34 protein-coding genes, 1 tRNA gene and 28 pseudogenes (1 of these 63 running past the window's edge) are annotated in these 57,671 nt (G+C 56.1%); 7 read left to right on the top strand and 56 right to left on the bottom strand.

Going from position 1 to position 57,671, the window contains the following annotated elements:
* Positions 1-1,257 (top strand): annotated as a pseudogene (locus JCM13995_RS00690) (N-acetylmuramoyl-L-alanine amidase family protein) (it extends 70 nt beyond the left edge of the window).
* A gap of 77 nt (positions 1,258-1,334) precedes the next feature.
* Here the strand turns inward: JCM13995_RS00690 and JCM13995_RS00685 are convergent.
* The 10 genes and pseudogenes from JCM13995_RS00685 to JCM13995_RS00650 all read right to left on the bottom strand — a co-directional run bounded on the left by JCM13995_RS00685 (position 1,335) and on the right by JCM13995_RS00650 (position 8,973).
* Positions 1,335-1,973: an HAD family hydrolase gene (locus JCM13995_RS00685; protein WP_054661466.1), complete on the bottom strand. Its 639-nt coding sequence runs from the start codon at positions 1,971-1,973 to the stop codon at positions 1,335-1,337.
* Positions 1,963-2,417: pseudogene (dtd, locus tag JCM13995_RS00680) on the bottom strand (D-aminoacyl-tRNA deacylase). Before dtd ends, JCM13995_RS00685 begins: the two are co-directional and overlap by 11 nt.
* 47 nt (positions 2,418-2,464) lie before the next feature.
* Positions 2,465-4,688, bottom strand: a pseudogene (locus tag JCM13995_RS00675) (RelA/SpoT family protein).
* A gap of 127 nt (positions 4,689-4,815) precedes the next feature.
* Complete coding sequence (locus JCM13995_RS00670) at positions 4,816-5,139, bottom strand: hypothetical protein (RefSeq protein ID WP_225350608.1); 324 nt, start codon at positions 5,137-5,139, stop codon at positions 4,816-4,818.
* A 1-nt stretch (position 5,140) separates the two neighbouring features.
* Positions 5,141-5,875, bottom strand: a complete 735-nt coding sequence (locus JCM13995_RS00665) for an RsmE family RNA methyltransferase (protein ID WP_054661463.1) — start codon at positions 5,873-5,875, stop codon at positions 5,141-5,143.
* Positions 5,872-6,827, bottom strand: a pseudogene (gene prmA / locus JCM13995_RS00660) (50S ribosomal protein L11 methyltransferase). The gene JCM13995_RS00665 and the pseudogene prmA overlap by 4 nt, the downstream one beginning before the upstream one ends.
* Positions 6,828-6,836: 9 nt before the next feature.
* Entirely contained in the window at positions 6,837-7,340 is a 504-nt protein-coding gene (locus JCM13995_RS00655) for a DUF3013 family protein (RefSeq protein WP_156314263.1), read from the bottom strand.
* A gap of 27 nt (positions 7,341-7,367) precedes the next feature.
* Positions 7,368-7,891 (bottom strand): annotated as a pseudogene (locus JCM13995_RS17395) (DNA-3-methyladenine glycosylase).
* A gap of 145 nt (positions 7,892-8,036) precedes the next feature.
* Positions 8,037-8,228, bottom strand: a complete 192-nt coding sequence (locus JCM13995_RS14805; RefSeq protein WP_225350612.1) for a hypothetical protein — start codon at positions 8,226-8,228, stop codon at positions 8,037-8,039.
* Positions 8,229-8,601: 373 nt separating this feature from the next.
* Positions 8,602-8,973: a hypothetical protein gene (locus tag JCM13995_RS00650; protein ID WP_054661457.1), complete on the bottom strand. Its 372-nt coding sequence runs from the start codon at positions 8,971-8,973 to the stop codon at positions 8,602-8,604.
* 132 nt (positions 8,974-9,105) lie between these two features.
* Between JCM13995_RS00650 and JCM13995_RS00645 the strand changes: the two genes are divergently transcribed.
* Positions 9,106-9,193, top strand: a tRNA-Ser gene (locus JCM13995_RS00645).
* An 80-nt stretch (positions 9,194-9,273) separates the two neighbouring features.
* Here JCM13995_RS00645 and JCM13995_RS00640 read toward each other — a convergent pair.
* A complete protein-coding gene (locus tag JCM13995_RS00640; RefSeq protein WP_054661454.1) occupies positions 9,274-9,501 on the bottom strand; it encodes a hypothetical protein in 228 nt (75 codons plus the stop codon).
* 211 nt (positions 9,502-9,712) lie between these two features.
* Here JCM13995_RS00640 and JCM13995_RS00635 point away from each other — a divergent pair, with 211 nt between their 5' ends.
* Positions 9,713-10,123 (top strand): hypothetical protein, encoded by a 411-nt coding sequence (locus JCM13995_RS00635; RefSeq protein ID WP_054661451.1) that lies wholly within the window; start codon positions 9,713-9,715, stop codon positions 10,121-10,123.
* A gap of 80 nt (positions 10,124-10,203) precedes the next feature.
* Here JCM13995_RS00635 and JCM13995_RS00630 read toward each other — a convergent pair whose 3' ends face one another.
* The 4 genes and pseudogenes from JCM13995_RS00630 to recJ form a co-directional block, all read right to left on the bottom strand.
* A complete protein-coding gene (locus JCM13995_RS00630; RefSeq protein ID WP_054661448.1) occupies positions 10,204-10,518 on the bottom strand; it encodes a DUF960 domain-containing protein in 315 nt (104 codons plus the stop codon).
* A gap of 1 nt (position 10,519) precedes the next feature.
* The gene (gene ybaK, locus JCM13995_RS00625; protein WP_439645185.1) at positions 10,520-11,002 is read right to left on the bottom strand and encodes a Cys-tRNA(Pro) deacylase; all 483 of its coding nucleotides are present in this window, start codon (positions 11,000-11,002) and stop codon (positions 10,520-10,522) included.
* Between the two features lie 126 nt (positions 11,003-11,128).
* The gene (locus JCM13995_RS00620) at positions 11,129-11,656 is read right to left on the bottom strand and encodes an adenine phosphoribosyltransferase (RefSeq protein WP_054661442.1); all 528 of its coding nucleotides are present in this window, start codon (positions 11,654-11,656) and stop codon (positions 11,129-11,131) included.
* 12 nt (positions 11,657-11,668) lie between these two features.
* Positions 11,669-13,946 (bottom strand): annotated as a pseudogene (gene recJ / locus JCM13995_RS00615) (single-stranded-DNA-specific exonuclease RecJ).
* Positions 13,947-14,104: 158 nt separating this feature from the next.
* On the opposite strand from recJ, the gene JCM13995_RS00610 reads away from it, so the two are divergent.
* Both JCM13995_RS00610 and JCM13995_RS00605 read left to right on the top strand, forming a co-directional pair.
* Positions 14,105-14,470, top strand: a complete 366-nt coding sequence (locus tag JCM13995_RS00610; RefSeq protein ID WP_054661439.1) for a hypothetical protein — start codon at positions 14,105-14,107, stop codon at positions 14,468-14,470.
* A gap of 53 nt (positions 14,471-14,523) precedes the next feature.
* A pseudogene (locus JCM13995_RS00605) lies at positions 14,524-15,004 on the top strand (ASCH domain-containing protein).
* Positions 15,005-15,098: 94 nt separating this feature from the next.
* Here the strand turns inward: JCM13995_RS00605 and JCM13995_RS17390 are convergent.
* The 29 genes and pseudogenes from JCM13995_RS17390 to JCM13995_RS00470 all read right to left on the bottom strand — a co-directional run bounded on the left by JCM13995_RS17390 (position 15,099) and on the right by JCM13995_RS00470 (position 46,437).
* Positions 15,099-15,164, bottom strand: coding sequence for a hypothetical protein (locus tag JCM13995_RS17390; protein ID WP_156314267.1), 66 nt, complete (start codon positions 15,162-15,164; stop codon positions 15,099-15,101).
* A gap of 455 nt (positions 15,165-15,619) precedes the next feature.
* Positions 15,620-16,090 (bottom strand): hypothetical protein, encoded by a 471-nt coding sequence (locus JCM13995_RS00600; protein ID WP_054661436.1) that lies wholly within the window; start codon positions 16,088-16,090, stop codon positions 15,620-15,622.
* 132 nt (positions 16,091-16,222) lie between these two features.
* The gene (lepA, locus tag JCM13995_RS00595) at positions 16,223-18,070 is read right to left on the bottom strand and encodes a translation elongation factor 4 (protein ID WP_420843313.1); all 1,848 of its coding nucleotides are present in this window, start codon (positions 18,068-18,070) and stop codon (positions 16,223-16,225) included.
* 120 nt (positions 18,071-18,190) lie between these two features.
* A pseudogene (gene dnaJ, locus JCM13995_RS00590) lies at positions 18,191-19,362 on the bottom strand (molecular chaperone DnaJ).
* A 138-nt stretch (positions 19,363-19,500) separates the two neighbouring features.
* Positions 19,501-21,361 (bottom strand): annotated as a pseudogene (gene dnaK, locus JCM13995_RS00585) (molecular chaperone DnaK).
* 34 nt (positions 21,362-21,395) lie between these two features.
* Positions 21,396-22,003 (bottom strand): annotated as a pseudogene (gene grpE / locus JCM13995_RS00580) (nucleotide exchange factor GrpE).
* A gap of 8 nt (positions 22,004-22,011) precedes the next feature.
* Positions 22,012-23,066: pseudogene (hrcA, locus tag JCM13995_RS00575) on the bottom strand (heat-inducible transcriptional repressor HrcA).
* 177 nt (positions 23,067-23,243) lie between these two features.
* A pseudogene (hemW, locus tag JCM13995_RS00570) lies at positions 23,244-24,390 on the bottom strand (radical SAM family heme chaperone HemW).
* Positions 24,390-25,336, bottom strand: a pseudogene (gene ribF, locus JCM13995_RS00565) (riboflavin biosynthesis protein RibF). The pseudogenes hemW and ribF overlap by 1 nt, the downstream one beginning before the upstream one ends.
* 19 nt (positions 25,337-25,355) lie before the next feature.
* Positions 25,356-26,262, bottom strand: a pseudogene (gene truB / locus JCM13995_RS00560) (tRNA pseudouridine(55) synthase TruB).
* Position 26,263: 1 nt separating this feature from the next.
* Positions 26,264-26,959 (bottom strand): annotated as a pseudogene (locus JCM13995_RS00555) (TerC family protein).
* Between the two features lie 186 nt (positions 26,960-27,145).
* Complete coding sequence (gene rbfA / locus JCM13995_RS00550) at positions 27,146-27,499, bottom strand: 30S ribosome-binding factor RbfA (protein ID WP_054661434.1); 354 nt, start codon at positions 27,497-27,499, stop codon at positions 27,146-27,148.
* A 25-nt stretch (positions 27,500-27,524) separates the two neighbouring features.
* Positions 27,525-29,994, bottom strand: a pseudogene (gene infB / locus JCM13995_RS00545) (translation initiation factor IF-2).
* 342 nt (positions 29,995-30,336) lie between these two features.
* Positions 30,337-30,426 (bottom strand): annotated as a pseudogene (locus JCM13995_RS17940) (translation initiation factor IF-2 N-terminal domain-containing protein); the annotation flags it as partial.
* A gap of 23 nt (positions 30,427-30,449) precedes the next feature.
* Positions 30,450-30,750 (bottom strand): annotated as a pseudogene (locus tag JCM13995_RS00540) (ribosomal L7Ae/L30e/S12e/Gadd45 family protein).
* Entirely contained in the window at positions 30,747-31,046 is a 300-nt protein-coding gene (rnpM, locus tag JCM13995_RS00535; protein ID WP_054661431.1) for an RNase P modulator RnpM, read from the bottom strand. Before rnpM ends, JCM13995_RS00540 begins: the two are co-directional and overlap by 4 nt.
* A gap of 9 nt (positions 31,047-31,055) precedes the next feature.
* A pseudogene (nusA, locus tag JCM13995_RS00530) lies at positions 31,056-32,268 on the bottom strand (transcription termination factor NusA).
* Between the two features lie 32 nt (positions 32,269-32,300).
* Positions 32,301-32,776, bottom strand: a pseudogene (rimP, locus tag JCM13995_RS00525) (ribosome maturation factor RimP).
* A 176-nt stretch (positions 32,777-32,952) separates the two neighbouring features.
* Positions 32,953-37,280 (bottom strand): annotated as a pseudogene (locus tag JCM13995_RS00520) (PolC-type DNA polymerase III).
* Positions 37,281-37,400: 120 nt separating this feature from the next.
* Positions 37,401-39,109, bottom strand: a pseudogene (locus JCM13995_RS00515) (proline--tRNA ligase).
* Between the two features lie 18 nt (positions 39,110-39,127).
* A pseudogene (rseP, locus tag JCM13995_RS00510) lies at positions 39,128-40,367 on the bottom strand (RIP metalloprotease RseP).
* 25 nt (positions 40,368-40,392) lie between these two features.
* Positions 40,393-41,186 (bottom strand): annotated as a pseudogene (locus JCM13995_RS00505) (phosphatidate cytidylyltransferase).
* A 12-nt stretch (positions 41,187-41,198) separates the two neighbouring features.
* Positions 41,199-41,950 (bottom strand): annotated as a pseudogene (gene uppS / locus JCM13995_RS00500) (undecaprenyl pyrophosphate synthase).
* A gap of 144 nt (positions 41,951-42,094) precedes the next feature.
* Complete coding sequence (gene frr / locus JCM13995_RS00495) at positions 42,095-42,652, bottom strand: ribosome recycling factor (protein WP_054661428.1); 558 nt, start codon at positions 42,650-42,652, stop codon at positions 42,095-42,097.
* A gap of 1 nt (position 42,653) precedes the next feature.
* Positions 42,654-43,372 (bottom strand): annotated as a pseudogene (pyrH, locus tag JCM13995_RS00490) (UMP kinase).
* A 124-nt stretch (positions 43,373-43,496) separates the two neighbouring features.
* Positions 43,497-44,372, bottom strand: coding sequence for a translation elongation factor Ts (gene tsf, locus JCM13995_RS00485; RefSeq protein ID WP_054661425.1), 876 nt, complete (start codon positions 44,370-44,372; stop codon positions 43,497-43,499).
* A gap of 95 nt (positions 44,373-44,467) precedes the next feature.
* A complete protein-coding gene (gene rpsB, locus JCM13995_RS00480) occupies positions 44,468-45,271 on the bottom strand; it encodes a 30S ribosomal protein S2 (RefSeq protein WP_054661422.1) in 804 nt (267 codons plus the stop codon).
* Between the two features lie 172 nt (positions 45,272-45,443).
* Positions 45,444-45,704 (bottom strand): GIY-YIG nuclease family protein, encoded by a 261-nt coding sequence (locus tag JCM13995_RS00475; protein WP_054661419.1) that lies wholly within the window; start codon positions 45,702-45,704, stop codon positions 45,444-45,446.
* On the bottom strand, positions 45,697-46,437 hold the full coding sequence (locus JCM13995_RS00470) for a tRNA1(Val) (adenine(37)-N6)-methyltransferase (protein ID WP_054661416.1): 741 nt from the start codon (positions 46,435-46,437) through the stop codon (positions 45,697-45,699). Before JCM13995_RS00470 ends, JCM13995_RS00475 begins: the two co-directional genes overlap by 8 nt.
* 97 nt (positions 46,438-46,534) lie before the next feature.
* On the opposite strand from JCM13995_RS00470, the gene JCM13995_RS00465 reads away from it, so the two are divergent.
* On the top strand, positions 46,535-47,188 hold the full coding sequence (locus JCM13995_RS00465; RefSeq protein ID WP_054661523.1) for a lysophospholipid acyltransferase family protein: 654 nt from the start codon (positions 46,535-46,537) through the stop codon (positions 47,186-47,188).
* Positions 47,185-48,568 (top strand): annotated as a pseudogene (locus tag JCM13995_RS00460) (APC family permease). The gene JCM13995_RS00465 and the pseudogene JCM13995_RS00460 overlap by 4 nt, the downstream one beginning before the upstream one ends.
* Before the next feature lie 57 nt (positions 48,569-48,625).
* On the opposite strand, the gene JCM13995_RS00455 reads toward JCM13995_RS00460, so the two are convergent.
* The 12 genes and pseudogenes from JCM13995_RS00455 to JCM13995_RS00415 all read right to left on the bottom strand — a co-directional run.
* On the bottom strand, positions 48,626-49,072 hold the full coding sequence (locus JCM13995_RS00455) for a GNAT family N-acetyltransferase (protein ID WP_054661413.1): 447 nt from the start codon (positions 49,070-49,072) through the stop codon (positions 48,626-48,628).
* A 91-nt stretch (positions 49,073-49,163) separates the two neighbouring features.
* A complete protein-coding gene (locus tag JCM13995_RS16535; RefSeq protein WP_263849523.1) occupies positions 49,164-49,340 on the bottom strand; it encodes an acetolactate decarboxylase in 177 nt (58 codons plus the stop codon).
* The gene (locus JCM13995_RS16530; RefSeq protein WP_156314261.1) at positions 49,330-49,575 is read right to left on the bottom strand and encodes an acetolactate decarboxylase; all 246 of its coding nucleotides are present in this window, start codon (positions 49,573-49,575) and stop codon (positions 49,330-49,332) included. The genes JCM13995_RS16535 and JCM13995_RS16530 overlap by 11 nt, the downstream gene beginning before the upstream one ends.
* On the bottom strand, positions 49,491-49,856 hold the full coding sequence (locus tag JCM13995_RS16525; protein ID WP_156314260.1) for an acetolactate decarboxylase: 366 nt from the start codon (positions 49,854-49,856) through the stop codon (positions 49,491-49,493). Before JCM13995_RS16525 ends, JCM13995_RS16530 begins: the two co-directional genes overlap by 85 nt.
* Positions 49,857-49,879: 23 nt before the next feature.
* Complete coding sequence (alsS, locus tag JCM13995_RS00445; RefSeq protein ID WP_054661411.1) at positions 49,880-51,544, bottom strand: acetolactate synthase AlsS; 1,665 nt, start codon at positions 51,542-51,544, stop codon at positions 49,880-49,882.
* Positions 51,545-51,719: 175 nt separating this feature from the next.
* Positions 51,720-53,507, bottom strand: coding sequence for an ABC transporter ATP-binding protein (locus JCM13995_RS00440; protein ID WP_054661408.1), 1,788 nt, complete (start codon positions 53,505-53,507; stop codon positions 51,720-51,722).
* Positions 53,500-55,266, bottom strand: a pseudogene (locus JCM13995_RS15320) (ABC transporter ATP-binding protein). Before JCM13995_RS15320 ends, JCM13995_RS00440 begins: the two are co-directional and overlap by 8 nt.
* A gap of 156 nt (positions 55,267-55,422) precedes the next feature.
* Positions 55,423-55,647 (bottom strand): YneF family protein, encoded by a 225-nt coding sequence (locus JCM13995_RS00430; RefSeq protein ID WP_054661405.1) that lies wholly within the window; start codon positions 55,645-55,647, stop codon positions 55,423-55,425.
* A 68-nt stretch (positions 55,648-55,715) separates the two neighbouring features.
* Positions 55,716-55,961: a DUF896 domain-containing protein gene (locus JCM13995_RS00425; protein ID WP_054661402.1), complete on the bottom strand. Its 246-nt coding sequence runs from the start codon at positions 55,959-55,961 to the stop codon at positions 55,716-55,718.
* 12 nt (positions 55,962-55,973) lie between these two features.
* Positions 55,974-56,144 (bottom strand): hypothetical protein, encoded by a 171-nt coding sequence (locus JCM13995_RS15140; RefSeq protein ID WP_169790463.1) that lies wholly within the window; start codon positions 56,142-56,144, stop codon positions 55,974-55,976.
* A 49-nt stretch (positions 56,145-56,193) separates the two neighbouring features.
* Positions 56,194-56,541: a 50S ribosomal protein L19 gene (rplS, locus tag JCM13995_RS00420; RefSeq protein ID WP_054661399.1), complete on the bottom strand. Its 348-nt coding sequence runs from the start codon at positions 56,539-56,541 to the stop codon at positions 56,194-56,196.
* 204 nt (positions 56,542-56,745) lie between these two features.
* The coding region (locus tag JCM13995_RS00415) for a DUF4179 domain-containing protein (RefSeq protein WP_156314259.1) at positions 56,746-57,671 on the bottom strand (926 nt) is incomplete at its 5' end.

The raw sequence follows: 57,671 nt of genomic DNA, 5'->3' as shown, positions 1-57,671 counted from the left end.
CGACCACCACCGTCCTGGCCGAAAGTAACTCGCTCACGGTGCGGGCCAGCGTGCTGAACGTGCGACTCGGCCCGGGCCTGTCATATGGCCTCATGGGCCAAGTGCAGCGCGGCACCAAGCTGACGATCATCAAACAGGAAAATTCCTGGGATCAGGTGCGCCTGGCTGGCAATAAGATCGGCTGGGTCGCCTCGTGGCTCGTCGACCAAGACGAAGCCACGACCACCAGCGCGCGAACCGCGACGGTCAAAACTGGCGCCAATATTCGCCAATACGCTTCCACCAGTGCCAAGGTGCTGGGCACGGCCGCGGCCGGCGACACCCTGGACGTGATTTACCAGGAGGGCAGCTGGACCCAAATCGCGTACAAGAACACCGCGGCCTGGGTCAGCACCAGCACCGTTGACTTGACCGGCAAAACCGTCACCCTTGCCTCGCCTGAGCAGACGCAGCCGCAAAGTAAGCAGCCCGCCCAGACGGTCAGCGCCATCAAGGTGACGACCAACCTCGCCGTGAATCTGCGCTCCGCCGCCGGCCTCAACGCGCCGGTCATGACGCAACTGCCCAAGAACACGACGCTGACGGTCCTGGACCAATCCAGCGAGTGGTACAAAGTGCAAACGGCCAGCGGCAAAACCGGCTACCTGGCCTCTTGGACGGTAACGACACCGGGTACCAAGTCCGCCAAGGCGGCGACCAACCTCGCCGAGGCCACCATCGTCCTTGATCCTGGGCACGGCGGCAGTGACTCAGGCGCCGAATCGACCAGCGGGCGGTTTGAAAAAAACGTACACGCTGCAAACCGCCGAAGCCATTGGCGCTGCGCTGAAGGCGCAAGGCGCCAACGTGATCTATACCCGCTCCAGCGATAAGTTCGTCGACCTTGCCCCCCGGCCGGTCGTCGGGGAAAAAGCGCACGCCGATGCCTTCATCTCCGTCCACTTTGATTCCAGCGCCAATGCCAACGAGGCCTCCGGATTCACCACCTACTACTACAACGCCAAGAAAGACATGCAACTGGCCAAGTCGCTGAACAGCGCGTTTGATTCAAATCTGAAAATGACCAATCGCGGCGTCCAGTTCGGCAACTTCGAGGTCATTCGCAACAACACCCAGCCGGCGGTCCTGCTGGAAATGGGCTACATCAACAACGACAAAGACTTCGCCCACATCGCGTCTGGCGCTTACCAGCAACAAGTCGCAGGCGATGTCGTCAAAGGATTGACCGCCTACTTCAAGGCCGGTAATCATCAATAAATAAACGATTAGAGTAAAACTAAATGAGCGTGCGGCTTTGAGTTAAGCCACACGCTCATTTAGTTTGCTTGGCAGAGTCAGCCTTCGTGAGCGTTGAACAGCGGCAGCAACTCGGTCAGGTGATCGACTTGAACATCGGCCATTGGCGCATCATTGAGCCCGTCGACGTTGAAGTACACCCCTTTGACCCCGGCATTTTGCCCGGCGATCACGTCGAGCTTGCGATCACCGATCATCGCCGTCCGTTCGGGATTCAACTGGTGTGCGGCCACGAGATGCAGCACTGCATCTGGCGCGGGTTTACGTGGCAGACCCAGATCCGAGGTCACCCCATCCAAAAACAGGTCCTTCAACCCCGCCTGACGCAGCAGCGCCCAGGCGGAATGGTCTCGGTGCGTCATCAGCAAGTTCAACCCGCCGGCGTCGTGAATGGCGTGAAGCACGCCGGGCACCTCAGGGTAAGGTTGCGCGATCATCACCTGCTGCCGCTCCAGCGTATGAAAATGACTGAGTATCCGCTCGGGCGTCGTGTCAAGCTGCGGCGCCAATTGCGTCAGGGTAGCGGTGATGGAGCCCCGTTTAACCGTTTTAAGCAGCGCCCCCTCATCAACGGTCACTTGGCCGTAGTAGTGCAACGTCTTGACCAGCGCCGCAAGCATTTCCGGGTACGTGTCAAACAGTGTTCCATCAAGATCCCAAATCGCATTAACCAGCATGTTGTTCCTCCGTATCAAAAATAATGGTGACCGGACCGTCATTGGTCAGGCTCACCTGCATATCTGCGCCAAACTCGCCGTGGGCGACCCGGGCGCCGGTCTGCGCAAACTTGGTCAGAAAGGCCTCATAGAGGCGCTCCCCAAGTTCCGGCGCGGCCGCCCCGGTAAAGCTGGGCCGGTTGCCCTTGCGCGTGTCGGCATACAGCGTGAACTGCGAAACGACTAACACCGAACCGCCCACCGCAGCCAGCGCGCGGTTCATTTTACCCTGATCGTCGCTGAATACGCGCAACTTACTGATCTTATTAACCAGATAGTCGACATCCGCTGCCGAGTCGTTGGGCCCGACGCCGAGTAAGATCAAAAAGCTTGGCCAACCTCCCCGGTCACCTGACCCTCAATGCTGACACTCGCGCGGCTCACGCGCTGGACCACTGCTCTCATTGATTTCCTCCTGAAAAAAAGCAGGCGTTTGCCGCCTGCCACCGCGCTCAGCCTTGAGCGCGCTTGACTTCGTAAATATCTGGAATGTTCTTGATGGAATCCATCATGTGCTCCAGGGCACCCAGGTTCGGAATGCCGACGGTCACGTGAATGTCCGCCATTTTGTCATGATCGACCCGGCCGTTGACGTTGGTCAGGTTCTTCGTCTGCGAATTCAGCGTTTGCAGGACCTCGTTCAGCAGGCCGTTGCGGTTATAGCCGTAAATCTCCAGCTCTGTGTCAAACAATTGACTTTGGTCGTTCAGGTTCTGCCAGCGGACATCGATCAGGCGCCCGGCCATGGCCGGCGAGCTGTCAACGTTAGGGCAGTCGCGCGGTGAATGGTGACCCCGCGGCCCTTGGTGACGTACCCGATGATTGGATCGCCTGGGACCGGACTGCAGCACTTAGCCAGGTGCACCAGCAGGTTGTCGACGCCTTCGATGACGACGCCTTCCTCGGTGCGGGAAACCGGCTTTTTCTCCTTGGACATGGTCGTGACCTTCTGGTTATTCGCCAGGATCGCGTCTTCCTTGGCCTTCTTGTCGCGTCGGCCTTCTCGCGGCGGACCCGCTCAGTTAAGCGATTGGCGATGACCTTGGCGGAGTATTCACCATAACCGATCGCAGAGAGTAGCTCCGCTTCGGTCGCAAAGTTCAGCCGCTTGAGCAAGTCGCCCATGTCCCGCTTTTGGCCCATGAAGTCCTTCGGGGCATAACCCATTTCGGTCAGGGTCCGCTCAAGTTCCTCGCGGCCTTTTTCGGAGTTTTAGCCTTTGTCGGCCTGCTTGAAGTAGCGCCGGATCTTGTTGCGGGCCCGCGAAGTGAAGGCGATGTTGACCCAGTCGCGGCTCGGCTTCGAGCTGCTGTTGGTCAGCATCTCGACAATATCCCCGTTTTTGAGCTGATAATTCAGCGGCACGATTTTGCCGTTGACCTTGGCGCCGACACTGTGATTGCCGACTTCGGTGTGGACCATGTAGGCAAAATCAAGCGGTACGGAACCCTTGGGTAGTTCGTAAACATCCCCTTGCGGCGTGAACACGTAAACGCGGTCGGTGAAAATGTCGCCTTTGACGCTGTCCATGAAGTCGTGCGCATCGTTGGTCTCGTCCTGGATCTCCAGGATCTCGCGGAACATGTCGATCTGCTTGCCGGCCTTGTCGTACTGGACCTCGCTAGTCTGCCCTTCCTTGTACGCCCAGTGGGCGGCGACCCCGAATTCTGCGACGTGGTGCATTTCCTCGGTGCGGATCTGGACCTCCAGCGGCTTGCCCATCGGCCCGATCACAGTCGTGTGCAGACTTTGGTAACCGTTGGCCTTGGGCATTGCGATGTAGTCCTTGAACCGTCCTGGCATCGGCTTCCACTGCGTGTGAATGACGCCGAGCACCGCGTAGCAATCCTTGATGTTTTGCGTGATCACGCGCACGGCCAGCAAATCGTACAACTCGTCGAACTGCTTGTGCTTGTCACGCATCTTTTTGTAAATGGAGTAGATGTGCTTCGGCCGGCCGTAGATCTCGTAATGGATGTTGAGGTCGGCCAGGGCCTTTTTGATGTCGACAATGGCCTTGGCAATGTACTCCTCGCGCTCGGTGCGTTTGGACTTCATCAGTTGGGCGATCCGGTAGTACTGCTGCGGGTTGAGGTAGCGCAAAGACAGGTCCTCAAGCTCCCACTTGATAGTGCTAATGCCCAGCCGGTCGGCCAGCGGCGCGTAAATTTCCAGCGTTTCGTTGGCGATGCGGCGCTGCTTGTCCGGCCGCAGGTGCATCAGGGTCCGCATGTTGTGCAGGCGGTCGGCGAGCTTGACGAGAATGACCCGCATGTCCTTGGCCATCGCCAGTAGCATTTTGCGGTGATTTTCCGCCAGTTCGTCCTTGTGGGCGACGTAGGTGACCTTGCTTAGCTTGGTCAGCCCGTCGACAATGACAGCCGTTTCCTTGCCAAACATCTCCTGAATGTCGCCGAGGGTGATGTTGGTATCCTCCACAACATCGTGCAGGTAGCCGGACGCGACCGTAATCGGATCCATCTTCAGGTTGGCGAGAATGCCTGCCACCTGAATGGGGTGAATGATGTACGGCTCACCCGACTTTCGCTTTTGGTCCTTATGCACATACGCGGCAAAATCGTAAGCCTTCTTCACAAAGGCCAGGTGCTCGTCATTCATGTACTTCGCGCACAGCGCCATCACTTGCTCTTGCGTCAGTTCTGGTTCTTCTGCCATGATAGTCCCCTTTCTCGCGCGCAGCCGGAGCGTGTCAGCAGCCGCCCGTAGTGACCAAAAAAGCACGTCTGAAACGTGCTTTTGCAGAGTTTCTTATGATTGATTATACCGACTTTGCAGAAAAAAACTAGTCGCGCGTCCAAGCCAGCATGGTCAACAGCCAGTATACCGGCACAAACCAGTAGCCATAGTTGGCAAAGCGAATAAACACCATCAGCGCAAACAGCGCCGGCAGGACCAACGTCAGCCACCACTGCAGGTGGTGCTTGCTCATAAGGCGGCCAAACCAGAGGCACAGCCCCATGTTAATGATGATCCACAGGATCAGGACGCGCACGGCCACATGAACGTGCAGCAAAGTGAAGCCCCATGGCAGGACCATTGTCGCGATCACACTTAGCAAAATAATCATGGCTGAAGGCGTCTTCAACCAGGCTTTGACTTTACTCATTCTAATCTCCCTGCAATTCGCTGAGCACAGATACCGCGCTGAGCAGATATAATGGCGCAGTTTCGGTTCGCAGGATCCGCGGACCCAGGCCGACCGGAACGTAGCCAGCGCTTTGCAACGTGCTGACCTCCACCGGACTCAGGCCGCCTTCCGGGCCAAACACGGCGATCAGCGACTGCGGCCGCCGGGCCATCGCCGCAACCAGTGCGGCGGTTTCCCCCGCTTTGGCACTTTCCTCGTACGCGATCAGTCTCGCATCGGCGTGAAGCTTTGTCATTTCGTTCAATGTTACCACATCAATGCTTGGGACAACACTCCGGTGTGACTGCTCGGCGGCACCCTGCGCGATGGCTTGAAAGCGTTCAAGCTTTTTCACCACGCGGTTTGGCGCCCACTTGGCCGTGGCCCATTGACTATTGAAAAAACTAATTGCTGCGGCCCCCAGCTCCGTCGCTTTTTGAACAATCAGCTCAGCTTTTTCGCCCTTGGGAATGCCGCAGATCAGGTGCACAGCGACCGGCAGCTCAGTGCGCCGAGTCAGCGCTGCGCCCACTTGCACTCGCAGCGGTGCAGCGGTAAGAATCGTGGCCAGGTGCGGCAGGGCTTCGGGCCCGACCAACTCAAGCTGGTCGCCCTCACTCAGCCGTAGGACCTGGATCGCGTGCTTTTGAATGGCTGGCTCAAGGTCGATCACAGTGTCTGCGTGCAACGCGCGCGCGGTGAAAAACCGGTTCATTCGTCCGCCTCCGCTGCCAGGCCGGCCACAAGCGCGACCCAGTCGCCCAGCCGGGCCTGCGCCAACACGCGCAGGCCGTTCTCGTTAAGCGTCTGGTCAATCGCCGCCACCTTGTCGTGATAAACCCCAGATAACAGCAACCGGCCATGAGGCTTGAGGACAGACGGCACTTGCGGGATCAAAGGCGTCAGCACGTCGGCCAGAATGTTAGCGGCGACCATGTCAACGCGCGTCTCGATTCCCTTGAGTAAATCATTGGCCACGACCTCAATGCCATCAATGTCGTTAAGGGCCAAGTTCGCCTTGGCATTGGCAACTGCCGCCTCGTCAACATCTGTCGCTAACACGTGCTTGGCACCCAGCATGCGCGCGCCCAAAGCCAGGATGCCGGAGCCAGTACCCACATCGATCATGGTTTCGCCGCCGCGAATCTGACTTTCAAGCAGCCGCAGCATCAGTGCGGTCGTCGGGTGACTGCCAGTCCCAAAGGCCATGTCCGGGTCTAGCCGCATCACCAGTTCCCCAGACTGCTGCGGTTGATAATCCAGCCAGGCGGCACGATGGTCAAAAAGCGGGTGATGCGCAGCGGGTGGTAGTACTTTTTCCACTCGTTCGCCCAGCTTTCTTGTGCCAGCGCGTGCGCCGTGACCGTGCCCGGGCCCTCCGCCAGCCCAAAACTAGGCAGCTGAGCCACCCGCGCCTGGAGCGTGGCGACCAACTCCGCCGGGTGGCGGCGCCCATCAAAATAACCACTGACCTTCGCGCCGCTTTGCCGATGAGGGATGCTGACGGGATCAAACCACCCCCCGCGCGCATTGGTCGTTTGGCCGCCTTGAAAGTCTGCCGCGTCCTCAATTTGAACGCCGTCAGCCCCTTCGGCCATTAAAAAATTGGCAACGGCATCCACTGCCTCACTGCTGGTTTCGATCGCGAATTCAACCCACTGATCCATGCAGACCTCCTAATACTGGGGGTACGGCAGTAATTGGTGCCGCGCCGCTTCCGGCTGCTTCGCATAGGCGGTTTGATACTTCGCGTCATCAAAGTGAAGCTCAAAAGTGTCCGCGTCCGAAGTGCCGTCAACAAAGTCCATGAGGTCGGATTGGCCATCATCAAGCAGGTCCTGCAGGTAAGCAAACACAGCATCGACGGTGGCCTTCGCGATGCCTTGCTTACCTTGGAACCCAAACACGGCCAGATAGTTGTCCTTGTAGTCGTCACCATTTAGGCGCGTTGCATCGTAAAACAAAATGGCATCGGAATAGTCGATCTCACCGTCGTCGATGGTTTGGCCGTCCTGGTCCTCGACCTCATAACCCTTTGCCGCTTCGACCGTCATGGTCAGCTCCACTTCAAAAACGCGTGCTTCCTTGTCCCAGTTCAGGTCCAGGTCCCCATCGAAATCCATCGCGTCGATCTTATCGCCGATATAGTCCAGCATGTTCTCGGTCTGCTTCATTGCCATCCTCCGTTAGGTCAATTGCCCTTTTCTTCATATCTGAGACATTCGCGTTGCCAGCAACGAAAAAGCGCAACGCGGCCGTTGTCGCTGTTCCCTTGTTCGGAACCCCAATCCGCGGCGTCGCCTGATCAAGGCCGGCGTGCGCCCCGGCCAGATGAGCTGGACCCGCCCCTGATTCACGGCCCGATTGTTGTCCGCCAGGGTGATGCCAAACGCTTGACACAGCTTGCCAGGGCCGGACGTCATTGCCGGTCCGCTGCGCCCTCGCCGCATCGCCATTGCGGCCACACCGGCAATGGGTTCAACCGCCCGAATCAACACACACTGCGGAATCGTCGCTGGTTGCGTGACCACATTGAGTAGGCAGTACTGCCGCATCTGGTAGACGTAAACCGTCCCGGCCGCCCGTACAACGCCTCGTTGGTTTTCGTGCGCCGCCCGCCAAACGCGTGCGCGGCACGGTCAGATACGCCTAAGTAAGCCTCGGTTTCAACCACCAGCCCCGCACAGTCGCCAACTTTCAGCACCGCGCCCAGCAGCCCCCGGGCAGCCATAACCGTAGTGCTCTGCGTGAGCCAATTAATTAGTTTATCTTTCATTACTCGTATATCTTAAACTACTACCGCGACAAGGAAAAGTGTCCCGGCCAGAAGACGTCGAAGTCAAAGAAAAATGCCGATGGCCGGATCGGCATTTTGACTAATTCAGTTTGGCCTTCACGCTGGCAGGCAGCTTGGCGGCATCGATCAAACTTGGCCCTGCCACGACGCGCTTTTGCGAGATCTTGGCGGTCAGGTATTGGCCCTGGGCATACGGCATTGGCCCATCAGGGGCCTGCTTGGTCTCGTAGCCCAAATCGCGAGTGTCCCCACTGGCCGTGACCCAGGTCAGGTCGTAGTCGTAATAATAATACTGCTGACCGTTGACCTTGTAGTCCTTACCGTTTTCGACCGCTTTTTTTCTTGGTGACCGTGGTCACTTTGGCGTATGCGGTCGTGGTTTGATAGGTCGTGCGCCAGTAATTGTAGCCCCAAAAGCCGATAATCACGACAAGGACTGCGGCGATCCCGCCGAAAACTTTTTTTCATCGTTCTCCCTCCTGATGATGATGTGGCGTTTTTTTCAGGTGTCCAAACGTGGCCTGAAGCTTGGCGAAGCGGCTCGGATCTTGTTCCCGAGCGTTCTTGACCATTTTAGCAAAGTCGTATGACTGCGGCAGCTGCGGCGTGTCGGGCTGTTTTTTTCTTAAATAAACTCATACTGTTCACTCCTCGACTGCAGCCGGTTCTGGCCGGTGATAGGTCATGATGATAAACACGCCAGCCAGCTGCATGATTGCCAGGTACAAGCTGTAATTTGGCACCAGCGCGTAGGCGACAAACGCCCAGATGCAAAGAAGGTTGCCGAGCAGAAGCCGGGGCCGCCTCAGAGCCTTCAGGTAGGCCAGCACATGCAAGGCGATCCCGATCACACTCAGCCACCACCGCGGCTCCCACAGCATCATCAGGCGCCCCACTGCCGGAAAGCTAAAGCCGGAGCGCAGGGCGGTCAAACTCGCCCACAGCAGCACCACGACGGTAAAAACGGCATACAGCAAGCTGTACAAGCCAATCAGTTTAATGACAGAAGGTTTCATCTTGACCAATCCTTAGTAAGAATACATTCAGTATACGAGCTTCAACTTTAATCACAAAACTTGCTCAGGCTATTTGCAAAAAAACTAAACATTTGCTATACTAAATAACGTTCTGCAAATAGTTTACCACATGGAGAGTTGGCAGAGTGGTAATGCACCGGACTCGAAATCCGGCGAACCGGTTCACACCGGCGCGCAGGTTCAAATCCTGTACTCTCCTTAATCAAAAGTCCGTCGCAACGCCTTTTCTGGGGTTGTGGCGTTTTTTTTGCCCAAACACGATTCAACGTGATGGGCGCATCAATCCTGTGCGGACTTGGTCATCTTGGCCAGCACCTGCGCCAACAGTGCTTCCGTGAACGCCCGGTTTTCCGCCAGCACATAGGTCGTCGCTTCAGCTAAGGTCGCGTTCGGTACCGCCTTTTGCCACTCTGCCGCCCGAGACTGAATCTGAGTTTCGGTGAACTCATTCGCGACCACCGAATCAGCCGCATCTGCGATCAAGGCACGCAATTGTTTCTCTTCCATCAAGCTACCTCCTAGGATCACGCTGACTGGCTGTTTCAAAGCCCCATCGCCGGCTGCTGCTGTTAGTTTACCAATTTTCGAAACAGATAGTTGACTAATTCAATTAATAACGTTGATTTTTTAATTATAGGTACACAATTATGTTGATTATTAGTTTTTTGAGTGATACCATCGGATTGTAGGTTAATTAACAAGCTAAGGGGGCATCACTATGCAAACACAGGATTATGTTCAGTGCGTCAATCAAGAACTCGAACGTTTATTGGTTTTTGAAACCGTATTCAAGGAATACGCGCACACCTGCAGTAACATCGAAAAAGGCAACTGCCTCGCCAGCGAGAACTTCGAGCGCATTCACTTGTACTTCACTAAAAACATTATTCGGTTCGATCGTTTCGTGGATCAGTGCGCCGCGGTGCCTGCCCCTTCAGGGTATGAACGCTTCAACCAGCTGTTGGTCAACGGGCTGAAAGGCATTCGTGAAGCCGTGATCGACATGCTGGAAGCGATACAGCCGGATCACGTGGATCACCATCAGTTTGCGACGGCACTGCAGCAGCAGCAATCCGCCCGTGAGCAAATCAATACTGCATTTGAGCAGATCAACGTGCCAGCATTCTAACTCGCAGGTGTGGCCCAGCGGCACCCGCGAGTGACAAAAAGCGTCCAGAGGCTTCTGGACGCTTTTTCGGTCTTCGCCGACTACTGCTGATGCCCTTCCTCGGGCAGGAGGATCGTTTGATTCTCACCGTCGTCGTACGCCATGACCGTGTCGAGAAAACTCGCATCATAATCAAACGGCAGGTCAATGGCCAGTTGCGTGTCGCCGCCCTTTTCCGAAAAGGCCACGGTCAGCTTCCCTTTCGTGTTGAGCAGATCAAACCGCAGTATATTACCTAGTGGGACCACGCCGGTGAGGTCCTGATCGATGATCATCCAAATTGAATCAATGATCTCACCTGGCAGCTTGGCAATAACACCATAAGTGGCGAAGCGACTGTGATTGGCTGAAAACATGTTATTCCTCCTGTTCCTCGGGGCTGGTGATCGCGGCAAACGTCGCTGAGACCACTTTGGCTAGGGCCTTAGGGGCGATGCCCACAGAGCGGCCGATTTTTCCTGAACTGACAATGATCTCCGGCTGCTTCAGGGCTTCTTCCCCAATGAAGATCGGGTAGCGGTGCCGCGCGTGGATGCCGATCGGGGTGTTGGCGCCGTGCTCGTAGCCTGTCGTTTTGACCAGGTCTTTCAGTGGCACCATGCCGACCTTCTTGTTGCCTGAAGCCTTGGCCAGTTTCTTGTAGTCGACGTGCATATCCAGCGGCACGACCGCAATCAGCGGGCCAGTTTTATTGCCGGTCAGCGCCAGGGTCTTGTAGATCAGATGCTCCGGCACTGCCAGATGGTCCACACTCAACTGCGCCACGTCCCCGGCCTCATGCGTGGGAAATTCGTATTGTTTATAGGCGACATTTTGCTTGTCGAGCATTTTCTCGACCAGCGTCTTGTCCTCTTTTTTTCTTCTTACTCATGGCGTGCCTCCGGTTTCATTGTAACGATTCCGACCGAGCAATAAAAGCAAACCGGCTGCAAAAAAAGAGCGCGACTGCTCGCACCCTCCCGCTTGTTAAGCCCCTTTATAAGTCGTCAGGGTCATCATATCGTAACCCTTCAGCTTATCGCGGCCGTGCAGGTCCTCCAGCTCGACGATGAAAGCCGTTCCCACGACAATGCCACCCAGTTTTTCAACCAGTGAAATTGTCGCCGAGATGGTACCCCCAGTGGCCAGAAGGTCATCGACTACCAGCACGCGCTGGCCAGGTTTGACGGCATCCTTATGCAGGTACAGCGTTTCACTGCCGTACTCCAAGTTGTAAGAGGCGCTCACAGTCGGTCGCGGCAGTTTGCCCTTTTTCCGAGCCGGTGCGAAACCGACCCCGAGCTTGTAGGCCACCGGGCACCCGACGATGAAGCCGCGGGCCTCGGGGCCAACGACCATTTCAACCTGCTTATCTTTGGCGTAAGCGACCAGTTCGTCCGTTGCTGCGGCGTATGCCTTGCCGTCTGCCATTAGAGGCGAAATGTCGCGATAGATGATCCCAGGCTCAGGGAAGTCCGGGACACTTGCGATGTAATCTTTATAATTGATCGTCATTGATCCAATTCCTCATTTCTTTGCCGTCAGCCATGCCTCAAGTGCGGGGCGACTCGCGGTTTGCAACCAGTGTGCCAGCTTCAAAAACGCCGTCTGCCGCTGGTAGGCGACACTTTCCTGCAAGGCTCTCTTAGCTGGATGCGCAGTGACGGTAATTTGGGACCCGTCTATTTTAACAAATCCCAACTCAAAAAACACCTGTACGGCTAAAATCACTTGACGAATCGTCAAATGCACCTGTTTGGCCGCCGCTGGCAGGTGATGCTTGTCAAACCCGGGGTTGGCCGCCAGAAAATGCAGCACACTGCCACACTCTTGCCGATTCGGCACGGCGACCAGCTCTGCAGCCTGAGCCGTAAAGACGACTCGCACCGGCAGCTGAACGTGCGTCATCAACGTGTTTAAGGTGGCCTCATCAGGCGGCAGATCAACCAACACCGCATTGGCGAGCGGCGTCGTCACGGCCTGCGCCATCATCACCGGGCCCCCAAACATAAAGGTCGCAGTCATGGCCTGCTTGCGCTTGGGGTCAAAGAACACGTAATTATACGCGCCGCGAAACTGCTCGGCACTGGCCACTGGCAGCCGCATGTCGATCACGCTGGGTTGTTTCAGCTCCCAGTCCACGAGGCGCAGCTGCAGGCTGGTCCGGTTCTGCCAGGTGTTCTCATCCATGCGCAGTGCCAGCTTGACTTGGCTGGCCGCCGTCAGTGACGGGGCATCCCCGCCGCGGTTGAACGCGACGACCTTTTGCCCGTCAGCCGAAAAACGCAGGTGCGCTTTGGTTTTGCCCATTTGCTGGACGTCCGTCACCTGCTTAGGCACGTAAACGAACGTCGGCTCCTCATTGCCTGGGCCAAACGGCGCGAGCTTACGCATCAGGTGATAGTTGTCCAGGCTGATGTCGCTGGCTTCCAGCCGGCCGCTGATGGCCAGGGTCGGCTTCGGCGCATCCTTGAGGGCCACTGCTGCGGCCTGCTCCATCGCCGCGTGCAGCGCCGGAATGTTGGCCACTGGAACGGTCAGGCCGGCCGCCATCGCGTGCCCGCCAAAATGGGTCATCTGGTCGCGCGCGGCATCCAGTGCCTTGAACAGGTTGTATGCCGGGACTGACCGCCCTGACCCTTTCGCGGTTTGCCCGTCCTTCGCAATGTTGAGGACCAGGGTCGGCTTGCCGGTTGCTTCGACCAGGTGTGAGGCCACAATGCCCAGCACCCCTTCATGCCAGCCGGCATGGGCGACAATCAGGGTCTTCTTCGCCTGGTTCTCAGGACTTTGCGCAATGGTCAGCGCCTCTTGCGAGATTTTGGCCACCAGGGCTTGCCGCTTCTGATTCAGTTCATTGACGTTAGCGGCCAGTTTATCGGCCTCGTCGTCGTCAAACGTCGTCAGCAGGGTGACCCCAGGATTTGCATCACCCAGTCGGCCCAGTGCGTTCAGCCGCGGACCGATTCCGAATCCAATCGAGGTTTCATCCACCTTCTCCGGGTCAAGATCCGCGACCTTGATCAGCGCGTTGATCCCTGGGCGCTGCTGCTGATGGATCATCTGCAGGCCCATCTGGACGATCAGTCGATTTTCTCCGGTCATGCTGACAATGTCGGCAACCGTCCCCAAGGCGGCCAGATCCAAGCAATCCGTCGCCGGCTCGCCCAACAACGCGCTGGCCACCTTGAAGGCAACCCCGGCGCCGGACAAATCGTTGAATGGATAATGGCCGTCAGGATGCCGCGGATGGACCACCGCGACAGCTTTTGGCAGGACCTGCGGTAGCTCGTGGTGATCGGTGACGACCACGTCCATCCCCGCCGCCATGGCCTGATCGATGACGCTTGCGCCACCCACCCCATTGTCGACGGTGATCACCAGCTGGGTCCCGTTTTTCCGCAAATAGTCGTAGACCTCGGCGTTGGGGCCGTAGCCGTCCGTGAATCGATCCGGGATGAACGTCTCAACGTTGTCGGCACCAAGCGAATTCACCAGCGTGTCCTTCATAATTGACGTGGCAGTCAACCCGTCGACGTCATAATCACCGTAAATCGTAATTTTTTTCCTGCTGGGTGATGGCCTGCTTGATGCGGTCGACCGCCTTTTGCATGTCATGCAACGCAAACGGATCGTTCAACCGACTCAGGTCCGGCGTGCAGAACGCATCGTAGGCTGCCTGATCGGTGATCCCGCGCTGAATCAGCAGCCGCGCCAAAAATGGCGGCACTGATAGTGTCTCCGCCACCTGCTTGGTCTCTTCTGCGCTTGGTTGTGCGGCCTCTTGCCAAAGGTAATGTGCCATCGTCGTCTTCCTTTCTAACCGCAATAGTATATCAGACTTTCGCGGTCCCTGCCCTGAGGATTATGGAAGCCAGTCATGAAAGCGTGGTATAATCAAAGTGTTATAAGAATCTCAGCCCAACTTCGATCAGCGACTGAAACGAAATGGAGAGAAATATTATGGCAGAAAACACAGTTAAAAAGGCAACCAAGATCGTTGTCGACATCCCAGACGAGGATGTTGCAACCGCCGAAAAAGCGATGAACGATCAGGGGTTTGTCACCCCGAAGGAACTCCCAAAGTTGACGAACATCGACTACTCGCGTTCCCTGGCTGCTGCTCTGACGAAAGCCCGCGAAGGCAAGTCTGAGGAAGGCTACATCTACAGTGAAGAGTTCGATTTTGCTGGCGGTGAAATTGGAAACATCGTCTGGAACATGGACAAGATCAAGACCCGGGACGATGCCAAGCGCACCCTGGCCGATCACATGGGTTTGACCATGCCAACCGAAACGCTGTCGAAAGCCGACAAGGAAACGTTCTAACGCAAAACTGATTCGCGCTTGCCAGCCTTGGCAGGCGCTTTTTTTAGGAGTCGATGATGGATAAAATTGCCCACTTTTTTCAGCAAGCCCTTGAAGCCGGCGCCATTCCGGCCGACACGCAGCTAAACAGCGCCTACGCAATGGGCAGTACCCCGCAGGAACAAGACGAACTGGCCGCATTGGTGCTGGCGGGCAAAAAAAACGGCCACCAGCAGCGGCTTTGAACTCTACGCCAAGGCGGGCGACCCGCTGCCCCAACAGGGCAGCTTTGACATCGTACTTAATGGTCATGGTGAGCCGGTGGCGTTGACTTACACGGATCGCGTCGAGATTCGCTCATTTTCGGCGGTGGACGACGCCCACGCCTATCGTGAGGGCGAAGGCGATCGGACTTTGCGCTACTGGCGCCGGGTTCACGAGACTTTCTTTGCAAAAGACTACCATGCTTCAGGGTTAGTGTTTGATCCGGCCACAGCAATGGTCGTGCTCGAGTCATTTCATGTGATCTTCCCGCCGTTACGCGGCAAGGCTTAGCCCAATCAAATAGGACCCGGTCCAGCAAATCTGCCTTTGCTGAACCAGGTCCCTTTTTTTTATTCTGCGAAAACGCGAAGCAGCCGAGAATCAGCTACGCCCGACGCCGCTTGCGCATCGTGATCGTGCCAAGCAACGCGATGATGGTCGCACCGAGCATTACAAGTAACCCAGTGGTCGAGGCGCCTCACCGGTCTTTGGCAGGCTGGCCTGGCCAGCGGATCGCTTGGCAGCTGCGGTGGTACTGAGGCCGGCCGACTTGAGCGAGCGCGGCATTATAGCTCTCATCCCGAACGAGTTTGGCAGCGGTGACCTGCGCCTCCTGGGTCTCAGTAGCCGCCTTCTGAGCCTGACTCAGCGTATCATAGTCCTGCCTGAGCGGTGGCTGGCCGTGCTGACACCAGCCTCAGGATGCTGAATTGCAGCCCGCGTCGTCGTGTTCCTGCAGTGAAAATTGCCGCGCATGAACCAACTTTCCCCATTCTCTTCGGTCAAAATCTAATGGATTCGATCCAGTCGAAACAACTGATCACGATTCTGCTCCCGTACAAACATGGCCACATAAAAGTAGAAACGTTCAAAATACATGGTCACAAGCCGACCGGCGAACACCGTTTAATCAGATTGACCCGGACTTTGGTAGGTGAACGTCAACCGCTGGCGACTCGCGATTGCTTCATCCAGCTTGGCAATCAACGGTTGAGCCTGCGCAATCGGCCGATAGTCCTCTTTTTCCTGCGTGAGCCAAGTGTTGACAGTATGAGATTCATCAGGGCTCAGCCGCGCCTGAACAAACGTCAAGGCCTCGGTCATTTCCGCGGTAGTCAAAGACCGCGAACCCAGCAAAATTGAGGAAATGCCACTGATCAAAGGAAGGTTTTCCCTTTCTCCTTGCAGCACAAGGCGCCAATGATGCGCTTTGGTTTCGACCAGTTTCCCGGCCGACCGCGCCGCCAGTGCCGGGCGTATCGTCGCCAGATCCCGTTGAAAGGTGCGTACAAAGACGCCATCATCGACGGAAAGGCCGAGCGGTTCACCTGCCATTAACCGCACCAACATATCTGCGACGCGTACGTTACTGTTCATCTCTATCGCCGCATTTCGCTTTAGTCCCGTTTACCCTGAACTGCTGGCCGAGCAGGGCCGGCTCAAAATCTTGGACCACCAAAAAAAAGCACCCAAGCCACCGGGACCTGGATACTTGATGCGGCCACAAGGCTACTTGCCCTTGCTGTCGTCCTCGTTCATTTTGAGAATGCTCATGAACGCTTTCTGCGGGACTTCGACCGAGCCTACCGCCTTCATGCGCTTCTTGCCAGCCTTCTGCTTTTCCAGCAGCTTACGCTTACGGGTGATGTCGCCGCCGTAGCACTTTGCCAGAACGTTCTTGCGGTATGCCTTGACCGTGCTGCGCGCGATGATTTTGGTCCCGATTGCCGCCTGAATCGGCACCTCGAATTGCTGCCGCGGAATGGTCTCCTTCAGCTTAGCCACGATGGCCCGGCCGCGGTCGTAGGCAAAGTCCTTGTGCACGATGCTGGAAAGCGCGTCGACCGGATCGCCGTTGAGCAGGATGTCCATTTTGACCAGGTCCGACGCCCGGTAGCCGGTGACCTCGTAATCCAGACTCGCGTACCCCTTAGTCGAGGACTTCAGCTGGTCGAAAAAGTCGTAGATGATTTCCGACAGCGGCAGGTTGTAAATCACGTTGACGCGGTACTTATCAAGGTAATCCATCGTGACAAACTCGCCACGCTTGCGCTGGGCAATTTCCATGACGGGGCCAACGTAATCGTTCGGCACCATGATGCTGGCCTTGACGTATGGCTCGCGGATTTCCTTGACCTCACTGGAATCCGGCAATTCCGCCGGGTTATCAATGGTGATCGTCGTCCCATCCGTTTTGTCGACCTGATAGTCCACACTCGGCGCCGTCATGATCAGATCCAAGTCAAAGTCGCGTTCCAGCCGCTCCTGCACCACGTCCATGTGCAGCAGTCCCAGGAACCCAACGCGGAACCCAAATCCGAGCGCCTGCGACGTTTCAGGCTCAAACTCCAGCGCCGCATCATTTAGTTGCAGCTTTTCCAGGGCCTCGCGCAAGTCGTTGAACTTGGCATTGTCAACCGGGAACAGCCCCGAATAAACCATTGGGGTGATCTGCCGGAACCCATCGAGCGGCTTATCTGCCGGATTATCCGCAAGCGTGACGGTATCCCCGACGCGCGTGTCTTGGATGGTCTTGATGGCCGCCGTAATGTAACCCACGTCGCCGACCATCAGGTAGTCCTTTTGCACGGCCTTGGGCGACATCACGCCGACCTCGGTGACCTCGTAGCGCTTCTTGTTGCTCATCAGTTCGATGGTATCGCCGACCTGCACAATGCCATCCTCGATTCGGACTGCCAGCACCACGCCGCGGTACGAATCGTAGACCGAGTCAAAAATCAGCGCCTTCAGCGGCTTGTCAAGGTCGCCACTCGGGGCCGGGATGTCAGACACGATCCGCTCGAGGACCTCAGGTACGCCAAGCCCGGTTTTGGCCGAGGTCAAAATTGCGTCCGAAGCGTCAAGGCCGATCATTTCCTCAATTTCTTCCTTGACCACTTCTGGCTGCGCACTAGGCAAGTCGACCTTATTGATGATTGGCACGATCTCCAGGTCGTCATCGAGCGCCAGGTAAACGTTGGCCAGCGTCTGGGCCTCAACGCCTTGGGCGGCATCCACCAGCAGCAGTGCCCCTTCGCAGGCGGCCAAACTGCGGCTGACCTCGTATGAAAAGTCCACGTGGCCCGGCGTATCGATCAGATGGAAGATGTAGGTCTCGCCGTCCTTGGCCTTGTAGTGCAATTCGACGGCGTTCAGCTTGATGGTGATGCCGCGTTCCCGCTCCAGCGGCATGTCATCGAGGACTTGCGCCTGCATGTCGCGCTTAGCGATCGTATCCGTCAGCTCCAAGATACGATCGGCCAGGGTCGACTTGCCGTGGTCAATGTGCGCCACGATAGAAAAATTGCGAATGTGCTTCTGGCGTTCACGCAACGCCTGAATATCGATGTCAGCCATAAGTGCCCACTTTCTGTAAATTGCTTGTCAATCTATTATAGCAAGCGGCAACGTTCGACTCAAACCAGCTGCCGCCCCAAGCCAAAAAGAAACCGCCCATCACGAGCGGTTTCAAAGTGGCTACTTGTTTTTGAATGCGTCCTTGACGCGGTCGAAAAGCGAGCCTTCGTGCGGCGTCACATCCTCGCCGCTCGCAGCCGCAAAGGCCATCAGGGCATCCTTTTGCTTCGAATTCAGGCTCTTCGGCGTCTTAACTGTCACGGTGACAATTTGATCACCGTAACCCGCATTTGGCCTGTTCGGGTTCGGAGCCCCCTTGCCGCGCAACCGGAACTTGCTTTCGGTTTGCGTACCGGCTGGGATCTTCAACTCGACCGGACCGTGCACCGTGTCGACCTTAATGTTGTCACCAAGGGCGGCCTGCGCAAAGCTGATCGGCAGTTTGTAGTAAATGGTCGTGCCGTCGCGGTCGTACTTGCTGCTTGACGCCACCCGGAAAACGATGAACAAGTCCCCGTAAGGCCGTTGTTTTGACCAGCTTCGCCGGCGCCATGCAGCCGAATCTGCTGGCCGTCTTCAACACCGCCGGGAACTGTCACATCAATGGTGTGACGCTGCTTCTCGTGACCAGTGCCGTGGCAAGTCGGGCACTTCTCCTTGATCTCCTTGCCAGTGCCGTGGCACACGTCGCAGACTTCGCGCGTCATCATCGCGCCAAGCGGCGTGTTGCGCTGCACCTGAATGTAGCCCGAGCCGTGGCACTTGGAGCAAGTGACTGGACTAGTCCCAGGCTTGGCGCCCGAACCATTGCAGGTGTGGCACACGGCTTCGCGGTCATACGAGATCTTGGTGTCCTTCCCGAACACCGCTTCTTCAAACGTCAGATCCATGCGATACTGCAGGTCGCGCCTTGCTGCGGTGAAGTCGCGCTGCGAGCGCCGCCCCCTTGGCCGCCGCCGAAGAACTGACTGAAAATGTCATCGAACCCGCCGAAACCTTGGGCACTGCCACCGCCAAAGTTGGAGAAGCCCTGACCGCCGAACCCGCCTTGGCCACCAAAGCCGCCTTGAGCGCCATCGGCCGAACCGTACTGATCATAAGCCGCACGCTTTTGCGGGTCGGAAAGGACCTGATAGGCTTCATTGATTTCCTTAAATTTTTGCTCGGCCCCCGGGGCATGGTTGATGTCCGGGTGATATTTTTTTAGAAAGCTGTCGAAAGGCCTTCCTGATCTCGTCATCGCTGGCATCCCGGGCGACACCGAGTGTTTCGTAATAATCCTTGTCTGCCATTGTTGCCTCCTTGAATTGGGTACTTGCGCCCAAAAAAAGCTTATTCAGGATACCATATTATCAGTGAAGCACGCAAAACTGCCTCACCAAACAAAAAGCCAAAGCCAGCTGGCCTTGGCTTTTCTCACGGACAGACGGTTACTTCTTGTCGTCGTTGACGTCCTTGTATTCGCCATCGAAGGTCTTACCGTCGTCGCCCTTGTCGGCAGCGCCAGTACTACCAGAGGCCGCGCTACCTTGTGCGGCGCCCTTTGCCTGCTGTTCCTTCTGGGCTTGTTCGTAGAGCTTGACCGTCAGATCCTGCACGATCTTGTTGAGGTCATCGCGCTTGGTCTTCATGTCTTCGATATTGTTTTCTTGCTGAGCCTTCTTCAAGGCATCCTCGGCGTCTTGCGCTTCTTGATTTCGTCATCGGAGACCTTGCCCTTGAGATCCTTTAAGGTCTTGTCGGTCTGGAAAATCAGCTGGTCAACGTCGTTCTTGAGGTCGACTTCTTCCTTGCGCTTCTTGTCGGCTTCCTCGTTTTCCTTGGCTTCCTTCATCATGCGATCGATTTCTTCGTCGGACAGACCTGACGAACTCTTGATCGTGATGTTCTGGGACTTGCCAGTGCCAAGATCCTTAGCGGAGACTTGCACAATGCCGTTCTTATCAATGTCAAACTTAACTTCGATCTGAGGAACACCACGCGGCGCCGCCGGAATGTCAGTCAGCTGGAAGCGACCCAGCGTCTTGTTGTCCGCAGCCATTGGCCGCTCGCCTTGAAGGACATGAATGTCAACAGCTGGCTGGTTATCAGCAGCCGTTGAGAAGACCTGGCTCTTGGAAGTCGGGATCGTCGTGTTGCGGTCAATCAGCTTAGTGAACACGCCGCCCATGGTTTCAATGCCCAGAGAAAGTGGCGTAACATCGAGCAGCACAACGTCTTTGACATCGCCGGAAATGACCCCACCCTGAATGGCAGCGCCAAGCGCAACGGCTTCGTCAGGGTTAATGCTGTGGTCCGGTTCCTTGCCGGTCCACTCCTTAACCGCTTCCTGAACGGCCGGGATCCGCGTGGACCCACCGTTGAGGATGACCTTGTCGATGTCCGAGTTGGACAGACCGGCATCCTTCATCGCATTATCGACTGGGACCTTAGTCTTGGCAACCAGGTCAGCAGTCATTTGGTCAAACTGCGCGCGAGTCAGTGTCCGTTCCAAGTGCAGCGGGCCGTTGGCGCCAGCGGAAATAAATGGCAAGGAAATCTGGGTCTGAGAAACGCCCGAGAGATCCTTCTTGGCCTTTTCAGCGGCATCCTTCAGGCGCTGCATCGCCATCTTGTCCTTAGACAAGTCGATGTTGTTGTCCTTCTTGAACTCACTGACCAGCCAGTCGATGATCTTGTTATCAAAGTCATCGCCGCCCAAGTGGGTATCACCATTGGTGGAAAGCACTTCAAAGACGCCATCGCCGAGTTGCAGGATAGAAACATCAAAGGTCCCACCGCCAAGGTCGTAAACCAGCACCTTTTCGTCCTTGTCACCTTTGTCCAAGCCATAAGCCAAGGCAGAAGCGGTTGGTTCATTGACGATTCGGGAAACATTCAGGCCGGCGATCTTGCCGGCATCCTTGGTCGCTTGACGCTGTGAGTCGTTAAAGTAAGCAGGCACGGTGATGACCGCGTCAGTAACCTCTTCACCCAAGTAGTCTTCAGAGAACTTCTTGATGTATTGCAGGATCATCGCAGAAATTTCCTGAGGCGTGTACTCCTTGTCGCCGACCTTGACCTTGTAGCCGGCCTCACCCATGTGACGCTTGATTGAAGTGATGGTGTCCGGGTTCGTGATGCTTGCCGCTTGGCGACTTCGCCGACCTGAATTTCGCCGTCTTTAAACGCCACGACAGAAGGCGTGGTGCGGTTGCCTTCTGGGTTGGTGATGATCTTCGGCTGGCCACCTTCAAGCACAGCGACCGCAGAGTTCGTGGTCCCTAAGTCAATCCCAATAACTTTACTCATTGTAAAATCCCTTCTTTTAACAGTTTTTATTTAGCTAATTTGCAACGACGACCATCGCTGGCCGAAGGACCCGATCCTTGAGCTTGTAACCCTTTTGCAGAACCTGGACCACCGTATCCTTCGCGTGGTCCTTGTCTGCGGGAACGGTTTGCACCGCTTGCTGCAAGTTCGGATCGAACTTCCCGGTCGCCTCAATTTCGGTGACCCCATTCTCCTTGAGGGCATTGTCAAGGTGGCTGTAAACCATCTCGACCCCCTTCTTCAGCGATTGCGCACCGTCATCCTTGACCTCAGTCGCCAAGGCCCGCTCAAGATTATCCAAGACCGGCAGCACGGCTGTCGCCAGCTTCTGCCCATCGTACTTGGCCATGTCCTCGCGCTCCTTATTGAAGCGCTTGTTCATGTTATTGATTTCGGCCGCGGCGCGCAGGTATTTGTCCTCCAGCTCGTCGCGCTCTTTCTTCAGGCCTCGACGTCCACGCCGGAATCTTCGACCTCTTCCTTGAGGTCGTCTTGCATCTCCGCCGCGATTTCGTCGCGCAGGCTGGGTTCCTTCTTGGCCGCTTTTGCCTTTGCCTCGGGCTTTGCTTCAGCCTTGGCTGCTTTCTGCTCTTTCTTGGTTTGCTTTTCTGTCAAATTCATGCCTCCTGTCACTGATCAAAATGATTGTAGTAATCGGTCAGCCGTTTTGCGAGTTCTTCGCGGAAGGCATCGAGCAAACCGATCATCTTCGAGTACGGCATCTGGGTCGGCCCAATCAGGGCAATCATCCCAGTTCCGTGCTCACCGACTGAGTAGTTCGCGGTCAACAAGCTCAGATTTTCAAGCACATCTGGCGTAAGCTCCGAGCCGAGCTTGACCTTGATATGGGAATCATGAAGCGGCCCGAGCAAGGTGTTGAACGCCTGACGCTCGGTGCCTGATCATCATCCATCATCGCCAGCAGACGTTTGAGCTGATCCACATCGGAATCACCAAGGTAATCCATGAGATTGAGCCGCCCGCCAACGTAGAAGCGCTCCTCAGCGGCCTTGCGTAAGACATTACCGAAGAGGTCGAGAAACCCGTCCGGACTAGTCATGTACTTGAACAACAAACCTGGCACTTCCGACTGCAGCTTCTGCGCAACCTCACCCAGCGATAACCCGACCAACTCATCATTGATGATGCGAATGGCCTTTTCCACCTCGTCAGAGCCGACTTCCGGAGGCAGCGTAAACAACTGACTTTCAACGTTGCCATTGCTCGTGACCAGGATCGCCATCACTTGGTGATTACCCAACGGCACCAACCGAAATCCCGTGAGTTTCAGGTTGGTGACCTCAGGCCCCAGTGTGATCGCGGTGTAGTTTGTGAGGTTCGACAAAATGCGCGCGCTTTGGGCGACAATTTCATCGATCTTGTAAAAATGCCCCCCGAAGCCTTGCTGAATCGCAGCAATCTCGTTGGGCGTGACCGCGGCCGGCTCGACGAGGTTGTCCAAGTAGTAACGGTAACCCTTAGTCGATGGGACGCGGCCAGAACTACTGTGCGTCTTTCTGATCAGACCTTCGTCTTCCAGTGCCGCCATGTCATTGCGAATCGTGGCTGAACTGACATGAACCGGCAGCTGCGCCATTAAGGCTTTAGAACCAACCGGCTGGCCGGTTTCCGTATAGGAGCGAATGATCTGTTTCAAGACGAGTAGTTGGCGTTTCGTCAACATAATCCCACCTTCTTTTAGCACTAAAACCATTTGAGTGCTAAGTACAATACTTAATATACCAATGGCGGTTAGCAAAGTCAACCTCGGTCTGCTAATTTTGCTGTTTTCACGAAAAAAATCGGCCTCAAGACTGAAGCGACAAGCGTTTTTCTGAAAATGCGAACCAGATGGGCCGGTTCAAACCAGCGGATCGTCAAGCAAAAACTGCTGGAAGACCTCGTTGCCCAAAAATTGCCCTTGGTTCGTCAGGCGCACCGCATCGCCGGCCACGGTGACCAGCTGTTGGTCGCTTAGTTTGGTCAGCAAATCGCCGTACACGTCACTGATCGTCATGTGGTAGCGTTCGGCAAAGCGCTTTTGGGACACACCTTCGCGGGTGCGCAGCCCCAGGAACATCTCCTCTTCGATCTGCTCCTCCAGCGGCACCAGATGATGCTCGATCACCGGCACCTTATGGTCATGGAGCGGATCTAGGTACTGCTTGATCGGGCCAAAATTGTGGTAGCGATCGCGCCCGATGTAACCAAAGGCCCCGGCCCCAAAGCCGAAGTAATGGTCGTTGCGCCAGTACAGCAGGTTGTGCTGGCACTGATACCCAGGTTTGGCAAAATTCGAGATCTCGTACTGATGCCGGCCGGTGCTTTCCATTAAATCAATCGCATCCTGGTACATATCGGCTTCGGCGTCTTGGTTTGGCAGCTGCAGCCGACCGGACCGCATCAGGTTGTAAAAGATCGTTTTCTTTTCCAGAATCAGCGAGTAGGTCGAGTAATGCGGCAGGTCCAGCGCCAGCGCCTTGTGCAGGCTGGCCAAAAAGTCCTCACGCGTCTGTTTCGGGAGGCGGAAAATCAGGTCGATGGAAATGTTATCAAAACCCACTGCACGCGCATTGGCAATCGCCTGATACACATCGGCGACTCGATGGGTCCGACCAATGGCCTTGAGAATCTCGTCATTAAAGGACTGTACGCCGATTGATAGGCGGTTCACGCCGTTTTCGTACAGCGCCAGCAGCTTGTCCTTTTCGAGCAGATCGTTGGGGTTGGCCTCAAAAGTGAACTCGCCCTGCTCAAAGTGCAGCTCACGGCGAATGCCGCCAATGAGGCGGTCAAGCTGGTCAGGCGTCAGTGTGGTCGGCGTACCGCCGCCTACATACACCGTCTCGATTTTTTTCCTCGGGGTGGCTGGCCATCACCAGGTGCATCTCGCGAATAAGCATGTCGACGTAATCATCGACCGGTTGGCCCTCGATAAACACCTTGTTAAAGTTGCAGTAGTAACAAATATGAGAGCAGAAGGGAATGTGGACATACGCCCCAGCCATCAATCCGTCAACCCTTTCAAGAACACTTTTGAATCCTTTTCATCTTGCGCAAGCTGAGCCACCAGACCCGCCGCGGAATCAAACATCATGTCGCCACGCAGGCGGTGAAGCCACGACACCCGCACCGGAGCGTCGTAAATATCTTGGTGAAAATCAAACAAGTTGACCTCCACCGTCACCGGCCGCCCTGGGCCAAACGTGATGTTACGGCCGACTGACGCCATGCCCGGATACCACTGACCATCCACCTTCAGCCGCACTGTGTACACCGCAATGCCGGGGATGCGCTCTCCTGCTGGTGCCTGGACGTTGGCCGTCGGGTAGCCGATGGTGCGGCCGCGCGCTTCGCCGTGCACCACCGTCCCGCTGGTTTGGTAGGGATAACCCAGCAGGTGATTGGCCAGATCAACATCCCCTTCGTCCAAAGCCTTGCGAATTCGCGTGGAAGAGACTTTTTGGCCGGCGTCAACTGTCTTGGGGACGGTGATCATCTCAAACCGCCCCTTGGCGTACTCGGGCAGTGTCACCATGTTCGCGACGTCGCGTTTGCCATACGTGTAGTCAAATCCCGCAACCACCACGACTGCATTCATGCCGACCAGATACTGGTCGACAAACGCCTGCGGAGGCAGTTTGGAAAATGCCGGCGTGAAGTGAATGAAGTAAAGCAGGTCAACGCCAAAGTGGGCCATCAGTTCGATTTTGCGCGGCCGCGGCGACAGATACTTCACTGAGCTGGCCGGAACCCCACGGTAAATAATGGCCGGGTGAACGTCAAATGTCATCACTGCCAGCGGGAGCCCCCGCTTGTCGGCTTCCGCACGCGCCGCGACAATCACCGCCTGATGGCCGCGATGCACGCCGTCAAAAAAGCCCAAAGCCAGCACGATTGGCTGGCTGGCACCTGGTCCGCCGCAAGCGGCGGGTGAATATCGATCACTTGCATAATTATCTCCTCATCAACATCAGCCAATACCTTCATTGGCTAAGAACATCAGGGCCGGCCGATACTCGGCGGCCTCCTTCTGGTAAAGGGCCTTGAAGACGCTTCGTAGGTCAGACCGATCTCATCAGCCACGGCCACACTGAGCGGCAGTCCCCGCCCGTTTCTGACCCCGTCCCACTGGCTAGCAGAAAGGGCCACCAGCGGCAAGTGCGGAAAGGCAAACTCGATTGGTCGCAGGTGGGCCTGCGCGGCTGCCGGTGCGGTCTCCCGCGTCAGCTCACGCAAGTCCAGCGTGTCTTCAAGTTTGAACCCCCCGCTTTGGATCCGAGTCAACTGCGCCATGACCGCTGGGACGCCCAATGCGCGCCCTACGTCCACGGCAAGCGTCCGAATGTATGTGCCTTTTGAAACCTGTGCCTCAAAGGGAAAGTCTTGCGTCCCGGTGACGGCGTCGAACCTGCTCGGCCCGGTCCGCTTGAAGGCGTAAACGTGCACCTGGCGCGTCGGGCGCTCGACGGTCTGGCCGTTGCGCGCGTATTGGTAAAGCTTGCGGCCGTTGACCTTCACCGCCGAGTACATCGGCGGCGTTTGGGTAATGTCCCCAGTCAGTGTCACCAATGCCTGATCGATCTGCTCATCAGTAAATGGCGCCGTCAGCTTCACGCGCGCCACCTCTGCCCCATCGAGGTCCTCGGTTTCCGTCGCAAACCCCAGCGTGGCTTTACCAATGTACGTTTTGCCGAGCGCCATCAGCGCCGGCACCGCCTTGGTGGCCGCGCCCAGGGCAATCGGTAAGACCCCATCAACACTGGGATCAAGCGTGCCCGAGTGGCCGACTTTTTTCATTTGCAACAGGTAGCGGAGCTACTGACCACATCCGCCGACGTCATGCCGGTCGGCTTATAAACTGGTAAAATTCCATCCATGTCAAATTCCTCGCTTCTGCTGTTGGTTGCGGGTGGCACGCCGCTGGTGGATCAGCCACGTGATCAGGAAAGCCAGCGCCACAATCACCGAGAAGGCCCAGTTCGGCACCTCAATGCCAATCTGCGGCAGGCTGAGCGCCAGCTTGACCGCAATGATGAAGATCAAGGCGTAGGCCATGACCTCCAGCTCTGGGACCTTCGTGATGAAATCAGTAATGACCTGGGCGACAAAGCGCATCGCCAGAATGCCGAGACAGCCGCCAATCAGCACGATCACAGGGTTATTATCAACCGCGAGCGCCGCCAGGATCGAATCAACGGAAAACACGATGTCGAGCGCTTCAATTGAGGCCACGGTGCGCCAGAAATGGGTTTGTTTAGGCTTGGCGACGGTTTGCGGTTTGGGCCCATCCTTGGGGTGACGCTGCTCGTAAAAGAAATGCAGCGACATCCAGACGAGGTAGGCCGCGCCTAAGGCTTTAATGCCCCAAAAGTTCATGAGGTACGTCCCTAGCCCGATGGCGATGAACCGGAACAGGTACGCCCCCCCACATGCCGTAGATCAGCGCGTGATGCTGATCTTTTTTTTGTCGGGTAGGGACTTGGTTTGGGCAGCGAGCACCACCGCATTATCCACTGACAGGAGGCACTCGAGCAAAGCCAGGGTCAAAATGGTCGTCCAGCCCTGCGTTGTCATCACTGCCTGGTGCCAGTCACTCGCTTCAAAAAAGGGTAAGTATAATTTCTCGATCAGACTCAAGTCGCCACCGCCTTATTTTTTTCTATTATACATTTCCTCTGGCACCGATGCATCCGCCTGGCGCAGTCCGCGCCAGATCCAACTAAAAAACGGCCCTCCATCGCTGGAGAGCCGCATGGCCATTTATTCTAGGCCTTCGTGTTTCACTTCATTAAGCAACTGGTCGATGTGCGCACCGTACTGAACAGACGTATCTTGCTTGAACGTCAAGGTTGGCACCTTGAACAGCTTGATGCGCTGTCCCACTTCGCTGCGGATCAGGCCCTTGGCCTTATCCAGGCCGGTCTGCGCCTCTGCCAGCGCCTTGGGATCGTCAGCCAAAATGCTGAAGTAGACGGTCGCCTCTTGGAGGTCGCCAGTCAACTTCACGCCGGTAATCGTGACTGGCCGAACCCGCGGATCGTTGACATCTTTTAACAAAATGTCGTCAATTTCGCGTTGGATCTGAGTCTCGACGCGGCCTATGCGATGTTTCATGTGAGCCTCTTCGGATGGCCTGAGGTTACTTGACGGGAACCTCTTCCATCGTGTACGCCTCGATTTGATCATCGACCTTGATGTCGTTGTAACCATCGATGGTCAGCCCGAGTTCGAAGCCCTGCCGGACTTCCTTCACATCATCCTTAAACCGCCGCAAAGAGCCCAGCTCGCCTTCATACTTCACGATGCCGTCTCGGATCAAACGGACCTTGGAATCACGGCGAATGAAGCCACTGTCGACGTATCCGCCGACGACCGTCCCAATCTTGGAAACCGGAATGGTCTCACGCACGGTGATATTGCCGGTGACCTTCTCTTCGTAAGTTGGCTCCAGCATCCCCTTCATCGCGGATTCAACTTCCTCGATGGCCTTGTAGATGACCCGGTGCAACCGGATATCCACGTCTTCGGAGTCGGCCTGGGCCTTGGCCTGCGGCGTTGGCCGCACGTTAAACCCAATGATGACCGCATTTGAAGCCGAGGCCAACGTGACGTCGCTTTCGTTGATCGCGCCGACGGCTGGTGAATGATGTTCACCCGCACGCCCTTGACGTCGATCTTCTTCAGACTATTGGCCAGCGCCTCAACGGAACCCTGGACATCCGCCTTGATGATAATGTCAACTTCCTTGAGTTGACCTTCCTTCATGGTTTCAAACAGGTTGTCGAGCGTGACGTGGTGGGTCTGCTGACGATCTTCTTCCTGCGCCTGCTGAGCCCGTTTTTCACCGGCCGCACGAGCGGTCTTTTCATCGTCAAAGACGACAAACTTGTCCGCCGACTGCGGCACATCATTCAAACCGGTGATCTCGACTGGCATTGCAGGAACGGCATCCTTGACGTGGCGACCATGATCGTTGGTCATGGTCCGCACGCGACCAAAGGTGTGCCCGACAACGATTGGGTCACCGACGTGCAGTGTGCCTTCCTGAACCAGCACCGTGGCCACTGGGCCGCGGCCCTTGTCCAGCCGGGCCTCAATGACCGTCCCAATGGCCTTCTGGTCAGGGTTGGCCTTGAGCTCAAGGACGTCCGCCTCAAGCAGGATCATTTCCAGCAGTTCGTCGATGTTCTTCCCAAATTTCGCCGAAATGTTGACGAAGATGGTGTCACCACCATAATCCTCAGGCACAAGGTCGTACTTCATCAGCTCTTCAGTAACTTTTTGCGGATTTGCACCCGGCTTATCGATCTTGTTAATGGCAACGATCATTGGCGCGTTCGCGGCTTGGCATGGTTGATGGCTTCGATTGTCTGAGGCATGACCCCATCATCGGCGGCAACCACCAGCACGATGATATCGGTGATGTCGGCACCACGCGCCCGCATGTTCGTGAACGCCGCGTGCCCTGGCGTATCTAGGAACGTGATCAGCCGGTCCTTGAGCTTGACCTGGTAAGCGCCAATGTGCTGCGTGATCCCACCGGCTTCGCCTTCGGTCACATGCGTGTGACGCAGACGATCGAGCAGGGTGGTTTTCCCGTGGTCAACGTGACCCATGATCGTGACCACTGGGGGCCGCGGTGTCTGAGTGTCCTTATTCTTGACTTCGGCGTTGTACATCTTGTCCAAGTCGGTGATGTCTTCTTCGACCTTCTGCTCGGCGTCGATGCCGTAATCGGTTGCGACCAGTTCGATCGTATCCTTATCCAAGCTCTGGTTCTGGTTGACCATGACGCCAAGCATGAAGAGCTTCTTGATGATCTCGGCAGGCTCGCGGTGCAAGATCTTGCCCAGATCCTGCGCGTTCATTCCGACAGTGTAGATGAGTTTTTCTGGCAATGGCCGCTCCTTGCGCTGTGGCATTTCTTTCTTCGGTTGCGTCTGCTGTCTGCGTTTGTTCTTCTTGTTGCGGCGATTCGAATTGCCGTAGCCACCACGGTTGTTGTAGCCGCCACGATTGTTGTAACCACCACGACTGCTGCGGCCACGGCTCTCATTGTTATTGCTCGAGTGATCCGCGGTCCGCCGGTTGTCATTCGGCTTCGCTGGCTTCTCCGCTGCAGGCGGCACCGGTGCAGTGTACGCGGCTGCGATCGGTTTTTCTTCGGCAGCTTTTTCAAGCGCCTTTTCGGTTTCACGCTTGGCCGCTGCCTTGGCCTTCTCCTGCTGACGCTTTTCTTCCAGCTGCTTAATGAACTTTTCGTCATTGCCGGCAACTGGCCGTGGGTTCCCATTGGCTTGGGTCCGCCGACCGGCCCGTGGCATTGGGCTGACGTTGGTTTGGTTCAGGTAGCGATCGCCGCCGCGGCGGTTGTCGTTGCGCCGATTGCCATTACGGTTGTCGGTCGCACGGTTGTTGTAGCCGCCCCGGTTATCATTTTGCCGATTGCCGTTGCGGTTATCCGTGGACCGGTTGCCACTGCGGTTACCGGCATTCTGCTGACCGCCGTTTTGGCCTTGGCCATTGCGGTTGTCGGTGTGGTTGAACCGGCCACCGCGCGCGTTGGCCTGAGTATTGTGCGGCCGGCGGATGGCAGACTTCGAAATCAGGGTCTTCCCATCAGCCGTTTTTTTGCGGCATGTGGTGTGTCCCTGGGACCTTCTTGCCTTCTGCCGGCTTTGCACTGGCAGACGCTTTTGCTCAGGTTTAGCTTCGGACTTTGTTTCAGCCTTAGCTTCTGCTTTTGCGGCAGGCTTGCCTTCAGCTTTAGCGGCTGGTTTGTCGGCTGGTTTGGCTTCTGCCTTGGCCTCAGTCTTTGCGACCGCCTTGGCTGCCGGTTTTGCAACTGCTTTGGCCGCTGCTTTAGGTGCAGCGTTCGCCGGCTTTGCGTGCAACGCAGACGTCAAAGCAGCCTCCTGCTTTTCGTCCAACGTTGACATATGATTCTTGAGCTCGATGCCCTGAGCTTTTGCCGCGTCGATCACGGTTTTGCTCGGGACGCCGAGAGTTTTGGCAAATTCATAAACTCGTTGTTTGCCCATTTCTTCACGCTCCCTGTCTTTTTTTAGGTGAGCAGCTTGACCAGCTTCGTTGCAAAGCCGCGATCTTGCACCGCGATGACGGACCGTTTGCGGCCGATCGCAGAACTCAGCTCCAGGCTCGTCAATGATAAATTGACTGGGACCTGGTAGAAGCTGCCTTTATCGGAAAACTTTTTTTCTGGTATTCGCTGAGGCGTCGGAGGCGACCAGCACCAACTTGGCACTCTGATCGCGAATCGCCGCAAGCACGAAGCCCTCACCGGCCGTCAGCCGGTTGGCTCGCTGCGCCAGCCCCAGCAAGTTTAGCGCTTGCTGCTTATTCATGCCTGGTCGCCGAACAGCTCTTGGCGAGCCTTCTGATGGTCGACGTAGGCGTAAAGCTCAGAGTAAAAACTGTCATCGACCGCGACGTCAAACGCCTTCTCAATGATGTGTTTACTTTGAGCCTGCTTCACGGCTTCTGGGTCAAGTGCGACATAAGCGCCGCGGCCCTGAGCCTTACCGGTGGGATCGATGGCGACGGTTTGATCCGCCTGCCGCACGATCCGCACCAAGGATTTCTTCGGAAACATCTCTCCCGACAGCAAGTCTTTGCGCATCGGGATCTTGCGCTTTTTCATGGCTGCCTCCTACTTAGCCTCGGCCGAGTCCGGCTCAGCCTCATCGCCTGTGGCATCAGCCGCTGTTGCTTCATCAGACGGCGCGTCTGATGCTGGGGCTGTGTCAGGTGCGACTTCGGACTGGTCAGCTTGGGCCTCTTCGACTTGCTCGTCGTTTTCCTCGAGCTCATCATCATCGACGAATTCGACGTCCGATTCCGCCTTGATATCGATCTTGTAGCCGGTCAACTTAGCTGCAAGCCGGGCGTTTTGGCCCTTCTTGCCGATCGCCAACGACAGCTGGTAATCTGGCACGATCACTGTGCAAGACCGGTCGTTGTCTTCGTCGTTGAACTGAACGGCGATGACCTGCGCCGGGTTCAAGGCATTGGCGATGTAATCCACCGGGTCTTCCTCGTACTGCACGACGTCCATGTTCTCGCCCGAGAGCTCATTGACGACCGCTTGCACCCGGGCGCCCCGTGGGCCAACCGTGGTGCCGACCGGATCGACAGACGGATTAGTCGAACGCACCGCGATTTTCGTGCGGTCACCAGCTTCACGGGCAATGCCCGCGATTTCAACGGTCCCGTCAAAAATCTCCGGCACCTCCTGCTCAAACAAGCGCTTGACCAGACCCGGGTTGGTCCGGGAAACAAAGACCTGTGGGCCCTTGCTGGAGTTTTCGACCTTGGACACGAAAACCTTAATGCGGTCGTGAGGTTCGTACTGCTCGTTTGGCATTTGATCGCCGCGGCCAAGGACCGCTTCAATCTTGCCTAAGTTCACGTAAATGAACTTGTTGTCGCGGCGTTCAACTTCACCCGTCATGATCTCGTTTTCGTACTGGGAGTACTCATCGTAAATGATGCCGCGTTCCGCTTCCCGCACTCGCTGCATGATGACCTGCTTGGCCGTTTGCGCCGCAATGCGCCCAAAGTCTTTCGGGGTGACCTCAAATTTGATCTTGTCGCCGACCTCGTAGGCCTTGTTGATGGCCAACGCGTCCTTCAGACTGACTTCAAGCCGGGAATCGAACACCTCTTCGGTGACTTCCTTGACCGCGTACACGTGGATGTCGCCTTGGTCCTTGTCGAACTCGACGTCGACGTTTTGTGCCTGATCGTAATTACGCTTGTACGCCGAGGCCAGCGCGTCTTCAAGCGCCTCAATCACAACTTCTTTTTTTGACGCCTTTTTCGGTCTCGAGGGCGTCAAGGGCTTCAATCATTTCCTTTGACATGTTGTTCCTTCCTTTGCCAGCGGGATTGCCGCTTAAAATTCGATGGCCAGACGGGCGTTTGCGATCGTCTTGCGATCAAATGCCTGATCAAACCTGCGTGCCTTGTCTTTCAGCTCCAGAGTCAAAGTATCCTCGTCAAGGGCCTTAAGGGTCCCTTCGAACACTTTTTTTTACCATTGAGCTTTTGGAACAAGGAAATATGAATGTATTCCCCGACCGCGTTATTAAAGTCTTGGTCGGTCTTCAGCGGCCGCTCGGCACCTGGCGAGGAAACTTCCAAGAAGTAGGCCTGCGGGATGGGATCAGGGTCCATGGCGTCCAATTTCTCGGACAAGGCCTCTGAGACCATCACACACTCGTTGAGCGTGATGCCACCTGGCTTATCGATGTAGACCCGCAAATACCAGCTGCCGCCCTCCTTCACAAACTCGATGTTGCTCAGGTCGAAATGGTTGGCTTCAAGGATTGGATCAACGATTTGTTTCACTGTCTCGACAACCGTGCTCAAGTCTTTCCCCCCTTTTAGGTTGTTGTCCTGGCTGTCTGGTTTCCGGCAGCCGTTACCTCTCCTAAGAAAAGGAGTGAGCATCTCTGCTCACTCCTCCTCAAAGGATTTAACTACTATGGATAATCTAGCATAAAACCCTTTCCAATGCAACACCAAATCGCGCCGGCCTTACGCCGCTAGAACATCGAATCAAACAGCGAAAGTTGATTTTCATCAGGCAGCGTGTCGAGCACATGATTTTCAGTCATGTAATCGATCAGCGTCTTGGAGACCTTGCCGCGGTTAGCCAAGTCTTCCTTGGAAAGAAACGGCTTTTCCTCGCGCGCCGCCACGATCTGCTTGGCCACGTTATCTCCGAGGCCAGGCACCGCCCGAAACGGCGCCAGCAGCGTGTGGTCATCCAAAATCAGAAAATCATGCGCATCAGAGTGGTTGATGTCGACCATCTTAATGGTGAAGCCGCGCTCAAGGCATTCATTGGCCAGCTCCAACACTGTCAGCAAAGTTTTGTCCTTGGCCGACGCGTCGTTGCCCTGATCAGTGATGGCCTTGATTGCCGCCTTCAACGACTCCTTACCGTGGCTCATGGCCACCAGGTCGAAGTCCTCAGCGCGCACAGAGAAGTAAGAAGCGTAGTACACCAGCGGGTAGTAGACCTTGAACCAGGCGATACGCAGGCCCATAAGGTCGTACGCAGCCGCGTGCGCCTTGGGAAACATGTACTTGATCTTCAGGCATGAATCGATGTACCAGTCTGGCACATTGGGGTTATCCCGCATGGCCTGCTGCCACTCATCAGGAATGCCGCGACCCTTACGAACATGTTCCATGATGTTGAACGCCATGGAGTCGTCCATCCCCCAGTGGATGAGGTCCATCATGATGTTGTCACGACAGCCGATGACTTCTTTGATGGTCACGGTGCCGTTTTGAATCAGCTCTTCGGCGTTGCCTAACCACACGTCGGTGCCGTGGGACAGACCAGAAATCTGCAGCAGCTCGGAGAACTTCTTCGGGTGCGTCTCTTCCAGCATCCCCCGCACGAAGCGGGTCCCAAACTCCGGCACGCCCAGCGTCCCGGTTTTCGAATTGATTTGCTCAGGCGTCACCCCTAAAATATCCGGGCTCGAAAACAGCGACATGACGCCGGGGTCGTCCATTGGAATACTCTTCGGGTCGACCCCGGAAAGGTCCTGCAGCATGCGGATCATGGTCGGGTCATCATGTCCCAGCACATCCATTTTGAGGATGTTGTCATGAATCGAGTGAAAATCAAAATGGGTCGTCTTCCAGGCGGCGCTTTGATCGTCGGCGGGATACTGGATCGGCGAGAAATCGTAGATATCCATGTCTTCCGGCACAATCAAGATCCCCGCCGGGTGCTGGCCGGTGGTCCGTTTGACACCAGTCGCGCCTTTGGCCAACCGGTCAATTTCCGCTCCGCGCAGCATCTGGCCTGTGTCGCGCTCGTAGGCTTTGACATAGCCGTATGCGGTTTTGTCCGCCACGGTGCCGATGGTCCCCGCCCGGAAAGCGTGGTTCTCCCCAAACCGCACCTTGATGTAGTTATGCGCGATGGGCTGGTAGTCCCCGGAGAAGTTCAAATCAATATCTGGCACCTTATCCCCCTTGAACCCCAGGAAGGTTTCAAACGGGATATCCTGGCCATCCTTGACCATGTTGGCGCCGCACTTCGGACAGGCCTTGTCTGGCAGGTCAAAACCGGAGCCATACTCGCCCTTGGTGAAGAATTCGGAGTACTGGCACTGGGGACAGCGGTAATGCGGCGGCAGCGGATTAATTTCTGTGATGCCAGACATCGTGGCCGCGAGACTCGAGCCAACCGACCCCCGGGACCCGACCAAGTATCCGTCCTTGTTCGACTTGAGCACGAGCTGCTGGGCGATGTTGTAAATCACCGAGAACCCGTTCCCAATAATACTTTTAAGTTCCTTGTCCAAACGCGCCTGCACGATTTCAGGCAGCGGATCGCCGTATAGCTTGTGCGCGGTGCTCATGACGTCGGTGCGCAGGTGGTCTTCAACACCGGGAATGTTTGGCGTGTAGAGACGCTTTTTGACCGGTGTGATGTCGCCGTCGATCATGTCCGCCACCTTGTGCGTGTTCTCAACGACAAGCTGATGCGCCAGCGCATCATCCTTCAGCCAGGCGAATGCATCCAGCATCTCCTGGGTGGAACGGAAGTGCACGTCAGGCAACTCATGCCGATTGAGCGGGTTGGCACCGCCCTGACTGTGAATCAGAATCTTGCGGTAAATCGCATCGTTTTTGTCCAAGTAGTGGGCGTCACCGGTCGCGACCACCAATTTGTTCTGGTCCTGCCCGATCTTGATAATGGTCTTCAAGATTTCCTGCAGGTGGGCCTGCCCCTGCACCAGCCCACCGTCGATCAGCGGCTGGTAGTTAGCCAGCGGCTGGACTTCGAGATAATCGTAGAACTTCGCCCGCTTGGCGGCTTCAGCGGCCCCTTTTTGCATCGCGGCGACGAACACCTCACCAGACGCGCAGGCCGAACCCACTAACAGCCCCTCGCGAAACTTTTGCAGTACGGACCGCGGGACGCGCGGCAGCCGGTAGTAATAATCGATGTTAGACTGGCTGACCAGCTTGAACAAATTCTTGAGCCCCGCCTGCGTTTTAGCGAACACGATGGCGTGCGTCGGGCGGCTTTGCTTGTAGGCTTCGTCCTCGCCGATGCGCGAATTCAGCTGGTTCAACTGCTCAATGTCGTACTTTTTCAGCGCCTCTTTTTCCAGCGCGAACAGCAAGTACCCCGTTGCCTCCGCGTCGGCGTTGGCCCGGTGGTGATGATTCAGAGGAATCTTATAGGCCTTGGTGAGCGTGTCAAGTTTGTGGTTCTTGCGCTCCGGGTGCAGCATGCGGGACAGCTCCAAGGTGTCGATCACGGGGTTTTGAATCGGTTCTTCGCCCAAGCGCTCGTACCCTTTGTTCAAAGCCGACGTCAAACGTCACATTGTGTCCGCTCATAATGCTACCCGTGCAAAATTGCCGGAACAGTCTCAAGACCTCAGCTTCGGTCTTGGAGCCGCGCACCATGTCGTCAGTAATGTGGGTCAAGTTGATCGTAAATTCGGACAGCGCGAACCCCGGGTCGATCAGCTCCTCAAACGAGTCGATCACCTTACCATCCTTCATCTTGACCGCCGCCACTTCGATCACTTTGTCGTAGACCGCCGATAGACCGGTCGTTTCAATGTCGAACACCACGTAAGTCGCATCGGCCAAAGTCCGCGGTTCGTCCGCGTTGTAAGCGACCGGGGCCCCGTCATCGACGAGGTTGATCTCCACGCCGTACAGCATCTTGATCTTGGCTTGAGTGGCCACCGTGTGGGCCTCAGGATAAGCTTGCAAGCCGGCATGATCGGTCACCGCGATGGCGGTTTGACCCCAGGCCTTGGCTCGGTTGACATAGGCAGTGATGCTCGGCAGCGCGTCCATCTGACTCATATTCGTGTGCAGGTGCAGCTCGACGCGCTTTTCCCCCTCGGCCGTGTCCTGGGGCTGAGCGTGGGGCACTTCCACCATGTCGCGTGCCATCACGGTCAGCTCCCGAGAATACGAATCCTCCTGCACGCTGCCGCGGATCCTCAGCCACATGCCTTCCTTGATTTGACCAAAGGCGGCCTCGTCGTCGGCGCCGTTGCTGAATTTTTTTTCACGATAAAGCTGGACGTGTAGTCTGTGACCTTGGCAATCAAAAGCGACCGCTTGGAGCGCAACTGGCGCACCTCGACGTCAAACACGTAGCCTTCGATCAGAACGGCGTTTTCCTCTTGGGTGATTGCCACCATCTGGGTCGGGGTCTCGCTACTCTTTAAGCCGCGGCCGATCTGCACTGGGCCACTGGGGGCCGGGTTTTGCTCGCGCTGGGCAACCACTGCTTGCGCCCTTTTGGCCATGGCGGCCGCTTCCTCGGCTTTCTGCGCCTTAAACGCGGCCAGGTTGGCCTCGGATTCAGTGGCGTCGACCGTGGCCTCGACGCTGACGCCAGGCAGTCCCACCTGGGCGTAAGTTTCGACCAGTTTGCCCAGCCCCTGTTGAATCAAAAACTGGCGCACGGGCTCGTTTACGGCTGTCAGGGTGACCTTACCGTCCTCAAACCGCGGCGTCTGATTCATGCATGTTTCTGCCACAATGGCCGACTCGATCCCGGCGTTGGCGACCACGTAGGACCAGTATGCGGACAAATGCTTGGCAGCAAGGTCGACCGTCGCCGGCGACACGCTGATGCTGGCTTCGGCGATGCCCTTGAAGGCGGACTTAATATGCGATTCCAGCTGAAGGAAAACAGCATACGGCAAGACCGCAGCGTCCCCAGAACAAATTCGTAACGCTTGGAGCGGCTGTGAATAGTGACGGCTTCGACCGTCGCCCCGGCCAAGGCCGGATCTTGCTTGATTGGGTCAGGCAGGCTTGCCTGCTCGATCAGCTTTTGAAACATTTCTGCTTTTGATAGCGCCAAAAAAGCCACTCCCTTTTTGATGATGCAACCATGTTACCCCGAATTCAGGGGCCAAACAAGCCGCCCACGAGCGCAAAAAACGACGCCGAGTCGGACTCGGCGCCGCTTTGGTGAGTTAAATTATTCTGCGTGGTCAAGCAAGATCTTGAGCGATGAAATCAACTCTTCAGACTTAACTTCAAGCGTCTCGCCTGACTTGCGCAACTTGAGCTCAACGATCCCGTCCTCGGCCTTCTTACCAACGGTGACGCGGACCGGAATGCCGATCAAATCGGAATCCGCAAACTTCACGCCAGGACGCTCGTTGCGATCATCCACCAGCACCGCAAACCCTTCATTTTCCAGCTGCTTCGTGATCTTATCAGTCAGATCGGCCTGCGCCTGCTTTTTCAGGTTGACGGGCACAACATGCACGTCAAATGGGGCAACGGCCCGCGGCCAAACGAGACCATGCTCGTCCAGTGTCTGCTCAGCAATCGCCGACAGCAGGCGCGACACGCCGATGCCGTACGAACCCATAATGATTGGCTTAGCGCGGCCATTCTCGTCCAAGAAATTGGCCCCCATGGCCTCGGTGTAGCGCGTGCCCAGCTTGAAGATGTGACCAATTTCGATGCCCTTGGTGAACTTCAGCACCCCTTGGCCATCCGGTGAAACCTCGCCTTCCTTAACGAAGCGAATATCCGCGGTTTGGGCGGCGGTGAAGTCGCGGCCCGGATTGACATTGGTCAAATGGGTGTGCGCTTGGTTGGCCCCCGCGACCAGGTTGACCAGCCCGGTCAAGCTGTTGTCGGCGATGAGCTGCACGTCTTCTGGGGCGTTGACCGGCCCAATGTTGCCAATTTCAGCGTGCATGTACTCCTTAACTTGATCTGGTGTGGCCATGTCGAGATAATCCGCGTTCAGCAGATTCTTGAGTTTGACGTCGTTGACCTCATAGTCGCCGCGAACCAAGCCAGCACCGGCTTTTCGTCGGCAATGAAGAGCACGGCCTTGATCAACTTGCTGGCCGGGACCTTCAAAAAGTCTGCGACTTCAGCAATGGTCTTGGCGTCCTTGGTGTCCACCGGGGTCATCGCCGCAGCCTCTTCATGGGTGGTGGCCGGCACGTTCATGCTGGTGGCCATTTCCAGGTTAGCCGCATAATCGGAGGAATCCGAGTAAACAATCGTGTCCTCCCCAATGTCGGCGATGGCGGAAAACTCCTTGGAGTCTTTGCCGCCCATCGCGCCGCCGTCCCCGACAATCGCGCGGAAGTTCAGGCCCAGCCGGTTGAAAATGTTGGTGTAGGCCTTTTCCATTTGGCTGTATATGGTGTCTAGATCATCTGTGTTGGCCGTGAAGGAATAGACATCCTCCATGATGAACTCACGGGAGCGCAGCAGACCGTAACGCGGGCGATCCTCGTCGCGGTACTTGGTCTGGATCTGGTAGAGCACCAGCGGCATCTTCTTGTACGAGTTCAGGTCGTTGCGGACGAGGTCCGTGAAGGTTTCCTCATGCGTCGGGCCGAGAATGAAGTCGCGGTCGTGGCGATCCTTCAGCTTGAACAGGTTTGGCCCATAGGTTTCGTAACGGCCTGACTCCTGCCAGAGTTCAGCCGGCAAGAGGCTGGGCATCTGCATCTTCACGGCGGAAATCTGACTCATTTCGTCATCGATAATCGCCTCGATCTTTTGCAGCACGCGCTCGGCCAAAGGCAGATAGGCATACGCTCCGGCCGCGACCTGCCGGATGAAACCGGACCGCAGCATCATCTGATGCGACTTGGCCTCGGCAGTACTGGGAACTTCTTTTTCTGTGGGGATGAACATTCGAGATTGTTTCATGACTTTCCTCCAAAGGGTTTAAAAACTACGCATGATATCGTTGATGGTCACCGCAATGATCAACGCGAACATCACACCGGCCCCGATCAGGGTGATCAGGCTTCGTGCTCCTGCTTGAGCGGCTTGCGCCGAATTGCCTCAAGCAGGTTGAGTAAAATTTTGCCGCCATCAAGCACCGGAATCGGGATCAGGTTCATGATCCCCAGGTTGACCGACAGGCCGCCTAAGAACAGGATCAAGTTCATCGGCCCACCCTTGGCGGCAGTTGCTGTCATGGTGTAAATGCCCACTGGCCCGGCCAGCTGGTTCAGGGAAAAATGACCAGTGACCATCTGAGCGAGGACGTGGAAGATGCCGGTAACATAGGCCCAGGTGGTGGTGAAGCCAGACTTGATCGCCGCCAGTGGCGCCTTGGTGGTCTTAGCGTACACGCCAATCGTGCCGTCGCTGGTTGGCCGGATCGTCAAGTGCTGAGTCTGCCCATCCTTGGTGGCGACCAGCGTCGTGGTGCGCCCGCGGTACTGGGCCACAGCACCCTGAATATCTTCAAACGCCGAGATCTTGGTGCCGCCAATGGATTCAATGCGCGAGTCCGCTTTCAGCCCCACCGCGGCCGCGGGCGAATTCGGCTCGATTTTGCCGATTTGATTGGTGTTCGTCACGGCCACGCCGTTGAACAGTGCGACGCCGATGAAAACCACAATGGCCAACAGAAAATTATTCATTGGACCGGCAAAATTGACCAGCATCCGTTTCCAAAGCTTGGCATTTTGGAACTGGACGTCATCCGGGGCGATAATCACCTCGGTGCCGTCTTCCTCAATGATGGTGGCGTCGTGATCGACGGACCAGGTTTTGAGCTCAGACTCATCGCCGTTTTCGTAGCCGACCACTGTCAGGTCATGCTGCAGATCGACCCTGTCCGCCTGGACCGGGATGCCGCCTTGGAGCGTGGTTTTACTGGATAAGTTGATTCGCTCGACGACATTCTGGTCGTTGACCTCGATGGCAAGCATCGTTCCCGGCTTGATCTCATCGTCTTCATCCTGCCAGCCTGCCATGCGGACGTAACCGCCCAGCGGTAGCAGGCGCAGCGTATAGGTGGTGTGGTTCTTGTGCCAGGCAACGAGTTTCGGCCCATGCCGATGGAAAACTCACGGACCAGAATGCCGGACCACTTGGCAAAAATAAAGTGGCCGAATTCGTGCACCAGCACCAGGATCACAAACACGACCAAAAATTCGATAATTGTTGTCATAGGCCCTCCTTACTCTGCAATGCGGTTAAAGGATCCCGAAGAAATGGATCATCGGCATGACCAACAGCATGCTGTCGAACCGGTCCAAAATACCGCCGTGCCCGGGCAGAATCTTGCCAGAGTCCTTGACACCGTAAAAGCGTTTCAGCGCCGACTCAATCAGGTCGCCGAGGCTGCCGATAATTGAAAGCACCAGTGCGATTCCCATCATCGGCCAAAAGCCGTATGCCTGCGGGAAGAAGTTCAAGTAGATCGCCGCAAAGATGAGCGCCGTCAGGTTGCCGCCGAGGCTGCCTTCCCAAGTCTTGTTGGGGCTGATCGCCGGCCACAGTTTGTGCTTGCCGAACGCCCGGCCGCAGAAGTAAGCGCCGGAGTCCGTCAGCCACACAATCAGCATCGCGAACAGCAACGTATCCAACCTCCGTTCGGGTCGTTGCGCAGCATGATGAAATAGTGGAAGCCGGTGCCGATGTAAAAAATCGACAAGGCGGACACGGCGACGTCGTCATAAGTCGTCCTGTTCTTGCTGGCGACCGTGTTCAAAAGCAGCAGCACCACGAACAAGTAAATGACGTCGAGCCGAGAAATGTAAGCCGGCAGCCATTTGAGCAGACTGTCCGGCACCGTTACCGCCAGCACGCCAAGCGCGGAGATGAGAAAATCAAACGAGACAATGATCTTCTTGCGCATGATGAACACTTCTGACAGTGCAATGACAGCCAGTGCGCACCCGGCGACCTCGATCCAGACCCCGCCAAGGATCAGGATCGGGATGAAAATGATCAGCGCCACCACCGCTGTAATGATTCGTTGTTTCATAACCAACCTCCGTTAACTTGTTAATCCGCCGAACCGGCGGTCACGTGCCTGATACTCAACGATACAGGATTCAAGCACCGCCCCGGTAAAATCAGGCCAATAAGTATCGGTGAACACCAGCTCGGAATAAGCCAGCTGCCACAGCAAAAAGTTTGACAGCCGCTCCTCCCCGCTGCTGCGGATCAGCAGATCCGGGTCCGCCAAGGCGCCAAGTGGCGCGTCATCAAGTGATCAGCCACAACCTGCGCATCGATTGAAGTGGGGTCGAGCTGACCTTCCTTGGCCTCCTGCGCCATGCTGCGAGCGGCTTGGACCAGCTCGTCGCGCGCGCCGTAGTTCAGCGCAAAGTTGAGGATCATGCCCGTGTTTTGCGCAGTGTCAGCCATCGCGTCATCGGCGGCCTGCCGCGTTTTTGCCGGCAAGGCATCGAGCTCGCCCATCACCTGCACGCGCACATTTTCCTGAATCAGCTCAGGCATAAATGTGCCGAAAAAGTCGACTGGCAGCCTCATTAGGTATGAAACCTCGCTGGTGGGCCGTTTCCAATTCTCGGTTGAAAAAGCATAAAGCGTGAGCACCTTAATGCCAAGACGACTCGCCGCCTTGGTGATGGTTTTGACAACTTCCATGCCTTGTTTATGCCCGGCGACGCGCGGCAGGTGCCGGGCTTTGGCCCAGCGGCCATTGCCATCCATAATGATGGCGACATGCGCGGGAATGCGTGTGGGATCAAGTGATTGATTGGCCAACAGAAATTCCTCCATCGTGAAACTAGTCACATCTAATGTATTGTAGCAGAAAACGGCCCGCTGAAAAAGCGGCCGCAGTTGCTGTGCCGACTCTCCGGTCCGGCAAACGTCAGCTGACAACAAAAAACCCGCGCGAGACACGCGGGCCGAGGCTGGTGATCAGCCTTCCTTGATTTCTTCTTCCTTAGCTGCCGCAATGGCTTCAATGCGTTTAGCAGAGTCATCGGTGACCTTTTGGACGTCTTTTTCGCCGCGGTGCAGGTCGTCTTCCGTAATGTCACCGGCCTTTTCCTGCTTCTTCAGCTTGTCCAAAGCGTCGCGCCGAATGTTGCGGATCGCGATCTTGGCTTCTTCCTGGAACTTGCCCACTTCTTTGGCGATTTCAGCACGCCGCTCGCCAGTCAGCTGGGGAACGACCAACCGAATCGCGTTGCCATCATTCGCCGGGTTGATGCCCAGATCTGACGCATTCAGCGCGGACTCGATATCCTTCAAGCTGGACTTGTCATACGGGCTAACCAATAGGACCCTGGCTTCTGGCACCGTGATCGCCGCAATTTGGTTCAGCGGGGTTTTCGTGCCGTAATACTCAACTTCGATGCGGTTAAGCAGACTGGCGTTGGCGCGGCCGGCCCGGATTGTGCCGAGCTGGCGGGACAATGCGTCCTCAGACTTCTTCATTGACGCCTTGGCGTCATCAATAATTTGGTTCGCCATGTTAATCCTTTCCTTGGATCGTTGTGCCGATGTGCTCGCCCTCAACGACCTTCTTGATGTTGTCCGGATCATTCAAATTGAATACGACCAGCGGAATGTCATTATCCATGGATAAGGTGCTGGCAGTGGAGTCCATGACATTCAACCCCTTTGTGATGATGTCCATGTGGCTGAGGTGATCAAACTTCGTTGCGTTGGCGTCCTTGTTCGGATCCGCGGAATAAACGCCGTCAACGCCGTTTTTCGCCATCAGAATCGCGTCGGCGCCAATTTCAGCCGCCCGCAGTGCCGCCGTGGTATCCGTGCTGAAGTACGGGTTACCCGTGCCGCCGGCGAAAATCACGACGCGCCCTTTTTCAAGGTGCCGAACAGCCTTCCGCCGGATGTAAGGTCCGCGATTTGGCGCATTTCGATACTAGTCTGCACGCGGGTCGCCACACCAAGCTTTTCGAGGCTGTCCTGCAGCGCCAGCCCGTTCATCACGGTGGCCAGCATCCCCATGTAATCGGCTTGGGCACGTTCCATCCCCATCGCCGCGCCGGTTTCGCCGCGCCAGATGTTGCCGCCGCCGCACACGATCGCGATCTGCACGCCCATATCATGGACCTGCTTGATCTGCTCGGCGATCAGCTTGATGACCGGTGGCTGAATGCCGGCGCCACTTTCACCGCCAAGCGCTTCACCAGAAACTTTGAGTACAATGCGTTTGTATTTGATCATGAGAGTTGTCCCTTCCTGAGTTGCTGTTACTAGTTTACCATACCAGAGTAGGCCTTGCCCCAACGAGCGTGACCCGCCTTCGCAAAAAAAAGGCCACGCACCAAGCGTGACCCCCAAAAAGAAACTAGTCCTTGATCTGACCCATGACTTCATCGACGAAGTTATCTTGCTTCTTTTCGATGCCTTCACCAACTTCGTAGCGAACAAAGCCCTTAACGGTTGCACCCTTGCTCTTGGCGTATTCGGCAACGGTCTTATCGGAATCCTTCACGAACTCCTGATCCACCAGGGAGATCTCGGACAGCCACTTGTTGACCCGGCCCTCAACGATCCGCGGCACGATCTTTTCTGGCTTACCTTCATCAACCGTTTCCTTGGTGAACAAGTCGGTCTGCTTCTTCAACTCATCGGCTGGCACCTGAGTGCGATCCAGGTACTGCGGGTTGATGGCTGCCACGTGCATCGCAATGTCGTGGGCCGTCTCGTCGTCGCCGCCTTCAAGCGTGACCAGCGCAGCGACTTGGCCGCCGTTGTGCAGGTATGCGCCGAAGTGATCGCCGTCGGTCTTTTCGACCACCGTGAAGCGGCGCAGGTCGATCTTTTCGCCGATGACAGCGGTCAACGCCTTGGCCGCTTCGTCGACCGTCTGGCCGTCAACGTCGAGCTTCAGGGCAGCGTTCATGTCAGCCGGCTTGCCCGCCGCAACGGCTTTGGCAACGCCGTTCACAAAGTTTTGGAACTTGTCGTTGGACGCCACGAAGTCGGTTTCCGAGTTGACCTCGATGATGGCAGCAGCGTTCCCGTCAACCGTAATGGCGGTCAACCCTTCAGCGGCAATGTTGCCCGCCTTCTTAGCAGCCTTTGCGAGGCCCTTTTCGCGCAGAACGTCGATTGCCTTGTCCATGTCGCCATCAGCGGCAACCAGTGCCTTTTTCGCATCCATCATGCCGACCTGAGTGCGGTCGCGCAGTTCCTTGACTTGCTTTGCGGTAATAGCCATTTCTTGAGTTCCTCCTAAAGTTTGTTTTAAAAAAAAGCCGCCTGCGCCTGCAATTGCTGCAAAGCACAGACGGCTGAGTCTAACTTACGATTTAATTATTCGGCAGCAGGCTTCGTGTTGTCGCCTTCAACGGCGTTCACAATGTCTTCGATCGAATCGGACTTAGGTGCGTCGTCAGCTGGCTGCTGGTCAGCATCAGCGTCTTCGGTCTGGTCCTCACCCTGGTTGCCTTCAATGATGGCATCAGCCATGGTGGAGGTGATCAGGCGAACAGCACGGATCGCGTCATCGTTTGAAGGAATGATGACATCGATGTCGTCAGGATCAGAGTTCGTGTCGACCATCGCAACAATCGGGATGTTCAGCTTTTGTGCTTCCTGAACGGCGATCTTTTCCTTGCGTGGGTCAACGATGAAAATCACGTCTGGGATGCGAGGCATGTCTTCGATCCCGCCGAGGAACTTCTCAAGTTTGGCCTGCTGCTTCTTGAGCAGGGAAACTTCCTTCTTCGGCAACTTATCGAAGGTCCCATCAGTGGCCATCTTCTTGATGTCCTTAAGGCGCTTGATCCGAGTCTGGATGGTGTTCCAGTTGGTCAGCGTACCGCCAAGCCAACGGTGGTTGACATAGTACTGACCGGCGCGAGTGGCTTCTTCTTGAATCGCATCCTGAGCCTGCTTCTTGGTGCCGACGAACAGGAACACGCCGCCATCAGCAGCCTCTTCCTTGACGAAGTTATAGGCGTCGTCGATCATCTTGACCGTCTTTTGCAGGTCGATGATGTAGATCCCGTTGCGTTCCGTGAAGATGAATGGCTTCATCTTTGGGTTCCAACGACGGGTCTGGTGACCGAAGTGGACACCAGCTTCAAGCAATTGCTTCATGCTTAATACAGACATGTGTAGTCCTCCATATGGTTTTATTCCTCTCAGAGTCGTCAACTCGCTTGGCCACTTCTCCCGAAGCACCGGCCAGACGATCTTACCCTGATGTGGGTTGTGTGTTTTTCACACTTAAAAGATTATACAGAGAAAACCAGCGTTGTGCAACTTTATTTGCTAGGTGCAGGACTTACCAGTGCACCTGATGGGCCGCCAGAAACGCCTCTTTTGCGGCCCGACTTTGGTGTTTAAAATGCCACTCTGCTGACAGCGCATCGTGTTCGTTGTCAAAACCTGCCGAGTAAATCAGCCGCACCGGCCGCCGAGTCTTCGTGTACTTGGCCCCTTTCCCTGCGTTGTGGGTGGCCACGCGCGCAGTCACGTCCGTCGAATAACCACCATAGAATGTCCCATCAGCGCACAGCAGGACGTAAAAGAAGTATTTAGCCATAAAGTAAGTGCTGCACCTCTTCCCCGTAACGCCCATCAGATCCGTACACCACCAGTGGTGGCAGGATGCGCATCCCCGCCGGTTTGCCAGAGCGAATGCCTTCCAGCAGGACCATGTTCGCCTCGCGGTCCGCCTTGGGGTGAATGAACCGCACGCGCTTAGGGGCAAGGTCCGCGGCCGCCATGGTTGAGAGCAATTCTTCAAGCCGCTCCGGTCGGTGCACGAAAAACGCCTTTCCCTGGTACTTCAGCAGGCTCGCCGCGGTTTGACAGACCGTTTGAAAATTGGTGGTCAACTCATGGCGAGCCAGAGCCAGGTGGTCATTGGGGTTGGTCAACGACTGATCGGTCACCTTGAAGTACGGCGGATTGCAGGTCACCACGTCGACCGAATCTTTGGACACGATCTGAGTGGCATCCTTCAGGTCTTGCTGGTGCACATCAACGTTGGTCAGGTCGTTCAACCGGACGCTGCGCTGCGCCATATCTGCTAGCCTGGCTTGCAGTTCGATGAGTGTCACCTGGTTGGTGGTTTTACGGGCCACGAACAGACCCACTGCCCCATTGCCAGCGGCCAGGTCAACGACTCGACTCGTCTTTTTGATCATGGCAAAGTCTGCAAGCAGCACCGCATCCAACGAAAACGCAAAGACTTGTGGACTTTGAATAATGCGAATGCCGGCTCCCTTGAGCTCGTCAACGCGTTCATCTGGCTCTAAAGCAACTTCACCCATGCCATGGCCTCCTGCTAACGCCGTAAAGCGTTTGTGGTATAATTTATCGAACAATATCCTAAGCCGCAAGCGGCATTTTATGGAAGGAATGAACATCATGTTTTATTCATTCATCCGCTGGGTCGTGCGGGTCCTTGTCCTGCTGATCAACGGCAACACCCATTACGAAAATAAGCAAGCCTTGCCGGACGGGCCATACGTGCTCGTTGGCCCCCACCGCACCTGGTGGGACCCGCTTTTCTTCGCGCTGGCTGGCAGCCCACGCAAATACTCATTCATGGCCAAGGAGGAGCTCTTCAAGAATCCTATTTTACGCTGGATTCTTGACCATGCCAACGCCTTTCCCGTCAACCGGGCAAACCCCGGCCCAAGCACCATCAAGATCCCTGTGCGTACATTAAAAGAGGGCAAGTTGGCCGTAATGATTTTTCCTTCCGGCTCGCGCTACTCGCAGCAGCTCAAGGGCGGCGCGGTTTTGATTGCCAAGCTCGCCAAGGTGCCGATCGTCCCGGCCGTTTACCAAGGACCGGTCAAGTTCTCACACATTTTTCTGCGCAAGCGCATCACCGTCCGGTTCGGCGATCCCATCACCGTGCCCGCAGGCCGCGTGACGGACGCAATGACCGCCCAGCTTGGCGAACAGATGCAGCAGTCTTTTGACGCCATCGATAAGGCAATCGACCCGACCTTCAAGTACGTGCCGGATCAGAAGAAGTACCTAGCGGAAAAGGAGGCTGGCAAAGTTAAATGAGTAAACCGAGCTTTTGGCAGCGCATCACGCACAAGCCAGACGTGGAAAGCACCCTCAATGCGGACCACCAGCTGGCGCGCACGCTGACCACTCGGGACCTGATCGCCCTGGGCATCGGTGCCGTGATTGGCACCGGGATCTTTATTTTACCAGGCACGGTCGCGGCAACGACTAGTGGGCCAGCCATCACGCTGGCCTTTGTCTTGGCCGCGGTGGTTTGCTCGCTAGCAGCGATGTGCTACGCCGAGTTTGCTTCGGCCCTGCCTGTGGCCGGCTCCGCCTATGCCTATGGCAGCATCGTCTTCGGTCAGCTGGTCGGCTGGGTGATCGGCTGGGCCTTGATCCTCGAATACATGCTGGCGGTGGCCGTTGTGTCGACTAGTTTTTCCGCCTACTTCGCCAGTCTGATCAGCGGTTTCGGCCTGCACCTGCCTCAAGCCATCAGTGGCGCGTTTGATCCGGCGCATGGCACCTACATCAACCTGATCGCGGTGCTCGTCATCCTGCTGATCGGCTCCATGCTTTCACGCGGCATGAACACCTCCATGGCGGTGAATCGCGCGATGGTCCTCGTTAAGCTGCTGATCATCGGCATCTTCGTGGTCGTCGGGGCTTTTTACATCAAGCCGGTTAACTGGCACCCCTTCATGCCGTTCGGCGTCAAGGGCATTCTCGCCGGCGCGTCGCTCGTCTTTTTTGCCTATCTGGGCTTTGACGCCGTTTCAGCCAGCGCGCCTGAAGTGAAAAAAGCCGCAGAAGACCCTGCCGCGCGGCATCATTGGCACCTTGATCATCGCCACCATCCTGTATGTGCTGGTCGCAATCGTTTTAACCGGCATGGTGAAGTACACGCACCTCAACGTGGCCGATCCGGTGTCGTTCGCGCTGAACTTCATCCACCAGCCGCAGCTCGCCGGCATCATTGCAGTCGGCGCACTGGCGGGCATGTTCACAATGATGGTCACCATGATCTACTCTAGCTCGCGCTTGGTCTACGCAATCGGCCGCGACGGTCTCTTGCCAAAATGGTTCGGCGAGGTCAAGAACCAGCTGCCCCATCACGCGCTCACCACGGTCACCATCGTCATCGCTGTGCTTGGCGGTCTCGTGCCGTTGACTCAGCTGGTCAACCTAGTCAACATTGGGACCCTGATCGCTTTTGCCATTGTCAGCCTAGGCATTTTGCCGTTGCGTAAGCACGAGCAGATTCACAACCCCGGGTTTAAAGTGCCAGGTTACCCAGTCGTCCCGGTCGTGTCGTTTCTCTTTTGCTTGTTGCTGATGAGCCAGCTTTCAAAAGAGACCTGGATGATGAGCCTCATCTGGTTTGGAATCGGCCTGCTGATCTACTTCGCTTACGGCTTCCGCCACGGCAAATAAATAGCGCAGCTTTCCACTGCGCCAAGTACGTCCGTCAAACTAATTGCCGGGCGTTTTTTAATCTGGTAAATCGTGATCGTAATGGATCCAGCCGCTTTCCCGCTGACCCAGTTGATCATACAACGGCTGGGCCGCGGCATTGGTCGTTCTGGTCTGCCAGGTCACGTGCCTAGCGCCGTGCTGGCGGCCCCAGTTAAAGCTTGCGGTCATCAGCTGCCGGGCGATCCCCCGCCGGCGGTATGCGGCGGCAACGAACACGTCGTTGATGATGACCTGAGGGCCCAGATCCCGCGTGTTTTGGGTGACGTAAAGCAGCGCAAAGGCGACGACCTGGTCATCTGCCACGCCCACTAACAGGCCCGCCTGCTGATTTTTCAGGCGATCAGTCAAAAATGCCGTCATCTTGTCATCGTCAAAGTCGTGCGGCACCGTACTAGTTTGGTAGTAATCATGAAATAGCTTCACCACGGCTGGGATATCTGCTTCCGTTGCAATGCGAATCATCGACATGACCTCCTTTGCCTATCCCCCTTATACCTGAACCCCGCCTGAAAAGCAAAAACCACCAACTCAAAATGAGCTGGTGGCCGCAAGATCAGTGCTCGGCTTTGGTAATATCGGCCAGCAAATCGCCTTCAAGGTCAGCCTGCAGGAACTCAGTGTCGGCGGCAGGCAGGTGCAACTGAACATCGCTGAACCGCTGGGTGGCAAGCTCACCGGTAACGCCAGCAAAATCCAGCACGTGCCCGCCGAAGTCGTGGTCATCGCTCAAAAAAATGCAGGTGGAACCCTGGCGAGGCCATTCCCGCGTACAGCTGAGGCGACCAGTACCCCATCAGCATGCCGGTGACGTCCTGACGGCTGAACACGGCCTGATCCGCCGCAGTGGCTGCAAGCCCAGGAAAGGGCCGGTGCTGCTCTTTTACCGCACGCGCCCTGACCTGAGCGAAACGCCCATGCAGCGAGACTGCGGCGAAGAGATTCCGCGTGCCGATTTGAGCCAGCATTTTAGTCTGAACCACCTGCGCGGTTCGGGCCTCAATCGCTGCGGCGCCCCAAAATCAGGAAAGTGGACGTTGGCGAACGGCACGCTGCCAGAACTGATTTCAGCCACCTTGCCGGAGGCTTGGACCTGGTAGACCTTGCCGCCCAGAATGATCAGCTCCCCGTTCAGGCCGGTCAGCGTGCCGATACCAAAGTCACCGTGCGTCAGCAGCTCGCTCAGCGGTTGCGTGCCATTCAGCAAGCCCGGCACCAGCGCGCCAAGCGTGCCGTGCTGATATAACAAGTCTTTTTTTCATCGTGCCCTCCTTAGAACTGGTCAGCCAGCATCGCTTCACCCAGCTGCGCGTTGTCCGAGTAATCAACCGGGATGTCGACGATCACCGGCCCATCGGCGGCAAATGCCTCATCTAGGACGGCACCAAGCTGATCTGGACGCTCGACGCGCAGCCCTTTGGCGCCGAAGCTCTCGGCGTACTTCACAAAGTCCACCGGCCCGAAGTCGACCCCGGCCGATTGGCCATACTTCATTTCCTCCTGGAACTTCACCATGTCGTAATGACCATCGTTCCAGATCACGTGAACCAAGTTGGCGTGCAGACGGACGGCTGTTTCCAGCTCCATCCCGGAAAACAGGAACCCACCATCACCGGAAACGGAAACGGCTTTCTCCCCGGGCCGCACCAACGTGGCCGCAATTGCCCATGGCAGCGCTACACCCAGCGTCTGCATCCCGTTGGAAAAAAGCAGCCGGCGGGGTTCGTAACTGCGGAAGTGCCGCGCCATCCAAATATAGTGCGAGCCCACATCGACGGTCACGGTCATGCTGTCGGTCACGCGTGTCTGCAGGGCAGCCACAATGCTGAGCGGGTGGACGCGGTTCGCTTTTGCGACTGGCGGGACATCGCTGGCTTTGAGTTGAGCCTGCAGGCCTTCAAGGTAATGCGCTGCTCCTGGGGCAACATGATAACCGCGCACCTGCGGGATCAGCAACTCAAGGGTCTGCGAGATGTCTCCCACCAGCTCCTCAAGCGGCTGGAAGTGCTGATCAAGCTCGCTTTCCTGCGAATCAATCACCACAATCGAGGCGCGCCCGTCCGCATTCCAGTTTCGCGGCTCATACTCCACGGGATCGTACCCAATGGCGATCACGAGGTCGCTGCGCTGCAGCAACTGATCGCCTGGTTGATTGCGGAACAACCCGACCCGGCCGAAGAAGTGATCCTCCTGGTCGTGCGAAACAATGCCGGCGCCCTGAAAAGTCTCCACGACTGGAATCGCCGCGGTTTTCAACAGGTCGCGCACCGAGTCAGTGACATCTTGGGCAGAAGCGCGCATCCCCAGCAGCAAAACCGGCAGCTCAGCTTCCTTGATGCGGCGGGCCAAATCGACCATGTCGTTCAGGGAAGCGGGGCCGAGCTTCGGCTTGTCACTCACCGCCAGCGCCGCTTTGTCCGTCTCCGCATCGGTCACATCTTGGGGAATCGAGACAAAACTGGCCCCTTGCTTGCCGGACGCAGCAGTGCGCCAAGCGTTGGCCATCAGTTCTGAGATGTTGTCCACGTCCTGCACCTCGGCCGAGTACTTGGTGATGGGCGCAAACATCTCGGCGTTGCGCATGCTTTGGTGCGCCGACCGCAGGAGGTCCTTGCGCTGGACCTGGCCGGACAGCGCCAAGACCGGATCACCTTCTGCGGTCGCCGTGACGAGCCCAGTCGCCAGATTGGCCGCGCCTGGGCCAGAGGTCGTGAGAACCACACCTGGCTCGCCGGTCATACGTCCGACTGCTGCGGCCATGAAGGCGGCATTTTGTTCGTGGCGGGTCACGATAAGCTTAGGCGTGTTCGTTGCCACTGGGTGCTCCAGCCGTTCAAAGACGCGGTCGATTTTCGCCCCGGGAATTCCAAAAACAAAAGGCACGTGGTGATTGATCAGGCTTTCGACGACAAGGTCAGCCCCAAAACGTTTGGACATGGCAAAGACTTCCTTTCAAATATCTGTTTCAAAGATTATCACACCTGTTTCATTAATGAAAGAACAATTTTGCGCTTTGCCTTTATAAGGGTATGAATCTGTTGTATCGTCCACATAATACTGTTTCACAGAGGGAAAAGAAAAGAGTGCTGCGAACGTCCGCAGCACTCTTATTTTATTCCGTGATTGTTCCATTTTGCAGCTCATACATATCGTAATAGCGTCCATGCTTGGCCAGTAGTTCCTCATGGGTGCCCCGTTCAATGATCCGACCAGCGTCAAGCACCAAGATCAAGTTGGCATCTTGAATCGTCGACAGCCGGTGTGCAATGGCAATTGACGTCCGGCCCTTGCGCAGGCGCCGCAACCCTTCTTGAATCAGTGCTTCGGTTTCCGTATCAATGTTCGCGGTGGCTTCATCTAGTACCAGAATCTTCGGGTCGGTCACAATGGTCCGGGCAAACGACAGCAATTGTCGTTCACCACTGGAGAACTGCGCGCCGCCCTCGATCACGCGCGCGTGATACTTGTTTGGCAGCTTTTCAATGAAGGAGTCGGCTTGCACAAACTTCGCGGCCGCTTCGACCTGTTCATCGGTAATGTTTTCATTAAACAGGCGAATGTTCGAGGAAATATCCCCATAGAACATGAAGGAATCCTGAAGGACTAACCCAAGCTTTTGCCGCAATTCCGGCATTGGGTAATCACGGATGTCTTTATCATCGATCAGGATTTGGCCGGTACCGAATTCGTAGAAGCGCATCATCACGTTGATGATCGAGCTCTTCCCAGACCCGGTGTGCCCGACTAAGGCGACTGTTTCGCCAGGATTGGCGATGAAGCTGATGTCGTGCAGAATATCGTGCTTGCCGTCATACGCGAAGGACACGTGCCGGAACTCGATTTTCCCCTTCGTGATGGTGGCATTGGCACCAGGGTTTTGGGCTGGTGCATACTCTGTTTCGTCCAGAATGTGGAAAATGCGACTACCCGCAACGATCCCATCCTGCAGTGAAGACAACGAGTCCATCATGTTGGTCATTGGGTTAAAGAAGTTGGCCACGTACTGAGTGAAGGCGTAAACGACCCCGGCTTTGACCACAGTGTCCATCGACATCGCCCCAAACGCCCAGAGAACGACAACCAGGCCCAGACTGTACAGCAGGTTGATGATTGGCGACAGCAAGAGCGAGTTGGTTTTGATCATCGCGTTGCGCGTCTCCAGGTAGTCGTTGTTAGTCGTTTCGAATTCCTTGGTGATCCGGTTTTCCTGCCTGAACTGTTGAATAATGCCAATGCCTTCGATCGACTCGTTAAGCTTCGTGTTCAGCTCGGACAGCTTTTCGCGCATGTGCCGGTAGACTTTGGAGCTGTACTGGCTGTAATACCAAATGGCAAAAATCAACAGCGGCATGAAGGCCAATACGTACAGCGCGATCCGTGGGCTCAGGGTCCACATCGCGATGAAGCTGGAGATGACCGAGAACATACCGACAATCACCGATAGAATAACGTTCCAAAAATCCGCCAACGTCATCGTATCGTTAGTCACACGGCTGACGATGGAACCAGCCGGGACTTGGTCGAAGTAGCGCATTCCCAGCGTGTGCAGCTTTTTGAATAAAGCTCGACGCACGTCCTCAAGGCCGCGCTCGGCTCCCATCTGAAAGGCAAAGTTCTGCATGAACTGAAACAGGCCTTTCATGATGGTCCCGAAAGCGTAAACCACCGCGAAGATCAGGATGATCTGCACAGTTGCGCTCTTGTTGGTCAGGTACTTATCCATGAACACCTGCAGCACATACGGCAACGCGATGTTCATTCCGGCCAGCAAGGCGGCGCCGACCAGCGCCATGGTGAACTGCTTCCAGTACTTCTTGGTGTAACCCATCAACCGGCCGAAAATATGAACTTGTTCACGCACGGGAATGCTTTTAGACCATGCACTTTGATATTTAGCCAAGGGTCTCACCTTCAATCTTCGTTTCGATTTCGCCTTGCAGCTCCTGCTTGGCCCACATTTCGGCGTACCAACGTCGTTCTTCAGCAGCTCCTCGTGCGTGCCGCGCTCGATCACATGACCGTCAGCCAAGACGAGAATCTGGTTGGCATGCATCACCGAGCTCAGGCGCTGCGCTGCAATGATGGTGGTCTTGTTTTGCCGCTCCTGCTTCAGGTTGTGCAGGATCTCGGCTTCCGTCTTCGCGTCGACCGCGGAGAGCGAATCGTCAAGGATCAACAGCTCTGGCGTGGTAATGACCGCCCGTGCGATCGCCAAACGCTGTTTTTGCCCACCTGACAGGCTAACACCGCGCTCGCCGACCAGCGTCCCGTATCCTTCGGTGAAGTCCAGAATGTCGTTGTGAACAGCACTTTCCCGCGCGGCTTCCTCGACTTCCTCCTGCTGCTTATCAAACGAAGAGAAGCGAATGTTGTCGGCGACCGTGGTCGAGAATAGGAAGTTATCCTGCGGCACGTAACCGATCGAATCCAGCAGCGCATCAAGTGTGTATTCCTTGATGTTGTGACCGCCGAAGTCGATCTCGCCGTCGTAGTTGTCAAACTCGCGCAGCAGGAGTTTGAAAATTGTACTCTTGCCGGCGCCGACCCGCCCCACAATGCCAAGGGTCTCGCCTTCCGGCAGCGTGAAGTGGACGTTCACCAACGTTGCATGATCGTCGTCCGGATAACTGAACTTGTTGACCTTGAAGCGAATGTCGCCGTGAGCCGGCGTCTGAATCGCATCTGGCGCCTCGATGATCGCGCTTTTTTTCGCGCAACAGACTCGCGACACGGTCGTAGGAGGCATTCCCGCGTTCCAGCACGTTAAACAGCCGGCCGATCGCAAACATGGGCCAAACCAGCGCGGACACGTAGGAAACAAACGAAACCAGTTGGCCAATGGTGATTGCCGAGCTCATCACCAAGTGACCGCCGTAAATGATGGTAATGATATAAGTAATACCCATGATCAGACTGGTCGTCGGATCAAACAACGAATCAATGAAGTTGACCCGCTTGTTGATGCCGATGGTTTTATCGACGATTTTGTCGAAGTCCTCGGTATCTTCTTTATCCTGGCCAAACGTCTTGATGACCTTGATCCCAGAAATGGACTCTTGGGTCTTGTCGTTCAGCCGCGAAAAGGCCGCCTGTGAACGCGAAAACTCGCGGTGCAGCCGCATGCCAAGCTTCCGGGCCATGATCGCCAAAAGCGGCATCGGCAAGATCGCCAGCAAGGTCAAGCGCCAGTCGACAAACATGATCATCGCGATGATTGTCGTCGAACCAGTAATGATGGAATCAAATAAGGTCAAGATCCCAGCGCCCGCGACGTTTTGAATCGCGTTCAGGTCGTTGGTGGCATGGGCCATCAAGTCCCCGGTCCGGTGGCGCTGGTAGAACGTTGCATCCATTTTCATGAAATGCCAGAACAGGCGCGAACGCAGCGTTTTTTCCAGTTTGGCCGCGCCGCCCCAAATTGCGGTGCGCCAGCCATAGCGGAACACGTACTGACCGACCCCGGCGAAGACCAGCAGGCCGAGCATGAAAAACAACTTGCTCGTCGTCAACTGGTGCCCATCCATCAAATCGATCAGGCTGCCGATCACGCGCGGCGGGATCAGGTTGACTAAGGCCACCAGCAACAGGAAGACGACCCCGAACAAATACCGTCGCCACTCCTGTTTGAAATACCAACCCAGTTTCTTAAAAATACCCATTACAAGCAGCCCTCCTCAAAAACGCACTGTCTGAAAATTATATGATTAAACGATAAGAGTTTGCAAGCGAATCCCTGAGAAATAACGGCAACAGACCAAAAGAAAAACGCTCCAGCCAAAAATGGCCGGACCGTTTCCAAGTCTAGAACCCAAAGCCTACTTCTTGTTGGCTTTCTTTTGCTGCTGCTTCATCTGCGCCATCATCTGGTTGAGCTTCTTCTGGGATGGCTTTTGACCCATCGACATCATCATGCTCTGCAGCATTTCCTCATTGACAGGAGGATTATCTTGGAAGTACTTCTTCATATATGCGCGAGCCCCAAAGAACCCGGCTACAGCGCCGGCCAACAGGCCAACGATGAGCCCAATTGCGAACATCATCTCAAATTCCCCCCTTCATGTGAGATTCAACTCTCTCATTGTACAAAACGCTTGCATTGATTGAAAGGCTAATCTTTACGCAATCCGCGTTTTCTTTGCACTTCGCGGACTTTCTTCGGCGTGATTTCGTGACCCTGTTTGTCGAAAAACTGGGTGGTCTCAAGCTGATCCGCAAACCCCGCCCGGAAATCTTTGAGGTAGGCCTCACGAAGCTTTTGCCGCTCGGCCTTTTCCTCCTCGGTCAACCCTTCAGCCTTGGCTTTGTGGGCCAGCTCGTTGATCCGGTCAATGCGTTCCTGTGGCTGTTGTGCCATGCTGCTCACTCCTTAGTTCAGATGTAAGACTGTTTGCTGGTAACCACTCGGCTGCTCACCCGGAAACGGCGCGTGCTGGATCATCCGCAGGTACTCTTCGGCGCGGGTTGGCGACGAGAACGCTTTGATCAGGCGAAAAGTCGAGCCTTGTTGGTAGTAAACGACGGTGATTAATTTTTCCATAGTTCCTCCGCGGCATCAAAAAAAAGGCCGCAATCGCGGCCTTCTCGGATTAACGGCGCTTCTCTTTGATCCGCGCAGCCTTCCCACGGAGTGCCCGCAGGTAGTAAAGCTTTGCCCGACGGACTTGGCCATGACGGACAACGTCGATCTTCTCAACACGTGGTGTGTTAAGTGGGAACGTCCGCTCAACGCCTACACCGTTCGAAATCTTACGAACCGTGTAGGTCGCGCTAACGCCAACGCCGCGGCGCTTGATCACAACGCCTTCAAACAGCTGAACACGTTCACGGTCGCCTTCGACGATCTTCGCGTGGACACGGACCGTATCGCCAGGCCGAAAGTCTGGGATATCGGTGCGCAGCTGGGACTTGGTAATTTCTGCAATTAATGGATTCATCAGAACTGCTCCTTTGTCGACATTCTTAAGCATCCCGCCCAGCGGAACATCGTTGTTTTGTGAGTTATCACAAGATGTAATTCTAGCATAGGTGACAGACGGTGTAAAGAAAAAATGTTGACGACTAGGCGCCGTTCAGCCTGCCAAATTTCGGTTACCCAGTTCGGAACTGACTGAGCGTGCAAGATTCAACACGTTCAATGATCATTGCGTGCCCTTAGGTTTAGGCACGAGTACAATCTCGCGCACCACAGTATGGCCCCGGTTCTGAGTCTTCAGCTGGTAATCCAGCCGGACACGATACGATTGCCCCGCGTTGGGCAGCTGTTTCAACGGCAAAGAATTAACGCCGTTCTTCGTGTCGAAGCCATTGCTGACGTCAAGCAAGGAGTGGCCATCGGCACTTCTGATGTCGGTGATGGCGGCATCGAGATACTGTTCCTGATCAAACGTCAGGTTGAACCGCAACTCCGCCCCTTGACTATATTTCACAGCTTGCAGCGGCACCAGTGTGACACCAGGCCTGAGCGTATAGTTGCCACTTAACTCGTGAGTGACCGCCGGCTTCTGCTGAAAATTGAGCCTAAAGCGCCAGTCACCACGCACCCCATTAATATGAGTGATCGTGACGGGCAGGCGAAGGCTTGTCGGCGCTTTCTCTCGGGTGATGCGATAGGTTTCAGTGAAGCGGTAACCAGTTTTGGTCGGCGCAAAATCGAGTGAATCAGCCTCCACGCCTGGCAGTGGCGTAATTTGATTGTCTAGTCCCAGCTCGTCTTCGCCGTTTCGATAGATTTGCTCATGCGTCAGCCCGGTGACCTCACCGGTGATCCCAATTGTTTTCCCGGAGTAATAGGCTTCAACCAACCGGACTGTAAGCCCATGCGAGGTCACTTGCTGGTTCAAGGCCTTGGCGGTGCCGTTGACGTGAAAAGTCCGAGCACTGTTCGTCCCACCGTGAAGTAAATAAAATTCGCTTAGCCAAGTCGCGTTACTCACGGCCTGCCCGACCGCTTGACCGACTGCCGGGCTAACGGCAAAGGCGCCACCGGTCGCCAGCAGTACTCCGGCGGCTGCCAGTAGCAGGCGCATGCCCCACCGGCGGCGTTTGGGCGCAGCGTCAACACCGC

The organism is Lacticaseibacillus camelliae DSM 22697 = JCM 13995, assembly GCF_001311195.1.
In the GTDB taxonomy this organism is placed as follows: Bacteria; Bacillota; Bacilli; order Lactobacillales; family Lactobacillaceae; genus Lacticaseibacillus; species Lacticaseibacillus camelliae.
Note: the sequence above shows the minus strand (reverse complement) of the source record. Positions and strands in the feature narration are given on the sequence as shown.

Coding starts and splice junctions, on each gene's coding strand:
- JCM13995_RS00685 (WP_054661466.1), bottom strand. CDS start 1,973: ATGCTGGTTAATGCGATTTGGGATCTTGATGGAACACTGTTTGACACG.
- JCM13995_RS00670 (WP_225350608.1), bottom strand. CDS start 5,139: ATGAGTAAAGTCAAAGCCTGGTTGAAGACGCCTTCAGCCATGATTATT.
- JCM13995_RS00665 (WP_054661463.1), bottom strand. CDS start 5,875: ATGAACCGGTTTTTCACCGCGCGCGCGTTGCACGCAGACACTGTGATC.
- JCM13995_RS00655 (WP_156314263.1), bottom strand. CDS start 7,340: ATGGCAATGAAGCAGACCGAGAACATGCTGGACTATATCGGCGATAAG.
- JCM13995_RS00650 (WP_054661457.1), bottom strand. CDS start 8,973: ATGAAACCTTCTGTCATTAAACTGATTGGCTTGTACAGCTTGCTGTAT.
- JCM13995_RS00640 (WP_054661454.1), bottom strand. CDS start 9,501: ATGGAAGAGAAACAATTGCGTGCCTTGATCGCAGATGCGGCTGATTCG.
- JCM13995_RS00635 (WP_054661451.1), top strand. CDS start 9,713: ATGCAAACACAGGATTATGTTCAGTGCGTCAATCAAGAACTCGAACGT.
- JCM13995_RS00630 (WP_054661448.1), bottom strand. CDS start 10,518: ATGTTTTCAGCCAATCACAGTCGCTTCGCCACTTATGGTGTTATTGCC.
- JCM13995_RS00620 (WP_054661442.1), bottom strand. CDS start 11,656: ATGACGATCAATTATAAAGATTACATCGCAAGTGTCCCGGACTTCCCT.
- JCM13995_RS00610 (WP_054661439.1), top strand. CDS start 14,105: ATGGCAGAAAACACAGTTAAAAAGGCAACCAAGATCGTTGTCGACATC.
- JCM13995_RS00600 (WP_054661436.1), bottom strand. CDS start 16,090: ATGAACAGTAACGTACGCGTCGCAGATATGTTGGTGCGGTTAATGGCA.
- lepA (WP_420843313.1), bottom strand. CDS start 18,070: ATGGCTGACATCGATATTCAGGCGTTGCGTGAACGCCAGAAGCACATT.
- rbfA (WP_054661434.1), bottom strand. CDS start 27,499: ATGAAACATCGCATAGGCCGCGTCGAGACTCAGATCCAACGCGAAATT.
- rnpM (WP_054661431.1), bottom strand. CDS start 31,046: ATGAAAAAGCGCAAGATCCCGATGCGCAAAGACTTGCTGTCGGGAGAG.
- frr (WP_054661428.1), bottom strand. CDS start 42,652: ATGGCGAACCAAATTATTGATGACGCCAAGGCGTCAATGAAGAAGTCT.
- tsf (WP_054661425.1), bottom strand. CDS start 44,372: ATGGCTATTACCGCAAAGCAAGTCAAGGAACTGCGCGACCGCACTCAG.
- rpsB (WP_054661422.1), bottom strand. CDS start 45,271: ATGTCTGTATTAAGCATGAAGCAATTGCTTGAAGCTGGTGTCCACTTC.
- JCM13995_RS00475 (WP_054661419.1), bottom strand. CDS start 45,704: ATGGCTAAATACTTCTTTTACGTCCTGCTGTGCGCTGATGGGACATTC.
- JCM13995_RS00470 (WP_054661416.1), bottom strand. CDS start 46,437: ATGGGTGAAGTTGCTTTAGAGCCAGATGAACGCGTTGACGAGCTCAAG.
- JCM13995_RS00465 (WP_054661523.1), top strand. CDS start 46,535: ATGTTTTATTCATTCATCCGCTGGGTCGTGCGGGTCCTTGTCCTGCTG.
- JCM13995_RS00455 (WP_054661413.1), bottom strand. CDS start 49,072: ATGATTCGCATTGCAACGGAAGCAGATATCCCAGCCGTGGTGAAGCTA.
- JCM13995_RS16530 (WP_156314261.1), bottom strand. CDS start 49,575: ATGCTGGCTCAAATCGGCACGCGGAATCTCTTCGCCGCAGTCTCGCTG.
- alsS (WP_054661411.1), bottom strand. CDS start 51,544: ATGTCCAAACGTTTTGGGGCTGACCTTGTCGTCGAAAGCCTGATCAAT.
- JCM13995_RS00430 (WP_054661405.1), bottom strand. CDS start 55,647: ATGATGTTCGCAATTGGGCTCATCGTTGGCCTGTTGGCCGGCGCTGTA.
- JCM13995_RS00425 (WP_054661402.1), bottom strand. CDS start 55,961: ATGGCACAACAGCCACAGGAACGCATTGACCGGATCAACGAGCTGGCC.
- JCM13995_RS15140 (WP_169790463.1), bottom strand. CDS start 56,144: ATGGAAAAATTAATCACCGTCGTTTACTACCAACAAGGCTCGACTTTT.
- rplS (WP_054661399.1), bottom strand. CDS start 56,541: ATGAATCCATTAATTGCAGAAATTACCAAGTCCCAGCTGCGCACCGAT.